General features: G+C 62.5%; 65 protein-coding genes and 1 pseudogene (1 of these 66 cut by a window edge). 35 read left to right on the top strand and 31 right to left on the bottom strand.

The features are described 5' to 3' along the window. Positions 1-169: 169 nt before the first annotated feature. Genes IP85_RS18195 through IP85_RS18205 form a run of 3 tightly spaced genes read right to left on the bottom strand, consistent with a single transcriptional unit; the run spans position 170 to position 2014 of the window. Positions 170-595, bottom strand: a complete 426-nt coding sequence (locus tag IP85_RS18195) for a type II toxin-antitoxin system VapC family toxin (protein WP_054151087.1) — start codon at positions 593-595, stop codon at positions 170-172. Next, positions 595-837, bottom strand: a complete 243-nt coding sequence (locus tag IP85_RS18200; RefSeq protein ID WP_054151088.1) for a type II toxin-antitoxin system VapB family antitoxin — start codon at positions 835-837, stop codon at positions 595-597. Before IP85_RS18200 ends, IP85_RS18195 begins: the two co-directional genes overlap by 1 nt. A gap of 37 nt (positions 838-874) precedes the next feature. Beyond that, positions 875-2014 (bottom strand): AraC family transcriptional regulator, encoded by a 1140-nt coding sequence (locus IP85_RS18205; protein ID WP_245280905.1) that lies wholly within the window; start codon positions 2012-2014, stop codon positions 875-877. A 171-nt stretch (positions 2015-2185) separates the two neighbouring features. Here IP85_RS18205 and IP85_RS18210 point away from each other — a divergent pair, with 171 nt between their 5' ends. The 3 genes from IP85_RS18210 to IP85_RS18220 all read left to right on the top strand — a co-directional run bounded on the left by IP85_RS18210 (position 2186) and on the right by IP85_RS18220 (position 5255). Beyond that, the gene (locus IP85_RS18210) at positions 2186-2932 is read left to right on the top strand and encodes a hypothetical protein (protein ID WP_054151090.1); all 747 of its coding nucleotides are present in this window, start codon (positions 2186-2188) and stop codon (positions 2930-2932) included. A 490-nt stretch (positions 2933-3422) separates the two neighbouring features. Beyond that, on the top strand, positions 3423-4460 hold the full coding sequence (locus IP85_RS18215; protein WP_054151091.1) for an NADP-dependent oxidoreductase: 1038 nt from the start codon (positions 3423-3425) through the stop codon (positions 4458-4460). Positions 4461-4580: 120 nt separating this feature from the next. Next, on the top strand, positions 4581-5255 hold the full coding sequence (locus tag IP85_RS18220; protein ID WP_054151092.1) for a type 1 glutamine amidotransferase domain-containing protein: 675 nt from the start codon (positions 4581-4583) through the stop codon (positions 5253-5255). A gap of 139 nt (positions 5256-5394) precedes the next feature. Here IP85_RS18220 and IP85_RS18225 read toward each other — a convergent pair whose 3' ends face one another. Beyond that, positions 5395-5892 (bottom strand): GNAT family N-acetyltransferase, encoded by a 498-nt coding sequence (locus tag IP85_RS18225; RefSeq protein WP_054151093.1) that lies wholly within the window; start codon positions 5890-5892, stop codon positions 5395-5397. Between the two features lie 134 nt (positions 5893-6026). On the opposite strand from IP85_RS18225, the gene IP85_RS18230 reads away from it, so the two are divergent. Then, complete coding sequence (locus IP85_RS18230; RefSeq protein ID WP_054151094.1) at positions 6027-6506, top strand: ABZJ_00895 family protein; 480 nt, start codon at positions 6027-6029, stop codon at positions 6504-6506. Between the two features lie 156 nt (positions 6507-6662). Here IP85_RS18230 and IP85_RS18235 read toward each other — a convergent pair whose 3' ends face one another. After that, entirely contained in the window at positions 6663-7322 is a 660-nt protein-coding gene (locus IP85_RS18235; RefSeq protein WP_054151095.1) for a hemolysin III family protein, read from the bottom strand. Positions 7323-7522: 200 nt separating this feature from the next. On the opposite strand from IP85_RS18235, the gene IP85_RS18240 reads away from it, so the two are divergent. Together IP85_RS18240 and IP85_RS18245 are read left to right on the top strand one after the other, a co-directional pair. Continuing rightward, complete coding sequence (locus tag IP85_RS18240; RefSeq protein ID WP_054151096.1) at positions 7523-7906, top strand: MAPEG family protein; 384 nt, start codon at positions 7523-7525, stop codon at positions 7904-7906. Between the two features lie 335 nt (positions 7907-8241). Next, positions 8242-10053, top strand: a complete 1812-nt coding sequence (locus IP85_RS18245) for a methyl-accepting chemotaxis protein (protein ID WP_054151097.1) — start codon at positions 8242-8244, stop codon at positions 10051-10053. A 38-nt stretch (positions 10054-10091) separates the two neighbouring features. On the opposite strand, the gene IP85_RS18250 is transcribed toward IP85_RS18245, so the two are convergent. Continuing rightward, positions 10092-10598 (bottom strand): DUF305 domain-containing protein, encoded by a 507-nt coding sequence (locus tag IP85_RS18250; RefSeq protein ID WP_054151098.1) that lies wholly within the window; start codon positions 10596-10598, stop codon positions 10092-10094. A gap of 190 nt (positions 10599-10788) precedes the next feature. Between IP85_RS18250 and IP85_RS18255 the strand changes: the two genes are divergently transcribed. Both IP85_RS18255 and IP85_RS18260 read left to right on the top strand, forming a co-directional pair. Next, entirely contained in the window at positions 10789-11085 is a 297-nt protein-coding gene (locus IP85_RS18255; RefSeq protein ID WP_054151099.1) for a DUF1778 domain-containing protein, read from the top strand. Positions 11086-11087: 2 nt separating this feature from the next. Then, positions 11088-11606, top strand: a complete 519-nt coding sequence (locus tag IP85_RS18260) for a GNAT family N-acetyltransferase (protein ID WP_054151100.1) — start codon at positions 11088-11090, stop codon at positions 11604-11606. Between the two features lie 83 nt (positions 11607-11689). Here IP85_RS18260 and IP85_RS18265 read toward each other — a convergent pair whose 3' ends face one another. From IP85_RS18265 to xylF, 3 genes are all read right to left on the bottom strand, one after another. Continuing rightward, positions 11690-12475 carry an ATP-binding cassette domain-containing protein gene (locus tag IP85_RS18265; protein ID WP_054151101.1) on the bottom strand — a complete coding sequence of 262 codons (786 nt, stop codon included), beginning with the start codon at positions 12473-12475 and terminating at the stop codon, positions 11690-11692. 14 nt (positions 12476-12489) lie between these two features. Continuing rightward, complete coding sequence (locus tag IP85_RS18270; RefSeq protein WP_054151102.1) at positions 12490-13803, bottom strand: sugar ABC transporter permease; 1314 nt, start codon at positions 13801-13803, stop codon at positions 12490-12492. A 245-nt stretch (positions 13804-14048) separates the two neighbouring features. Further along, positions 14049-15089 (bottom strand): D-xylose ABC transporter substrate-binding protein, encoded by a 1041-nt coding sequence (gene xylF / locus IP85_RS18275; protein WP_054151103.1) that lies wholly within the window; start codon positions 15087-15089, stop codon positions 14049-14051. 239 nt (positions 15090-15328) lie between these two features. Between xylF and IP85_RS18280 the strand changes: the two genes are divergently transcribed. The 5 genes and pseudogenes from IP85_RS18280 (at position 15329) to IP85_RS18295 (ending at position 18229) form a co-directional block, all read left to right on the top strand. Beyond that, entirely contained in the window at positions 15329-16540 is a 1212-nt protein-coding gene (locus IP85_RS18280; RefSeq protein WP_054151166.1) for an ROK family transcriptional regulator, read from the top strand. A 199-nt stretch (positions 16541-16739) separates the two neighbouring features. After that, positions 16740-16952: a hypothetical protein gene (locus tag IP85_RS18285; RefSeq protein ID WP_236759328.1), complete on the top strand. Its 213-nt coding sequence runs from the start codon at positions 16740-16742 to the stop codon at positions 16950-16952. Positions 16953-17029: 77 nt separating this feature from the next. Next, positions 17030-17737, top strand: a complete 708-nt coding sequence (locus IP85_RS18290; protein WP_054151104.1) for a haloacid dehalogenase type II — start codon at positions 17030-17032, stop codon at positions 17735-17737. A gap of 1 nt (position 17738) precedes the next feature. After that, positions 17739-17822, top strand: a pseudogene (locus IP85_RS22250) (trans-aconitate 2-methyltransferase); the annotation flags it as partial. Between the two features lie 158 nt (positions 17823-17980). Further along, the gene (locus IP85_RS18295; RefSeq protein ID WP_054151105.1) at positions 17981-18229 is read left to right on the top strand and encodes a DUF982 domain-containing protein; all 249 of its coding nucleotides are present in this window, start codon (positions 17981-17983) and stop codon (positions 18227-18229) included. A gap of 14 nt (positions 18230-18243) precedes the next feature. Here IP85_RS18295 and IP85_RS22255 read toward each other — a convergent pair whose 3' ends face one another. The 4 genes from IP85_RS22255 to IP85_RS18310 form a co-directional block, all read right to left on the bottom strand. Further along, positions 18244-18420, bottom strand: a complete 177-nt coding sequence (locus IP85_RS22255; protein WP_156322973.1) for a hypothetical protein — start codon at positions 18418-18420, stop codon at positions 18244-18246. 108 nt (positions 18421-18528) lie between these two features. Further along, positions 18529-19212 (bottom strand): hypothetical protein, encoded by a 684-nt coding sequence (locus IP85_RS22260; RefSeq protein ID WP_054151106.1) that lies wholly within the window; start codon positions 19210-19212, stop codon positions 18529-18531. A gap of 141 nt (positions 19213-19353) precedes the next feature. Then, complete coding sequence (locus IP85_RS18305; protein WP_054151168.1) at positions 19354-19794, bottom strand: YqaA family protein; 441 nt, start codon at positions 19792-19794, stop codon at positions 19354-19356. Positions 19795-20014: 220 nt separating this feature from the next. Next, positions 20015-20317 (bottom strand): hypothetical protein, encoded by a 303-nt coding sequence (locus tag IP85_RS18310; protein WP_054151107.1) that lies wholly within the window; start codon positions 20315-20317, stop codon positions 20015-20017. 140 nt (positions 20318-20457) lie between these two features. Between IP85_RS18310 and IP85_RS18315 the strand changes: the two genes are divergently transcribed. Continuing rightward, positions 20458-20844: a DUF1622 domain-containing protein gene (locus tag IP85_RS18315; RefSeq protein WP_054151108.1), complete on the top strand. Its 387-nt coding sequence runs from the start codon at positions 20458-20460 to the stop codon at positions 20842-20844. Here IP85_RS18315 and IP85_RS18320 read toward each other — a convergent pair whose 3' ends face one another. Together IP85_RS18320 and IP85_RS18325 are read right to left on the bottom strand one after the other, a co-directional pair. Then, positions 20845-21330, bottom strand: a complete 486-nt coding sequence (locus IP85_RS18320; protein ID WP_054151109.1) for a YetF domain-containing protein — start codon at positions 21328-21330, stop codon at positions 20845-20847. 22 nt (positions 21331-21352) lie between these two features. After that, positions 21353-21574, bottom strand: a complete 222-nt coding sequence (locus IP85_RS18325; RefSeq protein ID WP_054151110.1) for a hypothetical protein — start codon at positions 21572-21574, stop codon at positions 21353-21355. Positions 21575-21782: 208 nt separating this feature from the next. Here IP85_RS18325 and IP85_RS18330 point away from each other — a divergent pair, with 208 nt between their 5' ends. Beyond that, complete coding sequence (locus IP85_RS18330; RefSeq protein WP_054151111.1) at positions 21783-23306, top strand: histidine kinase dimerization/phosphoacceptor domain -containing protein; 1524 nt, start codon at positions 21783-21785, stop codon at positions 23304-23306. 42 nt (positions 23307-23348) lie between these two features. Here IP85_RS18330 and IP85_RS18335 read toward each other — a convergent pair whose 3' ends face one another. Both IP85_RS18335 and IP85_RS18340 read right to left on the bottom strand, forming a co-directional pair. Then, complete coding sequence (locus tag IP85_RS18335; protein ID WP_054151112.1) at positions 23349-24176, bottom strand: SDR family oxidoreductase; 828 nt, start codon at positions 24174-24176, stop codon at positions 23349-23351. Next, positions 24173-25366, bottom strand: coding sequence for a phytanoyl-CoA dioxygenase family protein (locus IP85_RS18340; protein WP_054151113.1), 1194 nt, complete (start codon positions 25364-25366; stop codon positions 24173-24175). The genes IP85_RS18335 and IP85_RS18340 overlap by 4 nt, the downstream gene beginning before the upstream one ends. 55 nt (positions 25367-25421) lie before the next feature. Here IP85_RS18340 and IP85_RS18345 point away from each other — a divergent pair, with 55 nt between their 5' ends. Continuing rightward, positions 25422-26480, top strand: a complete 1059-nt coding sequence (locus IP85_RS18345; protein WP_156322975.1) for a LacI family DNA-binding transcriptional regulator — start codon at positions 25422-25424, stop codon at positions 26478-26480. 5 nt (positions 26481-26485) lie between these two features. On the opposite strand, the gene IP85_RS18350 is transcribed toward IP85_RS18345, so the two are convergent. Next, positions 26486-28312: a hypothetical protein gene (locus IP85_RS18350; RefSeq protein WP_054151114.1), complete on the bottom strand. Its 1827-nt coding sequence runs from the start codon at positions 28310-28312 to the stop codon at positions 26486-26488. A gap of 243 nt (positions 28313-28555) precedes the next feature. After that, positions 28556-28948 carry a DUF937 domain-containing protein gene (locus IP85_RS18355; RefSeq protein WP_054151115.1) on the bottom strand — a complete coding sequence of 131 codons (393 nt, stop codon included), beginning with the start codon at positions 28946-28948 and terminating at the stop codon, positions 28556-28558. A 244-nt stretch (positions 28949-29192) separates the two neighbouring features. Between IP85_RS18355 and IP85_RS18360 the strand changes: the two genes are divergently transcribed. The 5 genes from IP85_RS18360 (at position 29193) to IP85_RS18380 (ending at position 32732) form a co-directional block, all read left to right on the top strand. Further along, positions 29193-30770, top strand: a complete 1578-nt coding sequence (locus tag IP85_RS18360) for a helicase HerA-like C-terminal domain-containing protein (protein ID WP_054151116.1) — start codon at positions 29193-29195, stop codon at positions 30768-30770. 153 nt (positions 30771-30923) lie between these two features. Then, a complete protein-coding gene (locus tag IP85_RS18365) occupies positions 30924-31730 on the top strand; it encodes an EAL domain-containing protein (RefSeq protein ID WP_236759329.1) in 807 nt (268 codons plus the stop codon). Positions 31731-31792: 62 nt separating this feature from the next. After that, positions 31793-32113, top strand: coding sequence for a YnfA family protein (locus IP85_RS18370; RefSeq protein WP_054151170.1), 321 nt, complete (start codon positions 31793-31795; stop codon positions 32111-32113). 59 nt (positions 32114-32172) lie between these two features. Continuing rightward, positions 32173-32421, top strand: coding sequence for a BrnT family toxin (locus IP85_RS18375; protein ID WP_054151118.1), 249 nt, complete (start codon positions 32173-32175; stop codon positions 32419-32421). Next, on the top strand, positions 32418-32732 hold the full coding sequence (locus IP85_RS18380; RefSeq protein WP_054151119.1) for a BrnA antitoxin family protein: 315 nt from the start codon (positions 32418-32420) through the stop codon (positions 32730-32732). Before IP85_RS18375 ends, IP85_RS18380 begins: the two co-directional genes overlap by 4 nt. Positions 32733-32763: 31 nt before the next feature. Here the strand turns inward: IP85_RS18380 and IP85_RS18385 are convergent, their stop codons facing one another. Continuing rightward, entirely contained in the window at positions 32764-33399 is a 636-nt protein-coding gene (locus tag IP85_RS18385) for a LysE family translocator (protein ID WP_054151120.1), read from the bottom strand. 122 nt (positions 33400-33521) lie between these two features. Here IP85_RS18385 and IP85_RS18390 point away from each other — a divergent pair, with 122 nt between their 5' ends. Continuing rightward, a complete protein-coding gene (locus IP85_RS18390; protein WP_054151121.1) occupies positions 33522-34217 on the top strand; it encodes a YafY family protein in 696 nt (231 codons plus the stop codon). Between the two features lie 93 nt (positions 34218-34310). Here the strand turns inward: IP85_RS18390 and IP85_RS18395 are convergent, their stop codons facing one another. Together IP85_RS18395 and IP85_RS18400 are read right to left on the bottom strand one after the other, a co-directional pair. Further along, positions 34311-35360, bottom strand: a complete 1050-nt coding sequence (locus IP85_RS18395; protein ID WP_054151122.1) for a fatty acid desaturase — start codon at positions 35358-35360, stop codon at positions 34311-34313. A 315-nt stretch (positions 35361-35675) separates the two neighbouring features. Further along, positions 35676-36167 carry a hypothetical protein gene (locus IP85_RS18400; protein ID WP_054151123.1) on the bottom strand — a complete coding sequence of 164 codons (492 nt, stop codon included), beginning with the start codon at positions 36165-36167 and terminating at the stop codon, positions 35676-35678. Positions 36168-36272: 105 nt separating this feature from the next. Between IP85_RS18400 and IP85_RS18405 the strand changes: the two genes are divergently transcribed. From IP85_RS18405 to IP85_RS18420, 4 genes are all read left to right on the top strand, one after another. Beyond that, complete coding sequence (locus IP85_RS18405) at positions 36273-36617, top strand: hypothetical protein (protein ID WP_069041869.1); 345 nt, start codon at positions 36273-36275, stop codon at positions 36615-36617. Between the two features lie 12 nt (positions 36618-36629). After that, the gene (locus IP85_RS18410) at positions 36630-36839 is read left to right on the top strand and encodes a cold-shock protein (RefSeq protein WP_006727165.1); all 210 of its coding nucleotides are present in this window, start codon (positions 36630-36632) and stop codon (positions 36837-36839) included. Between the two features lie 240 nt (positions 36840-37079). After that, positions 37080-37316, top strand: a complete 237-nt coding sequence (rpsU, locus tag IP85_RS18415) for a 30S ribosomal protein S21 (RefSeq protein ID WP_054151125.1) — start codon at positions 37080-37082, stop codon at positions 37314-37316. 132 nt (positions 37317-37448) lie between these two features. Next, a complete protein-coding gene (locus tag IP85_RS18420; protein WP_006727163.1) occupies positions 37449-37676 on the top strand; it encodes a hypothetical protein in 228 nt (75 codons plus the stop codon). A 75-nt stretch (positions 37677-37751) separates the two neighbouring features. On the opposite strand, the gene IP85_RS18425 is transcribed toward IP85_RS18420, so the two are convergent. From IP85_RS18425 to IP85_RS18435, 3 genes are read right to left on the bottom strand one after another with little or no spacing between them, the layout of a single operon-like run. Then, the gene (locus tag IP85_RS18425; protein ID WP_054151126.1) at positions 37752-38528 is read right to left on the bottom strand and encodes a VOC family protein; all 777 of its coding nucleotides are present in this window, start codon (positions 38526-38528) and stop codon (positions 37752-37754) included. A 29-nt stretch (positions 38529-38557) separates the two neighbouring features. Then, the gene (locus IP85_RS18430; RefSeq protein WP_054151127.1) at positions 38558-39049 is read right to left on the bottom strand and encodes a DUF1579 domain-containing protein; all 492 of its coding nucleotides are present in this window, start codon (positions 39047-39049) and stop codon (positions 38558-38560) included. 10 nt (positions 39050-39059) lie between these two features. Beyond that, a complete protein-coding gene (locus IP85_RS18435) occupies positions 39060-39791 on the bottom strand; it encodes a thioredoxin family protein (protein ID WP_054151128.1) in 732 nt (243 codons plus the stop codon). A 50-nt stretch (positions 39792-39841) separates the two neighbouring features. On the opposite strand from IP85_RS18435, the gene IP85_RS18440 reads away from it, so the two are divergent. After that, the gene (locus tag IP85_RS18440; protein WP_054151129.1) at positions 39842-40288 is read left to right on the top strand and encodes a MarR family transcriptional regulator; all 447 of its coding nucleotides are present in this window, start codon (positions 39842-39844) and stop codon (positions 40286-40288) included. An 8-nt stretch (positions 40289-40296) separates the two neighbouring features. On the opposite strand, the gene IP85_RS18445 is transcribed toward IP85_RS18440, so the two are convergent. Both IP85_RS18445 and IP85_RS18450 read right to left on the bottom strand, forming a co-directional pair. Further along, on the bottom strand, positions 40297-40509 hold the full coding sequence (locus IP85_RS18445) for a hypothetical protein (protein ID WP_054151130.1): 213 nt from the start codon (positions 40507-40509) through the stop codon (positions 40297-40299). A 226-nt stretch (positions 40510-40735) separates the two neighbouring features. Then, on the bottom strand, positions 40736-41158 hold the full coding sequence (locus IP85_RS18450) for an organic hydroperoxide resistance protein (protein WP_054151131.1): 423 nt from the start codon (positions 41156-41158) through the stop codon (positions 40736-40738). Between the two features lie 144 nt (positions 41159-41302). Between IP85_RS18450 and IP85_RS18455 the strand changes: the two genes are divergently transcribed. The 5 genes from IP85_RS18455 to IP85_RS18475 all read left to right on the top strand — a co-directional run bounded on the left by IP85_RS18455 (position 41303) and on the right by IP85_RS18475 (position 45067). Beyond that, complete coding sequence (locus IP85_RS18455) at positions 41303-41764, top strand: MarR family transcriptional regulator (protein WP_054151132.1); 462 nt, start codon at positions 41303-41305, stop codon at positions 41762-41764. 84 nt (positions 41765-41848) lie between these two features. Next, a complete protein-coding gene (locus tag IP85_RS18460; protein WP_054151133.1) occupies positions 41849-43189 on the top strand; it encodes a DUF2254 domain-containing protein in 1341 nt (446 codons plus the stop codon). An 83-nt stretch (positions 43190-43272) separates the two neighbouring features. Beyond that, on the top strand, positions 43273-44169 hold the full coding sequence (gene bla / locus IP85_RS18465) for a class A beta-lactamase (protein WP_197278026.1): 897 nt from the start codon (positions 43273-43275) through the stop codon (positions 44167-44169). After that, positions 44166-44531: a hypothetical protein gene (locus tag IP85_RS18470; RefSeq protein ID WP_054151134.1), complete on the top strand. Its 366-nt coding sequence runs from the start codon at positions 44166-44168 to the stop codon at positions 44529-44531. Before bla ends, IP85_RS18470 begins: the two co-directional genes overlap by 4 nt. 131 nt (positions 44532-44662) lie before the next feature. After that, positions 44663-45067 carry a host attachment protein gene (locus IP85_RS18475; protein WP_054151135.1) on the top strand — a complete coding sequence of 135 codons (405 nt, stop codon included), beginning with the start codon at positions 44663-44665 and terminating at the stop codon, positions 45065-45067. A 109-nt stretch (positions 45068-45176) separates the two neighbouring features. On the opposite strand, the gene IP85_RS18480 is transcribed toward IP85_RS18475, so the two are convergent. Further along, positions 45177-45887 (bottom strand): L,D-transpeptidase, encoded by a 711-nt coding sequence (locus IP85_RS18480; protein WP_054151136.1) that lies wholly within the window; start codon positions 45885-45887, stop codon positions 45177-45179. Between the two features lie 157 nt (positions 45888-46044). Continuing rightward, a complete protein-coding gene (locus IP85_RS18485) occupies positions 46045-46863 on the bottom strand; it encodes a L,D-transpeptidase (RefSeq protein ID WP_054151137.1) in 819 nt (272 codons plus the stop codon). Between the two features lie 311 nt (positions 46864-47174). Between IP85_RS18485 and IP85_RS18490 the strand changes: the two genes are divergently transcribed. Further along, positions 47175-49385, top strand: coding sequence for a methyl-accepting chemotaxis protein (locus IP85_RS18490; protein ID WP_245280906.1), 2211 nt, complete (start codon positions 47175-47177; stop codon positions 49383-49385). Between the two features lie 75 nt (positions 49386-49460). Here the strand turns inward: IP85_RS18490 and IP85_RS18495 are convergent, their stop codons facing one another. Further along, positions 49461-50966, bottom strand: a complete 1506-nt coding sequence (locus tag IP85_RS18495; RefSeq protein WP_054151172.1) for an MDR family MFS transporter — start codon at positions 50964-50966, stop codon at positions 49461-49463. Positions 50967-51186: 220 nt separating this feature from the next. Here IP85_RS18495 and IP85_RS18500 point away from each other — a divergent pair, with 220 nt between their 5' ends. Beyond that, positions 51187-51741 (top strand): MarR family winged helix-turn-helix transcriptional regulator, encoded by a 555-nt coding sequence (locus IP85_RS18500; protein ID WP_082347814.1) that lies wholly within the window; start codon positions 51187-51189, stop codon positions 51739-51741. A 164-nt stretch (positions 51742-51905) separates the two neighbouring features. Here the strand turns inward: IP85_RS18500 and IP85_RS18505 are convergent, their stop codons facing one another. Next, entirely contained in the window at positions 51906-52109 is a 204-nt protein-coding gene (locus IP85_RS18505; protein WP_054151139.1) for a hypothetical protein, read from the bottom strand. A gap of 218 nt (positions 52110-52327) precedes the next feature. On the opposite strand from IP85_RS18505, the gene IP85_RS18510 reads away from it, so the two are divergent. Next, positions 52328-52450: the 5' portion of a TIGR03808 family TAT-translocated repetitive protein gene (locus tag IP85_RS18510; RefSeq protein WP_054151140.1), read on the top strand. The gene runs 1257 nt beyond the window's last position; the window shows 123 of its 1380 coding nt (coding positions 1-123); the start codon lies at positions 52328-52330; the stop codon falls past the right edge of the window.

Here is a 52450-nt window from a genome sequence, read left to right on the forward strand (position 1 = left end):
GGGGGGGGGGGGGGGGGGGGGGGGGCGGACCGGCAAAGCGTTTTCCACATGGCGTTGCGCAATGCGCCCCCCCCTCATCCGGCGCTTTCGCGCCACCTTCTCCCCGCTGGGAAGAAGAGGGAGAGCACCGCTCGCGACACCGCGTGCCCTCAAGGGGAAAGTTGGGTGATCACCAGCCGATATCGGTGTGGACGAAATCGTCACCCTTGTAGGCGACCCTCGTCTGGCTTGCTGTCGCGCAGGCATGAGCGAAACAATCGCCCATGTTGAGGCGGGCTGCATGGTTGACGATCTTGCCGAACCGCTGGGCGGCATCCAGAGCTTTATTGGCAACGTCGTCCGCAATGTTAACATCACGGGCCTCCAGATCGGTAATGAACTGGTCGACGAGACGCCTGGCCGTGGCGACCATGTCGGCGGTCGCGGGATTGCCCGGACCCGCCAGTCGGCGCGCGACAGAAATGCTCGTTTCGAGTTTCATGACTGCGGAAACGTAAAACGGCCCGCCTTCTTTCTCCAATCGATCCATGAGCGCATCGGCATCATCCTCCCGGGCGATGATCGCGACGGCAACGGAGGCGTCGATGAAGATCATCAGTCGTCCTCGCCCCACATCTCGTCGGATTCCCGCTTGTGATCACCAGGATGGAAGGGGCCGGCTGCGTCGGCCATGGCAAGCGTGGTGGCAAGGCGATTGCGAACCGATAGCTTCGCCTTGCGGCTTGCAATGGCGTCCTTCAGCGCATCCCTCACTGCCTCCACCTTGGTCGTCCGGGTGAGGCCGATCAGTTCGTTGGTGAGTTGGTCCACCTCGGGATCCCTGATGTAAAGTGGCATGCCAGCATATCCTCTTGAGGATTTGAATATATCCTCGCTAGCAGGTCTTTGCCAGTCCAAGGTTTTGTGCGCGTCGCCAGTCGCTCGGGCTTTCGCCTGTCACGCGCAGGAATTCCCGGTTGAAGTTGGATTTGGTCATGAAGCCCGCCTCGAAAAGGATGCGGGTGACGGGCATGTCGGTGTCGCCAAGCAGGCGGCAGGCCTCTGTGATGCGGTGGTTGTTGACGTAGTGCGAGACGCTGATGCCGTGGACGCGGTTGACCGCTTCCGAGACGGCGCGGGCAGGCAGGCCGAGGCGGCGTGCAAGACGGGCAAGGTTGAGATCTGGATCCGCCCAGAGGCGTTTCTCCCGCATCAGGTCATCAAGCGCGGTTGCGATCTGGCGGTGATCTTCGGTGGCGGTCCTCGTCGGTGTGGAAGAAGCAGGGACAGAGGCGGAGGTGTTCGCCGCATCCATGGGCACGGCTGACGGCCGGTCGCGGTCGGACATGGCGCGAGGCTCAAGAGCGCTCGCCTGATCGACCGTAGCATCAGCCCCCTCGCCCGCCTCTTCCTGGCCGGCGGTGACGGCGCTGATGCCGAGGAGCAGCAGGATCAGCGTGGTGGCGGCCGAGACGACCATGGGCGAATAGCGACCGCCGGACCACAGCATGTCGAGGCTGATCACGACATCCGTCAGCGCCGAGGCAATGAGGGCGATGCCGGTCAGCATCAGGGCGCGGAAGGAGCGCAGCGAGCCATCGAGGCGGGCGGCGATCAGCCCATCGGGACCAAGGCGGGCGAGCCAGAGCAGCCCCAGACCATAACCGAGGAAGTTGGCGATGATGACGAGATCGACCGGCGCCCGGCCAATCAGAAGCAGCATCAGCGTCGCGGCTGTCGGGAGAAGATGGGGCCAGTCGCGGACCGAGAGCCCAGGTTCTTCACGGGTGAGATCGCGGAAGGCGAGGAAGGAGAGCGCCGGCACGAGGCTCGCCATGACCGGCAAGGCCGGCAGCACGGCCATCACCCCATAGCCCCAGCGCAACCCGACCAGCAGGCTCTGCACCACGTAAAGCGACAGCAGCGCGAGGAAGAGGCTGTTGCGGCGCCAGCTTTCGCGGCCTTCACCGAGAAGGCGGACGAGGAAGACGGCAAGGAACAGGGCGACGAGGAAGGAGAGCGGGACGAGCAGCATGCGGATGTTTCGATCATGGAGGCCAAGTGAACGTGGTGCGACCATGACCGAAAGCGCGATCCCGGTCGACCCGGATCGCGATCGAGGTCGCGGATGCCAGGTTTATCGACGGAAATGAGGGCATCGAAACCGGCCGGCCGAAACGGACGCGCCAAACCAGGAGTGCCTTTCATGCGCAAACGAACCATCCTTCTTTCCATCCTCGGCGGGATCATCGGCCTCGCCATCATCGACGGCAGTGTGCAGATGATCCGGGCAAGCGACGCGCTGTCAGGTCCGATCGATCTCACCGGCGTGACCCAGCTTTCGGTGACCGGGGCTGCGAGCGACATCTCCATTTCCACGGCGGGCGACGGCGCGCGGGAGGCTGTTCTCTCAGGCACGCGCCATGGCTGGGGCGCGCTCTGGCGGTCCGGCTGGTTTGCCGGCGATTGCATGGGTGAGGCTCAGATGCGTCGGGACGGCGATACGCTTCATGTCGACATGGGCGATCGGGGCGGCTTCTTCGGCTGGAACGATTGGGACGACTGCACGCTGTCGCTCACCGCAACCTTGCCGCCGCAGACCCGGATCTCGATCCGCCAGGATGCCGCGCGCATGCGGCTTGACGGAGACTTCGGTGCCATCACCGTCGACAGCGATGCCGGAGACTTTGCCCTGACCGGCCATGCGGCTTCCGTCGCCGTCTCGGGCGCGGCCTTGCGTGCACGGCTCGCTTTCGAGCGGGTGATGAACACCGAGGAGATCCGCATTTCAGGCCAGATGCTGGATGCCACGGTGAAGTTCCTTGTGCCGACACCGATCTCCTATGGCGTCGAGGCCGTCGCCTCCTTCGTCGACAGTGCCTTGCCGAACACGCCCGGTGCCAAGCCCGAGATCCGCATTCGCGGCGAGATGGCGCGGGTGCGGATCGAGTGAGGCGGCGGGCACCGCCGTGCTCGGAGCGGAGGCAGGCTGAGAGGGTGGGCGGACCCGTGATTGACTGACTGCGCTCCGCACCCCCTCATCCGGCGCTTGCGCGCCACCTTCTCCCCGCTGGGGAGAAGAGGGAGAACGGCGTCAGCGGTTAACCACCCTCCCCTTGAGGGGGAGGGTCGGAGCGGAGCTCCGGGGTGGGGTGAATGGGCAAAGCACCGGCTCTGCCCAGTGCATTGTAGCCGCCGGACGTTTCACCCCCACGCGCCGCTTTCGCGGCGACCTCCCCCCCTCAAGGGGGCGGTGGAGAGCGCTAGCCCTGCCTGCCGTCACAGCCGCGACAGGATGTCATGGAACAACGCCATTCGGGTGCCGTTGTCATGGCTCATGGCCGTCGTCTTCGATAAGCGCTGAGGCGCGATCGATGATCGAACGGACATCGTGCTCATGGCCCGGCCGAGACGGACGGGCCTTGCAAGACAGGAGAATTTCCATGCCGCAATCGACCACGACCAACCGCCGCTTCGTTCTGGCAGAGCGCCCCAAGGGCGAACCCAACGATCAGACGCTGCGGCTTGAGACCGTCGACATTCCCGAACCGGCAGACGGCCAGATGCTGCTGCGCATCGTCTTTCTTTCGCTCGACCCTTACATGCGCGGGCGGATGAGTGATGCTCCCTCCTATGCGGCGCCGGTCGAGATCGGCCAGACCATGGTCGGTGGTACCGTGTCGCGCGTGGTGACCTCGAAGCTCGAGGGCTTCCAAGAGGGTGACTGGGTCGTCGGCTTCACCGGCTGGCAGGACCATGCGCTTTCCGACGGCCGGGGCGTGACGCCGCTCGGCGCCCATCCCAGCCATCCCTCGTGGGCGCTCGGCGTGACCGGCATGCCCGGCTTTACCGCCTGGTCGGGCCTCAAGGAAATCGGCAAGCCGAAGGCCGGCGAAACGCTGGTGGTAGCAGGTGCGACCGGTCCCGTCGGCTCGACCGTCGGCCAGATCGGCAAGATCCTCGGGCTGAAGGTCGTCGGCATTGCCGGTGGGCCGGACAAATGCGCCCATGCCACCGACACGCTCGGCTTCGATGCCTGTGTCGACTACAAGGCGGATGGATTTGCGGACGCGTTGAAGCAGGCAGTGCCCGACGGCATCGACATCTATTTCGAGAATGTCGGCGGCCAGGTGTTCGATGCGGTCGCACCGCTTCTCAACACGGCTGCGCGCATCCCGCTTTGCGGACTGATCGCCCAGTATAATGCGACCTCGCTTCCCGAGGGGCCGGACCGGTTGGGCTGGCTGATGGGGCTCTTCCTGAAGAAGCGCGTCACCGTTCGCGGCTTCATCGTCTTCGACGACTTCGGCCATCTTTATCCGGAACTTTCGAAGGAGATGGCCGGCTGGGTCGAGGCCGGCAAAATCAAATACCGCGAAGAGATGATCGACGGGCTGGAACAGGCGCCGAGCGCCTTTATCGGTCTGCTTCGTGGCGAGGCCTTCGGCAAGCGGGTGATCCGCGTCGGGCCGGATGACTGACCCCGCGGGTGGTTCGATCCTTCGAGGCCCTCGCTTTTGCGAGGGCGCCTCAGGGTGAGGGCCGCATCAATCTCCTGACATACGACTTCCCAGACAGATCAACACAAAGGACAAGCCACAATGAAAATCCTCATGGTTCTCACCTCGCATGACCAGCTCGGCGACACCGGCAAGAAGACCGGCTTCTGGCTCGAAGAATTCGCCGCCCCCTACTACGTGATGAAGGATGCAGGTGCTGAAATCACGCTCGCCTCGCCGAAGGGCGGCCAGCCGCCGCTCGATCCGAAGAGCGACGAACCTGATGCGCAGACCGAAGCGACCGATCGGTTCAAGGCGGACCAGACGGCGCAGCAGCTGCTGGCCTCGACCACGCCGCTGTCGCATATCGACCCGGCTGATTTCGACGCGGTCTTTTATCCGGGTGGCCACGGCCCGCTCTGGGATCTGGCCGAAGACCGGGACAGCATCGCGCTGATCGAGGCCTTCGCGGCCAAGGATCTGCCGATCGGTGCTGTCTGCCACGCGCCGGGCGTGCTGCGTCACGTCAAGGGCAAGGACGGCCAGCCGCTCGTTTCAGGCCGCAAGGTGACGGGCTTCACCAATTCGGAAGAAGAAGCCGTTGGCCTGACGGAGGTCGTGCCCTTCCTCGTCGAGGACATGCTGCAGGAGCGCGGCGGGCATTATGACAAGGGCGCCGACTGGGGCGTGTATGTCGTGACCGACGGCAAACTGGTCACCGGCCAGAACCCGGCCTCATCGGAAGAGGCGGCAAAGGCGCTGCTGAAGCTGCTTTAAGGCAACTCGTCCACCCTCCTCTTGAGGGGGAGGGTCGGAGCGGAGCTCCGCGGTGGGGTGAACTTCGGGGGCGGCCTCGAAGCCATCACCCCACCCGCTGCTTTGCGGCGACCTCCCCCCTCAAGGGGAGGTGAGAGGATCAGCCCAGCTTCAGTTCCATCATCGTCAGATCCAGCCAGCGGCCGAATTTCTGGCCGACCTCGTGGTGGGTGCCGACGAGACGGAAGCCGAGCGAGGTGTGGAGCGCGATTGAGCCCTTGTTGCCGGCTTCGATGGCGGCGACCATGACGTGGATGCCACCTGTCTTCGCGCGCTCGATCAGCGCCGTCATCAGCGCCTTGCCGAGCCCATGGCCGTAGTGATCCTTCTCGACATAGACGGAATGTTCGACCGAGGCGCGGAAGCCATCGAAGGGCCGCCAGTCGCCATAGGAGGCGTAGCCGGCGATCGTTCCGTCGATATCCGCAACCAGGATCGGGAAGCCTCTTGTCTGGCGGAGATCGAACCAGGCGCGGCGGTTGTCGAGATCAACAAGCGTCTCGTTCCAGATCGCGGTGGTCTCGGCGACGGCGTGATTGTAGATGGCGAGGATGGCGGGAAGATCAGCTGGCGTTGCGTCGCGGAGGATGAGGGGCATGATGCGGCTTTTGCAATTTGTGGCGGAAAAACCGCCCTGCGGGAACGAGATGTGACGGGCGATACTTCGCCGCATCGACACATCGGGCAACAAGGGTGCAAAGGCAAGACCATCACAGACGGAAAAGAGTTTTCATGACCTCCATGCTTCCCGGCCTCCTCACCCGCTATGTGCTCGTTTTTGTCGCGGCACAGCTGTTCATCTATCTCCTCGTGCTGGTGCTCGACAATTTCGGCTGGGGCGACAGCCTGTCTTCGGCGGGCAATGTGGCCGTGCTGATGGCCGCCGGCTCGTCTGCGGGTACGTTCGTGGCCCAGCGGCTGAAAGGCCGGCCGAGCTGGGGATTGAGCCTCAAGCTTTCGGCCCTGCTTGCCGTCGTCGCTGTGCTCATCGGCTCCTTGATCCTTCTCGCGATCGTCTGGGTGAACGGGATCAGCGGCGCGGAATTGCAGCTCCTCGCCGCGCAGATGGGCATGACGCCAGTCATGGCGACGCTGGTGTTGGCGGCGGTGTCGCTGACGCTCAGTTTTCCGATGACGCTTGCAGGCTTTCGCATCGGTGCCGGTCAGGTGGCCAAGCAGATCGAGAAGCAGGCGAAGATGACGGGGATCTGAGGCAACCCACCTCTCGGCGTCATGCTCGGCCTTGCGCCGAGCATCTGCTGCCGGTGGATTGTGTGGGACAGGAGCGGAGGCGTTGAGGCCGAAGCAGACCTCAGTAGATCCTCGGGACAAGCCCGAGGATGACGATCGGGGAAAGGTTGAGGCCCCTCAGCCCAGGCTGATGGCCGTGAACACCGCCGAATAGTGGACGATGGCGGCCGTTACCACGAAGGCGTGCCAGATGGCGTTCTGGAAGCGCAGGCGTTCCCAGACATGGAAGACGACGCCGGCGGAATAGATGCAGCCGCCGACGATGATCAGTGTCAGGGTCACGCCCGGGATGATCTCGGAGATCGGGCCCATGGCCAGCGCCCCGCTCCAGCCCATGCCGAGATAGAGCAGGATGGCGAGACGATCATAGCGCCCGGGAAAGCGGAACTTCAGCCAGATGCCGGTAAACGCCGTGATCCAGATGCCGATCAGCAGTGCGAGGATCAGGGGACGATCGGCCCCCTGGATCAGGAAGGGCGTGTAGGTCGAGGCGATCAGGATGAAGATCGCGGAGTGGTCGAAGCGGCGCAGGATCCACTTCACCCGCGAATGCGGCCACATATTGTAGGTGAAGGAAACCCCCAGCGAGATGATCAGGCCGAGGCCATAGATCCAGCTGGCGGCGATGTTGGCGTAGTCCGAATAGACGGTGGCGTAGAAGATCAGCGCGGTGGCGCCGACCAGCGCAAAGACCACGCCGATGCCATGGATGATCCCGTCGGCGACCAGCTCGTGCAGGTCGTAGGCGCGGCCAAACTTGAAAGGATCGGTGGTCATCGGGGCTCTTCGTTTCTCGGCAGGGGACGGATCGGCGGGCAGTCGAAGCATTGCGGCAATGATGGCGGAAAAGCCCGCAACCGACAAGCCGAAGCACCATCACGAACATGTCGATCCGGTAATCTTGCTTGCTTGCCTTCTCAGCTCACGCCGCCTACCAATCAATGATTACCAATGCCTTTTCACGCTTCGGATAGACAATGCGTTTCACCATTCTCGCGACGTTTGCCGCCCTCCTCACCTATTGCTGGTTCCTGCTCAAGGTCGGCCAGGCGCGCAAGAAGTTCCGCGTCGAGGCGCCGAAGACGACCGGCAATGCCGATTTCGAGCGGATCTTCCGGGTGCAGCAGAACACGGTGGAGCAAATGGTGCTCTTTCTGCCGTCGCTGTGGATCTTCGGTTTTTACGTCTCCGACATGCTGGCCGGGCTGCTCGGCCTTTCCTGGACGGCGGCGCGGGTGCTCTATGCCGCGGAATATTACGCCGATGCCAAGACGCGCGGACCGGGGGCGGCGCTGACCTTCCTGATCGGCATCGTGCTGCTGGTCGGCGGCACGGTGGGCGCGCTGCTGGGCGGGGCGTGAGGCGGGGGGGCCTTTTGCCGACACAACTTCCGGCTTCGTGCCCGAATTGCAGGCAGTCGCCTGCCCTACGGCCAGATTTCGCTGAGAATGCACTGCTTTTGTTCATTTGCTTATTATGAAGGCGAAATTTAAGCAATTATGACGTTTATTAGTACATCGTTTGCAATTGATAAACGATCGACCTTTAGCCTCTCGTAACACGGCCAGATGGAGGAGGTCGGGACAAGCAGGCTGGATCATTTCCAGGCAGTCGCAGACTGCAAGGATCGTATTCACCATTTTCCCGATGATTGCCTTCGCTTGCGTTTCACAATCCAGGCGTTTCGAGGAAGATCATGACCATTAGACTGAAGCTCTTGTCCTGCATCTCCCTTCTGACCACGGTGATTGTGGTGATTTCCGCCTTTTCCTTCTTCACCATGAACGAGCAATCGAAGCTTGCGAATTCGATTGTGGCTGATCGCGTCATTCCGATGGAGCAGCTCAAGGTGATTGCTGATGCCTATGCGGTGGAGATCGTCGACGCGGTCCACAAGGTGCGGTCTGGCACTTTCAGCGTCGAACAGGGGCAGCAAAGCGTCGATGCTGCGATGGGCAAGATCGAAAGCAAGTGGGCGGAATACGTCGCCACCTATCTGACGCCCGAGGAGAAGGCCATTGCCGACGAGTTTCTCAAAGTCCGGCAGGGGGCTGATGCCGGTGTGAAGGAGTTGCAGGCGCTGCTTGTGGCCAAGGACATGCAGGGACTGGCCAGTTTCGCCGACAAGCAGCTCTATCCGACCATCGATCCGCTCGGCACCGAGATTTCCCGGCTGATCGAGTTGCAGATCCGGGTGGCGAAGGAGAATCTGGCGGCCGGCAACGCATTGAAGTCCATGCTGACGACGCTGATGGTGGTGCTGTCAGTGGTGGCGGCCGGCATTGCCGCCTTCTCGATCTGGACCGTCACGGTCGGCGTCATCCGGCCGGTCAGTTCGATCACCACTGCCATGGACCGTCTGGCGCATGGCGATCTTGATGTCGCCATCTATGGCGAGGGCCGGCGCGACGAGATCGGCGTGATGGCCTCGACGGTCGTCGTGTTCCGCGACAATGCCCGCGAGCGGGTGCGGCTGGAGAAAGAGGCCGACGACAATCGTCAGGCCGCGGAAGCGGAGCGCCTCGCGCATGAGCGCCAGCAGGCTGTGGACGCAGCGGAAGTGCACTTTGCCGTCGAACGGATCGGCCATGCACTCGGACAATTGGCGGATGGCAAGCTGACCTATCGGATCACGGAAGCCTTTGCCGAGCGGCTGGATGCGATCCGGGTAAATTTCAACGATGCGGTGGCGAAGCTCGAGGATGCGATGCGCCGTGTCGGCCAGAACGCGCAGGTGATCGCCGCCGGATCTGGCCAGATCCATGCCGCCGCCGACGACCTGTCGAAGCGCACCGAGCGCCAGGCCGCTTCCGTCGAGGAGACAGCCGCAGCGCTCGAGCAGATCACCACCACCATCGGCGAAACCAGCCATCGGGCCCGAGAGGCCGGGCGGCAGGTGACCGAGACACGCAGCGCGGCGGAACGGTCCGGATCGATCGTCCAGCGGGCGGTTTCCGCCATGCAGGAGATCGAAGGCTCGTCGAAGGAAATCACCACGATCATCACCGTGATCGACGAGATCGCCTTCCAGACCAATCTGCTCGCCCTGAATGCCGGCGTCGAAGCCGCGCGTGCCGGCGAGGCCGGCAAGGGCTTTGCCGTCGTGGCGCAGGAAGTGCGCGAACTTGCCCAGCGTTCGGCGGGCGCGGCAAAGGAAATCCGCTCACTGATCGGCAAGTCGGGCGACCAGGTGAAAAACGGCGTCGAGCTCGTGGTGGCGACCGGCAAGGCGCTGGATGAAATCGTCGCCCAGGTTCAGGCGGTCAGCATCAACGTGAATGCGATCGTCGAAGCCTCCGGCGACCAGGCGACAGGCCTCAAGGAGATCAACACCGCCGTCGCCGTCATGGATCAGGGTACGCAGCAGAATGCCGCCATGGTCGAGGAATCGACTGCGGCCAGCCACTCGCTGGCCAAGGAGGCGGAGGCGCTGTTCCAGCTGATCGGAAAATTCGAGATCGGCGGACAGAGCAATCCGGGTCAGCCGGGCATGCGCCGGGCGGCATAACAGTCCCCCCTATGGCGACCCCAGCCGATGAGCGACGCTCACGGCTGCGGTTTGCCTGTCTCCAGGTTCGGCGCAAGATCAGGCGCGTCAGCCGGGATCGGATTGGCTTCGAGATCGGCGATCAAGGCCTTCATCTCGGCGATCTCGCGCACCTGTGCCTCGATGATCTCGTCGGCGAGCTCTCGCACGCGCGGGTCACGAATATGGGCGCGCTCGCTGGTCATGATCGCAATCGAATGGTGCGGGATCATCGCCTTCATGTAGCTCACGTCGTCTACCGTCTCCTGACTGCGCACGAGCCAGAGCGCGAAGGCAAAGACGATGACGCTGCCGGCGATGATCACCGCGTTCAGCCGCTGGTTCTTGTACATGGACGCCATGAACCCCATCATGATCACCGCCATGACGGCGCCCATCAGAATCGCCATCCAGGTACGGGTCTGACTGTAGGTCACATGATCGAGCGCATAGGTGTTGAGATACATCAGGCCAAACATCACCACCGTCGAAGTGGCAATCATGGCAGCAAATCGGGTGTAGGTCATGGAGGCCTCCGGGACATACTTTGGTGCCGGGTAGGCTCAAGGGTGCCCCGGCTAAGAATGCCAACAGCGGGGACGGGTGATTGTTCCATGGGTGGCGGGTTGACCGGTAGAGGACGAGGAGCCACGCCGCTGGAATTGTATTGCGATTTGCATTACATTTGTAAAAGCCAAACTCTACGAGGTAATTCCGATGCCCCTCCCCGATCGCAAGGACTACCCCATTTCCATGCGCCTGCCGGAAGCGGATGTGGCGATGATCGACCGAGCGGCGACTCTTAAAGGCCGGTCGCGGACAGACTTCGTCCGCGATGCGGCCGTGCGCGCCGCCGAAGAAGCACTCATGGAACAACAGCTCATCCGGATGACGGAGGAAGGCTTTGCCGACTTCATGGCGCTGATGGCGGCGCCGGTGGAGGTTGTGCCTGAACTGGTTGAGGTCATGCGCCGCCCTGCCCCCTGGGAGGCGGGTTACAGAGCGAAGGACTGAGCATGGCGCTTTCCGCTCCCGAGCCGCTGCATGACGGCCACGATCTGAGCGGCTTTTCCTGTGGCAAGCCTGCGCTCGACACCTGGCTGAAAACACGGGCGCGTGCCAATCAGGAGAACGGCTTTACCGTCGTGATCGTGGTGCATGATGCAGGCCGCGTCGTCGGCTATTACGGCCTCTCGCCGACGGCCGCGCTGCCGGCGTCCCTGCCCCGCCCGATCCGCACCGGCCAGCCGCCCAACCCCATCCCATGCCTGCTGCTCGGGCAGCTTGCCGTCGATCAATCCTATGCCGGACATGGGATCGGGACAGGTCTGATCAAACATGCGCTTACCCGCTGCGTGCAGGGCGCAGCGCTTATTGGCGGGCGGGCGCTGATCGCCAATGCGATTGATGAGGAGGCGCGGCTGTTCTGGACGCGGCGCGGATTTCTGCCGTCGAAAGATGATCCGTTTCGGCTGTTGCGGCCGATCTCGCATATTGCGGCGGCGCTTGAGGCGGCGGAAAAGCATCACGGATAACCTGCCCTCTGGTTACTGCGCGCGCCAAACAGAAACGAGGGGACTTTCGCCCCCTCGCCTATTTCAGTTCAGTGTCACAACGCTCACGCCGTCTGCATGGCACCAGGGCCAGGCACCGCCCCGGGGGGGCACTTGCCGAGGATGATCATGCCGAGAACTTCGTCCTTGGTGACGTCTTCGGTGCGGGCATGGCCCACCACGCGGCCGTTCTTCATGACGAAGACGCGGTCGGCGAGGTCGAAGACATCGTGGATGTCGTGGCTGATCAGGAAGATGCCGATGCCGTCCTTCTTCAGCTGCTGGATGAGGTCGCCGACCTGGGCGGTTTCCTGCGGGCCCAAGGCGGCCGTCGGTTCGTCCATGATCAGGATCTGGGCGTCGAAGAGGATCGCGCGGGCGATCGCCACCGACTGGCGCTGACCACCGGAGAGCGCCTTGACCGGCTCCTTGAAGCGCTGGAAGTTGGGGTTCAGGCGACCCATGACTTCACGCGCCTTGGCTTCCATCGCGACATCATCGAGCGTGCCCCAGGCGGTGCGCAGCTCGCGGCCGAGATAGAGGTTGGCCGCGGCATCAACGTTATCGGCGACGGCGAGCGTCTGGTAGATCGTCTCGATGCCATATTTCTTGGCGTCGCGCGGGTTGTTGATGTCGGCAAAATCGCCGCGGACCAGGATATCGCCGTTGTCGCGCTTGTAGGCGCCCGAGAGTATCTTGATCAGGGTCGACTTGCCGGCACCGTTATGCCCGAGCAGGGCCACGACTTCGCCGGGGAAGAGGTCGATCGAGGCGTCGTCGACGGCGTGAATGCCGCCGAAGGAAATGGAAACGTTGCGCATTTCCACGAGGGGGGTGCGGTTTTCAGACATGAGTTCAACTCCCCTTACTTCGCACGCGAGCGGTAGACGGTGTCGAGCCAGACCGCGACGACGAGCACGATACCGATGACGATGCTCTGGAGCGGTGTGTCGAGACCGAGCAGAACCATGCCCGAGTTCAGTGATTGCATGACGATGGCGCCGAGCATGGCGCCGGCGATTGTGCCGACACCGCCGGCAAGCGAGGTGCCGCCGATGACGGCTGCGGCGATGGTGTAGAGCTCGTCGAGCGTGCCCTGGGCATTGGTCGCGGCATTCAGGCGGGCCGTCGAGATGGCGGCGGCGATGGCGCAGAGTGCACCCATCAGCGCGAACAGCTTGACGGTGACCCACTTGACCTTGATGCCGGCGAGTTCTGCGGCTTCCGGGTTGCCACCGATCGCGAAGACATAGCGGCCGAAGCGGGTGCGGTTGGTGATGAAGGCCATGACCATGGCGATGCCGATGGCGATCAGAACCGGCACGGCGATGCCGAGACCGATCTGCAGGCCACCTTCCGGCCAGGCAATGCCGTTTTCTTCAGCATAGCGGCGGGCCAGATTGACCGGCATGTAATAGCTGTTGGCGACCCAGACGGCGCCGAGAACGGCCGCGCAGCCGGAGGCAACGAGGAAATATTCCGCCCAGACCGGGCGCAGCGGGAAGCCGAAGCGGCGGCGCTGGCGACGGGTGTTGAGGATCGACAGGACGATCATCAGGCAGGCGACGAGGCCGACAATCCAGCTTGCCGTGACGCCGATCGAACCATCGGCACCACCGCCCATCAGACGATAGGTGGTGTCCATCGGAGCGACGGTGGCACCCGAGGTGACCATCCAGGCCGCACCACGCCAGACGAGCAGGCCGCCGAGGGTGACGATGAAGGCGGGCACGCCGAGGAAGGCGATGATGGCGCCATGCAGCGCGCCGATCGCCGTGCCAACGAGGATGCCGGCCGACAGCGCGATGATCCACATCATCGGATGTTCGAAGCCGATGATCGGCGGCAGGATGCGGGCCTGAAGCACCGCCATGATCATGCCGACGAAACCGAGAATGGAGCCGACCGAGAGGTCGATGTTGCGGGTGACGATGACCAGCACCATGCCCGTGGCCATGACCGAGACGGAAGCCGCCTGAACCGAAAGGTTCCAGAGGTTACGCGGGGTCAGGAACAGGCCGTTCGACAGGATGTCGAAGCCGACCCAGATGAACCCAAGAGCGATGACCATGCCCAGCAGGCGCGTGTCGATTTCGGTGGCTTGAAAGAAGCGCTTCAGCGCTGAAACATTGGATGCCCGAGCACCATGCGCGGGTGTGGCAAGGCTGTGATCCGCCATACGAAAAATTCTCCCCAGTCGTTTGTCGGCTTGCGAAGGGCCGCGCCTTGCGCGGGCTTGCGGGCATTGGACCCGCCATGCGGATCGAGGCATCTGACGTTCTTCGGCGGCTGTTGCCTGGTCGTGCGGCGGCCCCTTAAAGCCGGCCGATACCTTGCTGCCGCGATGCTCTCGACCAGTCGAAACGCCGCAGCGCAAAAGGCTGCGGCGTTCCGGCTCAAGCTCTGTGGTCAGTCACTTCAGGATCAGTTGCAGGCGGCAACAGAACCGGCGGCAACGCCCTGGCATGCTTCTTCCTTGGAGATCCAGCCAGCGTCGATGACGACGTTGAGGTTGTCCTTGGTGATCGGCAGCGGAGCGATGAAGAAGGAGTTCATTTCGACACCCTTCGGGCCGCCAGCGAACTTCACGGTGCCTTCGATCTCGTCCATCGACTTGCCGGCGGCGAGTTCGTTGGCGATTTCAGCAGCACGCTTACCGAGTTCGCGGCTGTCCTTCCAGACAGACACGGTCTGGGTGCCGAGAGCGACGCGGTTCAGAGCGGCCTTGTCGCCGTCCTGACCGGAGACCGGAACGGAACCGGCGAGACCCTGGGCTTCCAGAGCAGCAACCACACCGCCGGCCATGCCGTCGTTCGACGAGACAACAGCGTCAACGGCGTTGTTGTTGGCGGTCAGGAACTGCTCCATGTTCTTCTGGGCAGCTTCCGGCTTCCAGCCGTCCGTGTAGGCTTCGCCGACGTTCTTGATCTTGCCGCCGTCAATGGCTTCCTTCAGGACTTCGATCTGACCCGAATAGAGGAAGTCAGAGTTCGGATCGGTCGAGGCGCCCTTGATGAAGACGTAATTGCCTTCCGGCTTCGCCTTGAACACTTCGCGAGCCTGCATGCGGCCCACTTCCTTGTTGTCGAAGGTGATGTAGTAGGCGTCCGGGTTCTCGATCAGACGGTCGTAACCGACGACCGGGATACCTTCAGCCGTTGCCTTTTCGATCGCCGGAGCAATGGCTTCCGAATCCTGGGCCAGAACGATCAGAGCGTTTGCGCCCTGGGCGATCAGGCTTTCGATGTCGGTGAGCTGCTTGGCGGCAGACGTCTGGGCGTCGGCAGAGATGTACTTGTTGCCGGCTGCTTCGAGGGCTGCCTTGATCGCTGCCTCGTCCGTCTTCCAACGCTCTTCCTGGAAGTTCGACCAGGAAACGCCGACGGTCAGACCTTCGGCATTGGCGACAGAATGCAGGCTCACGATGACGGCAGTTGCTGCCATCAGCTTCATAACGGATTTCATTTTTAAAACCTCCCAAGGTGATAGCGGACCGTCGGAAGACCTCCCAACCTACGACCCGCTGCGAAACTGTCCTTACCCCATGGACCCCCGTCCAATGGTTTTTCTCGACAGTCGAGAAAATAACTGGCAGAAGATTCTCACGCTGTCAACACGGCCCGGAGGAGGCTTGCAAAGACAGTTGCCAAATGCTTTGGGAGGAGCATGCGGTGGACCATACGAGAGCGGGCGACAAGCCCATCATGACAGCCAGTCCGAGGGCGAGCACGGAGGCCGTTCGCCATCAGAACAACGGGCTTGTGCTCAAGGTGCTCAGGCGCGAAGGGCCGCTTGCCCATACCGATCTGTCGACGGCGACGGGGCTTTCCTCGGCGACCGTATCGGCAATTACCTCGCATCTCGAGAAAAATGGCTTGCTGGAACGGCGCGAGGTGGCGAATGCCGGCCAGCGCGGACGTCCGCGGGCACTCTTTGCCCGTCGCCGTGACGCCGCCCATGTGATTGCGGTGCGCATCTCCTCGCATGCGGTGCAATATTCGCTCGCCGATTATCGCGGCACGATGATCGACCGATTCGAGGAGGCGCGCGAACAGGGGGCGGAATCGCCCAAGCACTTCATTGAGGGCTTCCGGGCGGCGCTTGAGCGCCTGATCCAGCGGTCGCGCCTGCCAGCGTCTTCGATCTCGACCATCTCGATCTCCAGCAAGGGGCTGGTGGACCGGGAGGGGGCGAAGCTTCTGTGGTCGCCGGTGTTCGGCTATCAGGAACTCGACTTCGTGACGGCGCTTTCCGGCTTCAGCGGCAGCCGGATCCACCTCTTCAACGAGAGCCTGCTCGTCACCCATGCGCTGGCGCTCAGGCTGGAGAAGAACAGGGGCGCACCGCTCGCCTCGCTTGCCACGCTGTCGCTCGGCCATTCGATCGGGCTCGGGATTGCCTATCGCGACCAGCATGGCGATCTCGAAATCCGGGCGCCGAATTTCGGCCATATGCTGCATGCGAGCGACGGCAAGCTCTGTCGCTGCGGCGCGATTGGCTGCATCGAGGCCTCTGCCGGCTTTTACGGCATCCTGCGCATGGCATTCGAAGTGCCGCCGGACACGATCCCGGCGAAATTCGTGCCGCTTGCCGAGATGGAGAAGATCGCAAGCCGCGCCCGCCAGGGACACCGCGCCTCCGAATATGCCTTCCGCCAGGCAGGACTTGCGCTTGGCCAGGGATTGTCACGCATGCTGAGCCTCGCCGAGGAGACCATGCCGATCGCGATCACCGGCCCCGGCACACGTTTCATGGATCTCTTGACACGCGGCCTCGACGAGGGGCTGGCGCAATCGCAACATGTGCGCGTGCGCGGCGCGCCGGAGATCCTTATTATCACCGAGGAAGAGACGCTTGTCTTCGAGGGGCATGTGGACCGGGCGCTGACGGAGATTGATCAGGATCTGGGTGGGTAGCGGACGCCGCACTCGGCTTCCGGGCCAGAGATGGCCCGGGGAACTCATTTTTTGGATCGACGCCTCTGTAAAGCTCAGGCATAGCAGCAGGCGATTACAATTGAAGTGCTGACTTGCAGTTATCGTCGTGTAGCTGCGTCAACTGATCGAGCGCCCGACCGGGCAGCGGGAGATCGGCCGTGCCCAGAGAGAGACCCCGATGATCAAGATCATGGTATTGCTGCATGCGGCTCAAGGCCGGGACTGGCAGACGCCGCCGAAGGGCACCAGCCTGAAGACCCTGGGCGAGGCCGAGGAACAGGGGCTGATCGAGATCAGGGGCGAGTTTCAGAAGCGCCAGTTCCGGCTGACGACCCGCGGCTTTTCGACCGTCGAACACGACCGAAAGCGGCTCGCGGCACGCCGCAGCTGATTGTGGTCAGAGGTTGGCCCCTGCCCGCTTGAACGGCAGACGCCTGAGCCCTACCCTCCTTTCAAGGAGGACGTTTCATGACAGACGCGATCGCATCCCATGCTGACGCCAGGACCGGGTCCGGGCGCCAAGCCTATGTCTTCGATGCCTATGGCACTCTCTTTGACGTGCATGCAGCCGTGCGCCGGCATGCGACGGCGATCGGGCCGGATGCCCCGGCGCTCTCCGATCTCTGGCGGGTGAAGCAGCTGGAATATACCTGGGTGACCAGTCTGATGGGGCAGTACCGGGACTTTCGCGCGCTGACCGAAGATGCGCTCGACTTTTGCCTCGCGCGGTTTCCCGGTGTCGACAAGGGCTTGCGGGCGGATCTGCTCGACGCCTATCGCAAGCTCGACTGTTTTGCAGAGGTGCCAGAGGTGCTGGCGGCGTTGCGCAAGACCGGGGCACGGATCGCGATCCTCTCCAACGGCACGCCCACCATGCTGGATGAAGCGGTTGTTGCGGCCCGGATTGGGCACTTGATCGACGACATCTTCTCGGTCGAGCCCTTGAAGATCTACAAGACGGCGCCTGCGGCTTATGCGCTGGTCACCTCGGCCTACAAGATTGCCGCCCCGGATATCGCCTTCCAGTCCTCGAACCGCTGGGACATTGCCGGTGCCAAGGCCTTCGGCATGACCTGCCACTGGATCAACAGAAGCGGTGCGCCGAACGAATACGCCGATTTTGCACCCGACAAGGTGTTGTCGTCGCTTTCGGGACTCGTCGAGATTGCCGGATGAACTGGTCAGCGCGCAATATCTGCAGTTCGAGGACGAACGAACGCGGCCGGCGCGGGATCTGCTTGCGCGTGTGCGCGACTATCCGCCGATGGCGGGCGGACGGGCCGCGCTAGCCTTGCCCCGGCTCTTTATCGTGGCCTAGACAAACCGAGCGTATCTGGCGTGATGGCATCGTGACCGCTATAGAGACCGCCACGATCCGGCGCTGACGCGCCACTGACTTCACGAAAGATGAAAACGCTGATGACGAAGACCTGGAGCAAGCCCGTGATCCTGCACGGGATCGGCGAAGAGGGCGAGGATGTTGTGGTCGACAGTTCACTCGGCGCCTCCTGGGCGCTGATCGAGGACTGGCCGGAAGAGGAGAGCGAGGCGCTGGATAAGGCCCTTCTGGTGCTCGGCGCCGTCGCGCAGGGCAAAGCCAAGGAAGAGGATGGTCGCAGAGCCCTGATTTCGGCGGCGACGGCAGCAGGCGTGAAGTTTACCGCCTGAGCGGCACCTTTGACTTAAGGCGTGACGCTTGCGGTGTCGGTGGTATCGGTCGGCAGGACGACATCATCGGCAGACGTTGGCGCCAGCGGATCCGGCGCAGTGACCATCTCGTCAGCCGGATCGGGGGCCGGGTCCGTCACAGGATCGACAACGGGATCCAGCACGGGAACAACGACCGGCTCGACCGGCATTGCCGCAGCAAGTTCTTCCCGGATCTCATCGATCTTGCCGACGGCTGGACCGACACCGAGAAGCTCCTTGGCCCATTCGAGCGTTGCGTCGTCGACGACGGCACCTGGCTATGCTGCGGCCTGAAGGGCCGCCCTCAGCGCCTCGTCGTCAAGCGCCGCATCTGTCGGCACCGTGTCGATACCGCTGGCCAGTTCATAGGTGGCATAGGCGGTGACATAATTCCTGATCGCGCTCATGCGGGGATCGGAGCTGTTGAGATAGGCGCGATAGTTGCGATTGAGCGAGTTCAATCCGGCGAGTTCTGCCCTGAGCGGTCCGACGGCAGGCTTCATCTTGGGCACCGAGGCGAGCGTGGTGATCGGCTCGAGCGGTTGGCGAGTGGCAGACTTTGTTTCGGTGCGCCCCTGGCGACGCTCCACGCTCTGGGCCTTGCCTGTCAGTGTCGCGAATGCATCGGTGAAGAAATTACCCGTCTTGCCCCTCTCGCCGGCCTTGCCGGGAGATTTTCCACGCTCTGAGGACTTTGCTTCGCGGGTCTCGGCGCTGCGACCATTGCCACCTCCATTGCTGCCGCCACCGCCGCCGCCATTGCCGCCACCGCCGCCGTTACCGCCACCATTTCCTCCGCCGTTGCCGCCACCGCCACCATTGCCACCACCGTTACCACCGCCGTTATCCTTGGCGAGGGCAGTCTTTTCGGAGAGGCTGTAATGATCGGGAGAAAGCCCGAAGGGTGCGGTCGCCAGAGCGATAGCAAATGTGGCGACAACTGCCGAGTTCGAGATCCGCATAAGTTTCCTCCGCGCTGATCGGTTGGGCGCAGTGACGAAGTTCCGACGCCAGAATTTCACGCGGATTTGACAATCTCGACAACACATCCATTCGAATTTTAGCAAGCTCGACTTATAATGACCCGGTTGATGGCAGATGGCTCAGGTGGAGACCTGCAATGTCAGGAACGCCAGAACCGCATAGCGCCCGGCCTTGGCGATCGTGACGAGGATCAGGAAGGTGAGAAACGGCGTGCGCAGGAGGCCGGCGACGACCGTCAAGGGATCGCCGATGATCGGCACCCAGGACAAGAGCAGCGACCAGATGCCGAAGCGCCGGTACCAGGCTTCGGCGCGAGCGAGCTTTTGTTCTGAGACGGGAAACCAGGGCCGGTCGCGGAAATGCTCGATAAAGCGGCCAAGCAGCCAGTTGACGACCGAGCCCAGCACATTGCCTGTCGTCGCGACGAGAAGCAGCAGGACAACCGGCTGATCTTCGGCGAGGATCAGGCCGACCAGCACGGCCTCGGACTGCGCCGGGACGATGGTCGCGGCGAGGAAGGCTGCCAGGAAAAGGGCTGTATAGGCGGCGAATGCTGTGATCACCGGCCCGGTCTAGCGCGGCGAGTTCCCGCTGGCAATGTGGTGGGTTCGCGCGACGGCACCTGCGTCGGTTCAGACGCTTCCGGTCTTTGCAAAAGAAGGCTTCGAAAAGGGCTTCGAAACTGACCAAAAGAATGGCCGCCATGCATCCGGGGGCGATGCATGGCGGCCGGATGGCCGGGGGCTGGCCATCGAGACTCTTCCTGTCAGACGCTTTTCGTCAGACGACGCGGCGGGCGGCGTGCTCGATATCAGTGCCTGCGGCCTCGTCGGCATCGATCACGCGGCTTCCTTCAACGCGTGCGCCCGGCTCCAGACCCTTCGGCCCCTGGTCACGGACCTGATGCGGGGCGGGCGTGGTGATGGCGCCGTGGTTCGGATCGTTGACGTCCTGGCCGCGGACCCCATCGGCATCAGCCTTGCGTTCATCCGGATTGCTGCGCGTTTCGCGTTCGCGGGTCGCATCGGCAATCAGGCGGTCGAGCTCGTCTTTGCTCATGGCGCTCAGATCGAAATCCTGCATCTTGGTCTCCCTGCTTTTCGTGATGAAAGGTGTTCGTCTCATCAACGCGCGACGCGGCGAAAGGTGCCGTCACTGCTGTCGATTGTGGAAACCGATCGGCCGGGACTACGTTGCATCCTTATCAAAGGGGAGCCGGATCCATGGATTTCGTCAGCATCATGCACATCATCACCCGGGCGATCGAGGCCGTCGGCGTCGCGGTTATCGTCATCGGCATTACCGTCTCGGGATTTGCCTATCTGAAGAGCCCGCGCGGCCTGGACGCCTACGGGGATCTGAGGGCCGGCATGGGACGGGCGATCCTGCTCGGGCTCGAGCTGATGGTGGCCGGCGACATCATCAATACGGTGGCGATCGAGCCGACACTCGATTCGGTGCTGGTGCTCGGCGTGATCGTCATCATCAGAACCTTTCTCAGTCTGTCGCTGGAGGTGGAGATTTCCGGTCGCTGGCCCTGGCAGGGCAAAGGCGGCGAACAAAGCCTGCATCGCGGCAAGACGGACGGCGGAGAGGATGAAAAGGCGTGATCATCCCGGCTTGCCGATGATGCTGAGCGTACCGTCACTCTCCAGCACCACGGCCGCTACCTCATCGAGACTTTCGCGGCCATTGGAGCGGGCCGCGCTCATGATCTCGTCTTCGGTGATGCGCTGTCGCATCATGGCGTCGTGGCAGTAACTGCCGTTGCGTACGAGAAGTGTCGGCTCCGAGCGGATGGCCTTCGCCACGCTTTTCGATCGAACCGAGGCGAACGTGACGATGTATTGCAGGAAGATCAGCAATCCGAGCGCCGTTGCCCCTTCGGCGAGCGCAATCGATTCCTGCAGGAGAACGGCAGAGAGCGTCGAGCCGAGCGCCACCGTCACCACCAGATCGAAGGCATTGAGCTTCGCGAGCGTTCGCTTGCCGGAGATGCGCAGGAAGAGCACCAGGGTGATATAGGCGAGCGTTCCAACAAATATGGTGCGCGCCATGCCTGTCCAGCCCTGAAACAGCATCTCCTGCCAGTCCATGCCTTCGCTCCTTCCCGGTCATTCAGCGCTGCGGATTATCGGCGTTGGCAAGCGGCGATGGGCGACCGTCAGGGCCGTCCTGTCCCTCGCGCTGGTCGCTGTCTTCCATATCCTGATCCACCAGGTAGGTGTCGGAGCCGAGCCGGTTCGCCTCGCGCAGGGCATCGTTGCGGGGTGTGGTGCCAGTGGTCTCGGGCAGCTTGCGAACGCCTTCCTCGCGATGGTTTTCATGGTCAGACGTCATCGTCTTTCTCCTTGAATGTCCTTGGGTTTTTATCTCCTTGTCGAACGGCGGTTGACGCAATTCGTTCCTTCCCACGGCGGCGAAACTGTCGCGGCAGACCGGTCATCGTGTTGCAATGGTGGTTCCAAACTGCTCTATAAGGACAGCCTTGAACAATTTTCGACGCAATTTCGAAAGGGCGCACGGCTTGGCAGTCTGGGGTCCCGACATGGTGTTACGCTGGTTCCGGACCATTCAAATCGGGAGTGTCCTGATCCCGGTCGTTGGCGGGCTGATCTGGGGCGGGATCGCCTGGCAGGAGCAGAAGGCGATCGCCACCGATCATGCGGTCGATACCGTCACGCTTGTGCGTCAATACTCGCAGCGCCTGATCGAGACCGAGATCATCAAGCATGGCGCGGCCCGCAGCCGGGTGAACGGCGAGCCGGCGGAGTTCCTGCTTTCAGAAGTCTTTCACAGTTTTCTCGCCGGCCTTGACGGTCGCCAGCCGGATAATTTCGGACTGGCTGTCATCAGCGACGAGGGGCGGATGATTGCTTCGAGCCGTGCCTTCCCCGTCGATACGCCGATGGGCGCGCGCGACTATGTCGATGCGATCCGGGAAGGCAGCCGGCTCTATATTGACCGGATCAAGCTGGAACCGGGCGGCGAGGACGCGATCATCGTGGCGACACCCTTCGTCACCAATGATTTCCGCGGCATGATCGTCTCCTCGATCGCCACCGACACCAGCCGCACCTTCCTGCGCGATGTCGCAGCGCAGGATAATGAGGCGGCGTCGCTTACCCGCGACGACGGCAAGCTCCTGGTCCGACAGGTCCCGTCCGAGCCTATCTTCCTTACCCCGGACACGCAGGCGCGACAGAACATGGCGCTCGGCAATGAAGGGGTTTACGAGGCGCTGGCGATCTCCGACGGTATCAGGCGCATCTACGCCTTCAGCCGGCTCGGTGGCATACCCCTCGTCGCCAATTTCGGTGTGCCGATCGACGGTATCCGCGCAGCCACCATCCGCAGCGCCCTGCCCGTCTGGCTGCTGATGCTTGCCATCAGCGCCTTCACGCTGGTTGCGACGTCGCTTGCGAGACGCAGCATGCTGGCACAGCGCGAAAGCGACCGGCAGGCGCTGAAGCGGGCAGAAGCTGAGAACCTCGCGCATCAACGGGCCGAACTCATGCGCGAGATGAATCATCGGGTGAAAAACAATCTCGCGCTGGTGACGAGCCTCATCAACATGCAGGCCCGACGCGGCAGCTTCGACGTGCAGGCGCTGCAGATGCGGGTCAGAGCGCTGGCCGAGGTGCATGACCTGCTCTACCGCTCCAGCCACGGCGAGAAAATCGATCTCGGCGAGCTCCTGACCCGCGCCTGCGATCCGGCGACGCTGGTGCCGGAAGACCGGGCCATCACGCTCCAAGCGGTTCTGCCGAGCGGCATTCTCCTGCCTGCCGACCGGGCCTCGCCGCTGGCGCTTGCTGCGCTGGAACTGGTGACCAATGCGGTGAAACATGCCTTTGCCGACCGAGAGACCGGCACGATCCGCCTGACGCTGACAGCTGAAAACGACGGCCAGGCCAGCCTCACCATTGCCGATGACGGCATCGGCATGGAGGAGGAGACCGCGCGGCGCTCCGGCACCCGCCTCGTCGATGCCTTCGTCAAGCAGGTGGGCGGCGAGATCACCCGCGAGATGGACGGCGGCACGCGCTATGTGATCCGGTTCGGCCTGTGAGGGAAGCCACGTCGGGGGTTCCGCGACTTCCCTCGCCTCCCCTCAGAGCGTCATCTTTTCCTTCGGGTGCGGGCTGTCCTCATAGGCGCCCCAGATCGACTGGTCGAAATTGATCGTGGCGCCCGTCATCAGGCCGCTTTCCTCCGACGACAGATAGGCGCAGGCGCGGGCGACCTCGGCCGGATCGACGAGGCGGCCGAAGGGCTGGCGGGCGGCCGCTTCCTTCAGCCAGTCGGCGGGCGCGCCGTGATATTCCCGCTGGATGCGATCTTCGCCGTCGCTCGCCATCCAGCCGATGTTGAGGGCATTGCAGCGGATGCGGTTCTTCAAAAGGCCGAAGGCGACATTGCGGGTCAAGGTGTCGAGTGCGCCCTTGGAGGCGCAATAGGCGGCTATGAAGGGCTGGCCGGCCATTGCGGACATCGAGGAGATGTTGACGATGGTGCCCTCGACGCCATCGCGCAACATCAGCTTCACCGCATCCTGGATGAGGAAGAAGGGCGCGCGGGTGTTGATCGCGAACATGCGGTCGAACAGCGCTTCGTCGGTGTCGAGGATGGTGCCGCGATCGGTGATGGCGGCGACATTGACCAGCGCGTCGATGCGGCCGAATTTTTCGTCGGCCGCGGCAATCACGCGGCGGCAGTCGGCGACTTCGCCGAGATCGGCTGAGATGAAATGCACCGGGGTGCCGTAGCGCTCGGTGATCTCACGCGCCTTGGCCTCACCCTTGTCGCGGCTGCGACCGCAGATGACCAGGCCCTTTGCACCGCGCTCGGCAAACAGCCGGGCGACTTCCGCGCCGAGCCCCTGTGTGCCGCCGGTGACGACGGCGATCTTGTTGTCCAGTCTTCCCATTGTGGTCCTCATGCCCTGCGCTTGGCAGCCTGTGTCTCGACGAGCGCCGCGAAGGCTTCCGGTTCCATGCCCGCCTTGAGCGCTTCCGCCATCATGGTGTTCTGCGTCTTCGGCGCAAGGCCACCGACCGGCGGATCGCTGTCGAGGTTGGTCGGGAAGGCATAGCCTTCCGCCGTTGCGGCCATGGCATTGGCGATTTCGGCCAAGGTCAGCGCGCCCTTCCTCTCGGCCGCCAGCAGCGCCGGATAGACCGCCTTGCACATGGCATCGCGGTCGACGCTTTCCATGGCGCGGCCGAAGGCGGAGGAGACCTGCAGCAGGTTTGCCATGCGCCAGATGTCATCAGACACATTGTTGCCGGCGCCGTGCATCAGGGCCGGATTGAAGAAGACGGCGTCCCCCTTCGACAGCGGCAGCTGCACATGCTGCTCGGCAAAGACGGCCTGGAAGTCCGGACGACCAAAGGCGAGATAACCTTCGAAGAAGGACTGCGAATAGGGCAGGAAGAGCGTCGGGCCGCTCTCGACCGGCATGTCGCAATGGGCGACCGCGCCCTGCAGGGTGAGCAGCGGCGAAACGGCATGGATATGGCCCGGATAGGCCTGCATCTGTTCCGGCGACATGAAGCCGAGGTGATAATCGCGATGCGGGACCTGCGCCTTGCCGCCGGGGTTCACCCGGTTCATCTGAGCCGTCATCTGGTAGCCCCGGCCGAGCCAGGCTTCCGACGCCATGGCGATCGCGTCCGAGGCATAGTAGCGGGCGAAATTGTCGGGGTCAGCGAGCGCGTGTTTCTGCAGCGAATTCCAGATGCGGTCATTGGCGCCGGGTTTGGCGAAATGGTCGGCGGCGGCCTTGCCGCCTTCCTTCTCGGCCTGGACGATCGCGTTGAAGACTTCGGTGGCGCGATCGACGACCGCAAGATCGGCAATGGCATTGCGGATGACGATGACGCCGGGGCCGATCGAGAAAGCTTCGACCCACTCGGCCATCAAGTCGCGGCGGGCCTCCGGGTCGCGGGCGATGTCGCGCACGGCCGATCCATCATAGAGGAGCACGTTCTTCTCGACGCCGGCGGCGAATGGCCAGTCTTCGCGCCTGGTCTTTTGCGCCACCAGCGCCTTGAAGGCCTCGATATCGCCGGCCTGGCTGTCGAGCCAGACCTTGTCGCGGCGACGACTGGTCAGTGTTCTCTGGTCCATGATGTCCTCCCGAATTCCTCATCCCGCTTGACCATAGTCAGGCAACGAGTGAGAGATGAGCGGCAAAACACCTCAAAAACACCTCAAGGCCGACCCCATGCGCCCGCCCTTTCCGCTCAAGGACATTGCCCTGCAATCGGGCCTCAGTCTTGCCACCGTCGATCGAGCCCTGCACGGACGCGGGCATGTGGCGAAGGCGACGGGGCTTCGCATCGAGGCGGCGATCGCGGAACTGGAGCGGCAATATGCCGAGGCACGCATCGGCGGGCGGCGCCTGGTCATCGACGTGGTGATGGAAACGCCGCAGCGATTTTCGAACGCCGTGCGGGCGGCCTTCGATGCCGAGCTGCCGGGCATGCGGCCGGCTTCGCTGTCGGCGCGCTTTCACGTGGCCGAGACCATGGAGGAGCGCGATCTTCTCGCCATCCTCAAGCGCATCCGCCGGCGCGGCAGCCATGGCGTCGTCGTCAAGGTGCCCTCGACGCCGGCGATCGCGGAGATGGCGGCCGAGCTGATGGCGAGCGGCATTCCTGTGGTGACGCTGGTGACCGACCTGCCCGCCACTGTGCGGCAGGGTTATGTCGGCATGGACAATCGGGTGGCGGGGGCGACGGCCGCTTATCTGCTTGCCCGCATGGCAGGGGCGGCTGCGGGCAAGGTGCTTGTCACACTGTCGAGCGCCCGTTTTTCCGGTGAGGAAGAGCGCCAGCGCGGCTTTCGCGATGCGCTCAAAAAGGACGCGCCGCATCTTGGCATCGTGACGATATCAGAGGGGTTCGGCGTCGACCGCACGACGGAAAGGCTGGTGAAGGCGGCGCTTGTCGCGGATCCCGAGATCCGCGCCGTCTATTCGATCGGCGGCGGCAACCGGGCGATCCTGCGCGCCTTTGCCGAGGAGCGGCGCCGGATCGACGTCATCGCCGCCCATGACCTCGACGCCGATAACAGGGCGCTGTTGGCGGAGGGCCGCCTGACCTTCGTCATCCATCACGACCTGCGCCAAGACGCCCGCAGCGCCTGCCAGATGGTGATGGCGCATCACCGCATGCTGCCCCGGGATTTCCAGGTGGCACCATCGCGGGTGGCAATCGCCACGCCGCATGAGGGGATGTGAGGCGATTAGTCGTCGCGGCGGATCATGCCGGAGATGGCGGCGGCGGCGATGGCGGTGACGACCCAGCCTGCGACGATGAACATCTTCTGGAGGTAGAACATCCAGTAGCCCCACTCGCCACGCGCCGGGGATGGTGCCCAGGCATCGGTCTGACCGAGGTCGAGCACGGGCACGACGACATCGAGAGCATAGGCGAAAGAATAGAAGGTTTCGTAGTCCTTGCCGGGGGCAACGGCGTCGGTCCAATCGGCGGCAGGGTTTTCAGAGGGGCCGTCGGCGATGGCCTTCCAGTCTGGGGATGTGAGGACGACGGCGGAGTTGGGCGCGAAATCGCCGGCGTTCCAGGTGAGGAAGGCGGCAATCCAGATGATGCCTATCATGCCTGCGAGCCAGCCAAGGCTGAGCCAGGGTTTGTAACCGTAGCCGGCGATGTAGCGCGTAATCCGGTCCCAGAGGAAATTCAAAGAGACCAAGACATCAGGGATAAACCAGCTTTCTGTGCGAGCCTTACCTTCTCGAATGGCCTTGCGTGTCGCCTTTCGCTGTTCGATCTCTTTGGCGACGAGGATTTCGCGGGCCTCGTAGCGGTGGCCGGTTTCGCGGTAGAACTTGGCGAGTTGCTGGTAGGGTTGGGGGTGGAATTGTCCGTTCGACCCCGCACCTTTGAGAAGCCATGCTTTTCGGAAGGAAAGATCGGAAGTACCGATAAGGCTCTCGTATGTCATGCTGACGAGGTTTAGGTCACAGACAAGGTCCCAGCTCTGCTGGTCGTCCACTAGATCGCCAAGATGTGCTCCGTTGAGATCGATGCTTCCGGTTACGGATTTGACCTGCCGCCAGAAGAAGCCATCCCTGACTATCATGCCTTGGCCGTTCAGGGCCTTGCCCGTCTGTCCGTTCAGTTCAGCACCTTGGCATGAAAACTGCCCGCCGATTTCGGAACTGGCGAACGAGACTTCACCATGACTAATCAACCAACCAAGGACGACGCCACCGCTGATTGTGGCACCCAGAGAATTCAGCGCTCTGCCATTTACTCCCGTCAGTTCCGCACAATCACATGAAAGTTGGCCGCCTATCTTTGCGCCGGAGAGGCAAAGCTCACCATAGCCCTTTAGTCCATCCAGAAACACGCTCTGATTGATAGCAGCATCCTGGGCATTCAGAGCCATGCCCTTCCGCCCGGTTAGTTCTGCACTCTGACAATCAAGTTCACCATCGATCTTAGCGCCGTGGAACGAGACCTCACCGTGGCATTTCAGCCCCCGAAGGAAGACGCCACCTTTAATTGTGGCGCCTTGAGCATTCAGGGCCTTGCCCTCGCCGCCGTTTAGATTTGCTCCATTGCATAAGAGGTGCCCCCCGATCTCTGCACCTGACAGCAAAACCCCGTCTTGGCATTTCAACCCTTCAAGAGACACATTGCCCTTGATTGTTGCTCCCCCAGCACGAAGATCGGGCAATCGGCTACCTTTCAGCACCAGAATTTGAAAGCTGGTCTGATGTGCTGCGACGGCTTCCTCAAAGCCACATCTCATCAAGGTTACCGCGTTCGCTTGCGCGAATTCCAAGTCTACTTTGTCCTTGATCCAAGCGCCTACCAGCACAACGCCTTGTTCATGCAACCGACATCTGATGCACCCGCCCAAGATCAGATATCGCAACAAACCAGCGCGGATGGTGCGAACGGTGCTCGGCCCGTCCGGCAGGCTGCCATCGCCGAGTACAGTGACTTCTCCGATCTTGCAGTTTTCAACCAGCGTTCTCTCGGCTTCGCTGAGCGCTTCCTCACCTTCTAGCTTCTCGATGTCGGCATAGGTTCGGATCAGCATGGTCGCCCCAGGGTTTCAAGGTAATCGCGAGACTAGCTGCGCGTTTGACCGCCCGCAACCGCAGGATGACACGTCACGTGTGGCTCCCCCCTCACCCGGCCTCCGCTGCGCTCGGCCTCCTCTCCCCGAGGGGAGAGGAGGAGCCGCCAGCGCCGCTACGCCGCGGCGACGAGCGGCCACAAACACGAAAAAAGCCGCCAGGTTGCCCCGGCGGCTTTGTCATTTCAAACCCTGCTGCTCGTCTCAGACGAACTGGCTGAGACCCGGAACCGAGGCCACGACCTCGTCGACAACATCCGCGCCGGCATATTCGCGGGCAACCGCCATGGTTTCCTTGGCGAGCGTCGAGATTTCGCCCATGCCGAGGCCTTGCGACATCAGCTGCTGGCCGAGGCCCATGATGCCGCCGCCGCCGATGGCGCTCATCAGGCCGCCGAGCAGGCCGCCGCCGCCAGAGCCTTCGCCATTGTGCTTGGCGACCAGTTCGGCGGCACCGGGGATGGCTTCGATCATGCGGGCGACCGGGCCGTCGGCTGCTTCGCGCTGCAGGAAGCCGAGCATCATGCCAAGGGCTGTTTCAGCCTTTTCCGGGGAAATGCCGACACTGTCGGCGATGCGGGTGACGATTTCGCTCATTCTCGAAGTCCTCCTGAGGCGATTTTGACGTTAACGTCAACGTAATGGATGTTCACGGTGAACTCAAGCGGTCCAGCCCTGGGGTGACAAAAATTGCCGGGGACAGGACGGACCCGGCAGAGCACCCGAGACCGCCTTGACGCCAAGGACCGTACCAATGTGAGACATCCGACCGTTGTCGATGTTCCACACTCCTCCTATAAGAGCAAGCTGAAGTCCTGATGACGATGGGAGAAACGTCCGCATGCTGCAAGAAGGCTCGCTCTATCTCGGCACCAGCCGCAACCCGGACGACAGCCTGAACAAGGCTGAATACATGGCGCTGAAATACGGCAACCGCCACGGCATCGTCACCGGCGCAACCGGCACCGGCAAGACGGTGACGCTACAGGTGCTGGCCGAGAGCTTTTCCGAGGCCGGCGTTCCCGTCTTTGCCTCCGATATCAAGGGCGACCTTTCCGGCGTTGCCGCCATGGGCGAGCCGAAGGACTGGATCACGCAACGTGCGACACAGATCGGCTTCACCGATTACGCACCCGCCGAATTCCCCGTCATCTTCTGGGATCTCTATGGCGAGAAGGGCCATCGGGTGCGCACCACCGTCGCCGAGATGGGACCGTTGTTGCTCTCGCGCCTGATGAACGCTTCGGAGGCACAGGAAGGCGCGCTCAACATCGCCTTCAAGATTGCCGATGAGGGTGGGCTGCCGCTGATGGATCTCAAGGATCTGCAGGCGCTGCTCAATTACATGGCCGAACACACGTCCGAACTTTCGAGCCAGTTCGGTCTCATCTCCAAGGCTTCGATCGCGACACTTCAACGGGGATTGTTGATCCTCGAGCAGCAGGGCGCGGAGAATTTCTTCGGCGAGCCGGCGCTCAAGGTGACCGACATCATGCGCACCACCCATGACGGGCGCGGGGCGATTTCGATTCTGGCCGCCGACAAGCTGATGATGAACCCGCGTCTTTACGCGACCTTCCTGCTCTGGCTGCTCTCTGAGCTGTTCGAGGAACTGCCTGAGGTGGGCGATCTCGACAAGCCGAAGCTCGTGTTCTTCTTCGACGAGGCGCATCTTCTCTTCAACGACGCGCCGAAGGTCTTGATCGAGCGGGTCGAGCAGGTGGTGCGGCTGATCCGTTCCAAGGGCGTCGGCGTCTATTTCGTCACGCAGAACCCACTCGATGTGCCGGAAACCGTGCTCGCCCAGCTCGGCAACCGGGTGCAGCACGCGCTTCGCGCCTATACGCCGCGGGAGCAGAAGGCGGTGAAGACAGCGGCCGACACTTTCCGGCCCAACCCCGCTTTCGACTGTGCGGATACCATCACCCAGCTCGGCATCGGCGAGGCGCTGGTGTCGACGCTCGAAGCCAAGGGCATTCCTTCCATGGTCGAGCGGACGCTGATCCGCCCGCCCTCGGGCAAGGTGGGACCGATTGACGACGCCACGCGGCAGAAGGTGATGAACCTGTCGCCGGTCGCCGGGCAATACGACATCGATCTCGATTCGGAATCGGCTTACGAGATCCTCACCGCCCGGGCGAAGAAGGCCGCAGACGCCGAGGCAGCGCGGCGCGCGGCGGAGGAGAAGGCGGAAAGCGGTGACAGCGGTGACAGCGCTGCCGGTCGCTGGACCCTGCCCGGCTTCGGCGACGAGCCCGAGGAGACGCAGAACAGCCGCAAGACGACAACGACGAAACGCTCCGGCGGCTATCAGCGCGAAACGGTGATCGAGGCCGCCATGAAAAGTGCGGCACGCTCCGTTGCGACCTCGGTTGGCCGTGCCTTGGTTCGCGGTATCCTCGGCAGTCTTCGCCGGTGAAGGCTCGCGTTTTTCTCGCGCGCCACAAGAACTGAGTGACGAAAGCTCGCCGTTATCGGCGGGTTTTTGTTCACTTCCGTGCAACCATACCTGATATATACTCATCACTGATACAATTCGCGGACCTGTCTCCGGGAATTCATGGGGTCGAGCTTGGACAGCAGTCTGGATCACGTCGTTCTGGTCAACAATGCAAAGCGCGCGCTGGAACGCGGACGCTTTGAGCTCACCTACCAACCCATCTATTCCGTCGACAACCGGGAAGTGGACAGTGTGGAAACACTGCTGCGCTGGCGCATCGCGCCGGGTCGACTGGCGGCCGCGCAGGACTTCCGCGCCGTCTTTCGCGATCCCATGATGTCGCTGTCGATCCGCGATTTCGTGCTGTCGACGACACTGCGCCAGGCGGCGCGTTGGCGGGCCGAGGGCCACGACATGGGGCGGATCAGTGTCAATGCCACGGCCTTCGATCTGTGTTCCGGCGATTTTGCCCTGCGGTTGACCGATATGGTGCAGGGTTTTGGCCTGACACCCGATATGCTGGAGATCGAGGTTGCAGAGCCGGCTTTCTATGGCCCGCTGGCAAAGCCGGTCAGCCTGGCGCTCGAAGCCTTGCATTACTGCGGCTTTTCGCTGGCCATGGACAATTTCGGCGCGACCCATGCAGGGCTTACGGCGCTCCGCAACCACAGCTTCCGGCGCTTGAAGATCGACCATTCGCTGATGCGCAGCGCGCTCACCAATGCCGTCGACAAGGCGATCGTGCGCCATGTCATCGCGCTCGGCCACGATCTCGGCATGATCGTCACGGCAGCCGGTGTCGAGAACGAAGACCAGATGGAAATCGCCGTGCAGCTCGGCTTCGACAGCGTGCAGGGCTTCTTCGTCTGCTTCCCGAAGGAAGCGGAGCTTCTGCCGCGCGTCTGTCATGTGCTCAACCTGCAGGGCCGATCCGCCTGAGCCTCTGACCTCATGCCATTATGCCCTTCCGCCCTCGCCGATGAGATGGCAGGATGGCGCCCATGACCTTGCTGATCTATCCGCTGGCTGCCCTTGCCGAAATCGCCGGATGTTTTGCCTTCTGGGCCTGGCTGAAACTCGACCGCTCGCCGCTCTGGCTCGTGCCCGGCCTTCTGTCGCTTGCGCTGTTCGCGTGGCTGTTGACACTGGTCCCCTCCGAGGCAGCGGGCCGCGCCTATGCCGCCTATGGCGGGGTCTATATCGCCGCGTCGCTTTGCTGGCTCTGGCTGATCGAGGGGCAGCGGCCGGATCGCTTCGACCTGACGGGTGCCGCGATCTGCCTTGTCGGCGCAGCGGTGATCCTGTTGCCACAGCGGGGGTGAGCGAAAAGCCCTCAAATCGCAGGATGCCGGCTTGCGGAATTTCCGTATATACATAAACTATGGTGATTGTCTGGGATGAACCGAAGCGGCAGCGGAATCTGGCGAAGCACAGCCTCGACTTTGCCGAGCTCGATCTGTCGTTTTTCCTCAACGCTGCGATCCGGCCCGCCAAAAGCGATCGGGCGATTGCGATTGGAGAACTCAAAGGACGACTGATCGTCGCCGAGGTCTTCCTTCCGATGGGACGAAAAGCGATTTCGATCATCTCCAAGCGTCCGGCTAGCCGCAGGGAAAGGAGCGAGGCATGAAGGACAAATTCTCATCGGCCCGCCCGCTTACGGACGCGGAAGAGGCCGATATTCAGGCGATGATTGCGTCTGATCCCGACAACCCGGAAATGACGGAAGAGGAATTGAAGGAGTTCCGCCCCTTCCGCGAGGTGTTTCCGGATCTCGCGGAGGCAATCGACCGCAAGCTCGCCGGGCGACCGAAGGCGGAGAACCCGAAGAAGGCGATCAGCCTGCGGCTCGACCAGGAAGTGATCGATCGCTTCAAGGCGAGCGGTGACGGCTGGCAATCACGGATGAACGAGGCACTGCGAAAGGCGGTGGGGCTTTAAGACCCCTGCCCCGCTCCGCCTGCCCGGTTGCTCACCAACTCCTCCACCCTTCCACCAGCATCAGCGCCGCCACGGCAACCAGCAGCCAGCCGGCGGCGCGGCCGATCCAGATGGTGACTTCAGGCTTCGAGACCAGCGCATCCCGCCCCTTGGCCGCAGCGAAAGCAAGCCCGCCATAGACCAGCCCCTGCAGCATGAGGGTGAGCGCGCCCATGACGAGCGCCTGACGCCAGAAGGGGCCGTATTCGGGGCGCATGAATTGCGGATAGACGGCGAGGATGAAGAGCCAGGCCTTTGGGTTGAGCAGGCAGGTGATCAGTCCCTGGCCGAAGATGCGGGCCGTCCGGTGCAGGTTTGAGGCTTCAATGCCGTCGATGACGATGGCGCTTCTGGCCAGCGTATAGCCGATCCAGATCATGTAGGCCGAACCGATCACCAGCATGGGGCCGGCAAGCTGCGGGACCAGCGTCGAGAGGACTGTCACGGCGACAGTGCCGAAAAGCGTGTGGAAGACGCCGCCGAGCATGATGCCGGATGTGGCGGCCATGCCTGCGCGGCGGCCGCCGGTCAGGCCATTGGCGATGACGAAGATCATGTCCATGCCGGGCACGATGATGATGCCCGCCAGCAGGGCGGAGAAGAGCCAGAGGTTTTCGGCATAGGTCATGTCAGTAGGATCTCCTTAAATGGGCAGGCCATGCGCGGGGAATGACCTGTTTTCAATGCTTTGGAGATGCTTTAGACAAGGGCTACTGACAGAGGTGTGTCAGTTGAGATGAGGTCTGACCCATGCGCAAGGCGTCCCGGCTGTTCGAGATCATCCAGATTTTGCGGCTTGCTGCCCACCCGATAACCGCCCAGCAGATCGCGGAAAAGCTGGAGGTGACGCAGCGGTCGATCTATCGCGATATCGCCGCCCTCCAGGCCATGCGCGTGCCGATCGAGGGCGAGCGCGGGATTGGCTATATCCTGAGGCCCGGCTTTCACCTGCCGCCCCTGATGTTCACGCCGGAGGAGACGGAAGCGATTGTGCTTGGCATGGCGCTGACCAAACGCACGGCGGACAGGGAGCTGCGGGAGGCATCTGCCCGGGTGCTGGACAAGATTGCGGCTGCCCTTCCAGACCCGCTGCGCGAGGCGATCATCTCGCGCACGCTTTATGCCTGGGGACGGGTGGCAGAAGCGCCCGAGGCCATCGACTTTGCGATGATCCGCAGGGCGATCCGCGACGAGGAGACGCTGGACATCGACTATGTCAACGAGCAGCAGCAGGCGACGACGCGGCGGATCCGGCCGATCGCCGTCATCCATTACGCGGAATCGGAAGTCGTTGTCGCCTGGTGCGAGCTGCGCGAGGGCATCCGTAATTTCCGGGTTGACCGGATGCGAGACTGCCGGGTGACAGGCGCACATTTCCGCCGCGAGGGGGACCGGCTGCGGAAGTTGTGGGTGGCGGGGTGGGACACCTCCGGCCAGGGCGGTTAGAGACGTGCCAGCACTACTGCAAATGAAACGCCCGCCGCTTCTGGAGCGACGGGCGTAAAGACTTTGCGAAAAACCGGTAGTCGTGTCGTGGACTCAGGCAACCGCCATACGGCGTGCTTCCCGGAACGACACAAGGCGTCCGCGGGCTTCGTCCCAGAGGACGAGTTTCACGCAGGCGAAGCTTTCCCTCAGCGTGATGCGGCTGATGGTCTTCAGTTCAGGGTGGTCGCGCAGGACTTCCGGCAGACGGTAGAAGGGGATCTTGCTCGACAGGTGATGCACATGGTGCACGCCGATATGGCCGGTCAGCCAGCGCAGGCCCCAGGGCAGATCGTAGTGCGAGGCGCCGTGGAGAGCGGCGTGCTGGAACTGCCACTCCGGAGGGTTGGACCAATGGGTGTCTTCGAACTGGTGCTGGACGTAGAAGAGCCAGATGCCGAGAGCGCCGGCGAGCAGCACGATCGGCAGATGCACGATGAGGAAAGCATCGAGGCCGGCAAGCCAGATCATCAGCGCCGCCATGATGACCATGCCGGCATTCGTTGCCATGGTGGAGACCCAGGGCAAAGCGCCGTCCTTCATCATGCCGAAGGGCAGACGCTGCTTCAAGAGGAAGACCCAGATCGGGCCGATGCCGAAGAGCACGACCGGATTGCGATAGAGGCGATAGCCGAGGCGGCCCATCGGGGACAGGGCCTTGTATTCGGCAACGGTCAGCGTGGTGATGTCACCGACGCCACGTTCCTCGAGATTGCCGGCGGTCGCATGGTGTTCGGCATGGGCCCGGCGCCAGTAGTCGTAGGGCGTGAAGGTCAGGACGCCGAGCAGGCGACCGGTCCAGTCGTCGATCGAGCGACGGGCGAAGAAGGCGCCGTGGCCGCAGTCATGCTGGATGATGAAGAGGCGCAGCAGGAAGGCTGCCGCCGGCACGACGAGCACGAGGCCCGGCCAGAAGGCGTATTCGAAGCTTGCCCAGGCACCGAGCCAGAGCAGGACGAAGGGCACGAGCGTGACGCCGAGCTCGAAGCTCGAGCGCGTCAGGTCCGGTTTGCGATAGGTATTGACGATTTTCAGCCAGGCCTTGGCGTCAGGGGTCTCGTCTTCGACGATTTGATCGTCGCGGTAATCGAATGCAGCGCTCACAGGCCGGCCTCCGAAAGGTTGGTTTGATCGGGGAAGGCGGCAGAGAGGCTAATGACGCCCGATATCGGGGCGCGCGACACGGGGCATCCGAAGGAGAGGCCCGCAGCAATGGTCATGGTCGGCTGGCTTTCGTGACTTAGAGATCGCCCGTCACTCCTGGAACGGGTGGCCTCTCCTATCAGATCATGGAGGCCTTGTCGCCATGGAACACTGTCGCTTGTCCGGCTGCGGCATTTCGCCGGCCATTGTGCATGGCGTCCCGGAACACTTGTGAACCGGGACGCTGGTCTTCTGGTCAGGGACGAGCGGCGCTCATCAGCCGGCCGGCTTCAGTGTTGCGAGGATCTTTCCGACTTCGGGCATGTTCTGGGCTTCGGTTTCCGTGGATGCCCAGTAGGTGACGATGGCGATCTTTTCGTCAGAAAGGCCAATGATGCCCACGCCGATGGAGACGGGACCGTCCTTGTCCGTCCCCTTCCAGTCGATGGTCTCGAACGGCATGCCGTTCAGCTGGTCCTTTGATTCTTTCTGAGACGCCGGATCGGGCACGACACCGTTTTCTTCCAGGAAGCCGAAAACGTCGGTCATGACCTGGTCCATGTCTTCGGCGCCTGCAATGTCGAAGGAGATATAGGTGCCGGCGTCAGGAGAGTTCGCCTCGACGCCGTAATCGGTCTCGGTCGGCTGCCAATCATCGGGGATTTCCACGGTTGCGGCCGGCTCGTCGGAGGGGAAGGTAAAACTGCCTGCAAGTGCGGTGGACGCGGTGATCAGGAGGATTGCGGTTGCGGCGAGAAACTTGTTCATCGGAGGGTCCGTTGATGAGGGATGAGACGTGCCAGATGGTGGCTTTTTCAAGCCGCAGGTGGCGCGTTGTCGTAGCAAGCAGAGGTCAAGAAAGTCGTACTGTTTTTGCGTGAAACGGCCTACAGCGTTGAAAAAAATATCGATCCTTCACGATATGATGAAGAAATATTGAAGGAGCGTATTCCACGGCTTGCCACATCACTTTTTCGCCGCGGTGCAAAAGCCGCTTTCTGCAATGTTTTCCGCCGCTTCCCGCGCGCCTTTCGCTTCGTGAACAGCCTTGAAACAGCGGTTTTCCGGTTTTTGCTTGTATCGACGCCATCCTTTCCCTATATTGCCGGCATCGAAGATTGCGAGCGACTTTGTCTACGCGCTTTTAGCGCACGCCAGATTTCCTTCAACGTCGATATACCAGCCGTCGAATGTCTCGGCGGCAAGCCCAACGATTGAAAGGAAATCGTTATGAACACAGGTACCGTAAAGTGGTTCAACAGCACCAAGGGTTTTGGCTTCATCCAGCCGGATGAAGGCTCTGCCGACGTGTTCGTCCACATCTCTGCAGTTCAGCGCGCCGGCATGCGCGACCTCGTCGAAGGCCAGAAGATCGGCTACGACATCGTTCAGGACAAGCGTTCGGGCAAGAGCTCGGCCGACAACCTGCGCGCCGCTTAATAATTTGTCGCTCGCCCCCGCTGATAACGGATTTACCGGCAGAGGGGGCTGAGTGGCGAGGGAAGGTCGGGTTCCGCCCGGCCTTTTTTGTTTATCCTGTGATCGAAGCCATCAGCCGCGATCCACATCTTTGCCCGATTTTGTCGGGATCTTCGCCGGGGCATGGCGCGTTAGCCTGTCGTATCCCCTCCTTTGAAACTCGAAAACAAGCGGGCATCAACGCCCGGAAAGGAAACGACCGTGCAAGTTCTCGTTCGTGACAACAATGTCGACCAAGCACTCCGCGTGCTGAAGAAGAAGATGCAGCGCGAAGGTCTCTTCCGCGAGATGAAGGCCCGCAGCGCCTTTGAAAAGCCGTCGGAGAAGCGCGTGCGCGAAAAGGCGGAAGCCATTCGTCGCCAGCGCAAGCTCGCGCGCAAGAAGATGCAGCGCGAAGGCCTTCTGCCGGCTCCGAAGAAGGCAGTGCGTACGCGCTAATGACGCTATGATCCGTGCGCCCTCGGGCGCGCGGACCCGCCCTCCCCGCCACGAAGGCGCAACACAGTTTGCGACGCGGGCAGGGATCAGACATGCCGAGACAGGCAGCCAGGCTGCAGGAAGGATCCGGACATGACCGCCACCAAAGAGACCTTCTTCAAGCCCGAAAAGGTTTCCCCGCAGGACAAGGCCGCCACGACCGACAGCGTCGCCCGTTCGCTGATCGCTCAGGAAGCGACCGCGCGCGAACGCAAGACGGAAACGCTGAAGGCGCTGCGCATGCAACGGGAAGCGCTCGAAGCCGAGCAGGCCCCTGCACCGAAGAAGCGTGCCGTGAAAAAGGCCGTGAAGCGCGGCTGAGCCGAGCGCAAACGACCACCAAGTCAGAAATTCCAGGAAGCCGGGGCTGCGGATGCTGCCCCGGCTTCTTTCATGTCATTTCTTCGCCGCCGTCAGATTGAAATAGGCGCCTTGCGGGTCCTGGCAGGCTGCGATCCAGGCGCCACCGGGGACCTCATGGGGGCCGAACATCAACTGCCCGCCGAGAGACTTCATACTGTCGATCGCCGAATCGATGGCCGGGACGATGAAAAAGAAGCCCCAATAGGGCATTGGCATCTCAGGCGTCTTGTTCATCATGCCGCCGATGCCGCGATCGCCGAGCTTGAAGGTCTGGTACGTCCCCAAATCTCCCATATCGACTGCCATGTCCTTTTCCCAACCGAATCGGGCGGCGTAGAAGTCCCAGACCTTTTCCCAATCACCGGCCATAAGCTCGTTCCAGCCGACCGTGCCGGTGCTGCCGGGGGTCGGCCAGCTGCCGGTTTCACCATCCGGCATCTTCGGCGTCATGAGGCAGACGACGGCGCCTTGCGGATCGGCGACGACGGCGAAACGGCCAATTCCGGGGATATCCTCCGGCGGGCGGTGGATCGCGCCGCCGTTCGACTCGTATTCGGCGGCCGTCTTGTCGACATCGTCGACGGCGATATAGCCGGTCCAGTTGGGTGGTATGCCCTGCCCTTTCATGTCCTCGGTCAATGCCATCATTCCGGCCACGCCGCAAGGGAAACCGGGTACGGCGAAGGTGGTGTAGGCAAAGCCCTCCATCCCCATATCGGTCGGCTCCCAGCCGAGCAGCGGGCCATAAAAGGCCTTGGCCGCGGCCGGATCGGGGGTCATCAGCTCGTGCCAGATGAATGTGCCATGCATGCGCAGTCCCTCTCTCAATCTGTCGGCGATCAGCCGATGCGTTTTGCTTCGCTGGTCATGAAGGTGTGAAAGCTGCCGTCGGGTTGGCGAACGCTGCCCGAGAAGGTTCTGGTGTCATCATCGACGAAGTGGATGACATCGCGATAGGTCTCGGTCCGTTCGGGGTCCTGCATGCTCGGCCCCTCGGCCTCGAGCACAAGTGTCTGGCCGTCATCTTCCAGCCAGCCCTTGTAGACCCAGAACTTGTCCATCATCGACCCGATCCAGCTGCCGACATAATGTCCCTCGCGCGGATCGTAACCGAGGGTCATGATCATGGTAGCACGGCCGCCTTTCGTACCCATACCGCCCTCACCTTCCGCGACCACCCAGAGGCCGCCGATGGAGCGGATCTTTTCGGTCCAGCGTTTCTCGGGATCGTCGGGGTCGTAGCCTTCCATCCCGGTCGAGGTCAGGAAGAGCCAGTCGCCGACCAGCCGGTCGAGGACACGGTGATGTTCGCTGGGCTTGGCAAACTCCATGATACCCTCCTCAGTGGCAGCAACCGGCCTTTTCAGCCGGCTTCGCGACATACTCGTCCTTGCGCTTGACGAAACTCAGCGTGCCCGTCTCGTTGCGGCCGAGCGGCGCGTGGTCGAGGATCATCAGGGTGCCGAGAGCCTCCTCCCCGCCCCGGGCATATTGCGAATAGGTATGGAAGATCTCGCCCTTGTCGTTGCGATAGAAGGCGGACAAGCCCGGCAGTTCGTCGAAGGCCCGGTCGCTCGGGGTTTCGCGGAAATTGTAGTTCACCGAGCCGGAAGCGAGTTCCTCCTTGGTGAAGGAGACGTGGAAGTCGTAGTTGAAATCGCTGCCTGCTGACGAGACCCAGGGGAAGCGCCAGCTCATGCGGCGCTTATAGGCCTCGATCTTTTGGAGCGGCGCGCGGGAGACGGTGACGAGGGTCACGTCGTGATTGTTGAGATGCGGCAACATGCCGTCGATATGATCGGCGAAGAAGGAGCAGCCCTCGCAGCCGGCCTCCCAATCCGGATGAAACATGAAATGGTTGATCATCAGCTGGCTGCGACCATCGAACAGGTCGGCAAGCGTCTTTTCGCCCGATGGCGAGTGGAAGCGGTAATCCTTCTCCATGCGCATCCAGGGCAAGGCGAGGCGCGCGGCATTCACCCGGTCGCGCTGACGGGTCAGTTCCTTTTCCTGCTGAAGCAAGGTTTTGCGGGCCTCCAACCATTCTTCCCGCGAAACAACCGAATATTCCATTTTCCAGATCCTCCTCTTGACAATTAGGTTGATATCAACATATTTAGTCCATGTCAAACATGCCCCTGATTCCTTACGCCACGACCATCCACGTCAAAGATACCTGCCTTTGCCTGCATGCCCAGCGCGCGGCGCGCGCGCTCGCTCGTCGCTTCGATCTGGCGCTGAAGCCGGTCGGACTGACCAACCAGCAATTTTCCCTGATGATGGCGCTGAACCGCCCGGAGCCCCCACCCATGGGACCTGTTGCCAGACTTCTGGCCATGGATCGCACCACGCTGACGGCCGCGCTGAAGCCGCTTTCGGCGCGCGGTTGGGTATCGATCGAGCCGGATCCGAAGGACAAGCGCGGCAAGCGGCTGCGGCTGACGGAGGAAGGTGCGCGTACGCTGTCCAGCGCTGTGCCGATCTGGACCGATCTGCATGGCGAGATCGAGGCCGGCATGCAGGCCGACCCCGCGATCCTTCGCCGCGGACTGCTGGAGGTCAATGCCTGACGGCTGCCTCAGCCGAGGCCAAGCGGCAGGGCGACCAGCGGACCGATCAACATGACTGTCGCCATGGCGAGCGCCACACGGTCGCGGCCCTCGAACAGCGGCCCGCGGAAGGCGGATGCCGGGTAGCTGCGGCGGATCTCGTGACGGGTCACCTCGTTGACCGGAAGATCCGGCGACAGGCGATGATCCTCATAGATTGCATTGGCTGTGGTGGTTTGCATGGTTTCGTCCTCGATTGTGGGTATCGAGGTCGAACCGGGAACAAGGGCAAAGGGTTCCCCTCCGCGCTTATTGCGCTTTCCGCTGGACTGGCGGTTGCGATTGGCACCGGCGCAGTGACGGCGCCCGGCCCGGACAATGGACGCGGCTCAAGAGCATGCGACGCGGACATGAAAAAGGCCGGCACGAGGCCGGCCTTCGGGCGGTGGATATCTCAATTGAGACCGATCAGATGACCGAGACCGGAACTTCGGTCGAGGTGCGCATGGCGTGGCTGTAGGGGCAGACGATGTGGGCGGCCGCAACCAGCTTCTCGGCCAGTTCGCGCTCCATGCCGGGGATCTCGACCGAAAGCTTCACTTCGATGCCGAAGCCAGTGCCGTCTTCGCGCGGGCCGATACCGACTTCGGCGTGGACCTTGGCGTTTTCCGGGATCTTCACCTTTTCCTTGCCGGCAACAGCCTTCAACGCGCCGAGGAAGCAGGCTGAATAGCCGACAGCAAAGAGCTGCTCGGGATTGGTGCCGGTTGCGCCGTCGCCGCCGAGTTCCTTCGGGGTGGTGAGCGTGACATCGAGGACGCCATTGTCGGAGGCGCCATGACCGGAGCGGCCGCCGGTGGCATGTCCGTGTGCGGTGTAAAGAATAGCCATTGGATGTTCTCCTTGTTTTGCGGTTGGTGAATTTCTATATAGTGGACAATTGAATTGCGCGCAATTGTTTTTTGCGCATTGAAATGTGCGCCAGTTTTGGTCACTGTGGAAACAATAGATGCCGAAAGGGGTTCATCAAGGGCTATGGATGACGAAACGCTGGAAAAGGAACTGAGGCTGGACAAGCAGCTGTGCTTTGCGCTCTACGGCGCCGCACATGCCTTCACGCGCGCCTACAAGCCATTGCTCACGCCTCTAGGACTGACCTATCCGCAATATGTGGTGATGATGGCGCTGTGGGAGGAAGACGATCTCTCGGTGAAGGCGCTGGGTGAAAAGGTCGGCCTGGATTCCGGCACGCTGTCGCCGCTTCTGAAGCGGCTCGAACAGATCCATTACGTCTCGCGCCGCCGGGATGCGGCCGACGAACGCGTGGTGTTCATCACGCTCACCGAGGAAGGGCGCGCCCTGAAGGGTCGAGCGCTCGAAGTCTTTTCGACGATCGGCAACCAGATCGGCTGCGACATTGCCGAGATCGAGAGCCTGCGTGATAGTCTCAAGCGGCTGAAAGGCCATCTCGAGGCGATCGAGGAGAACCGATCCTGAAAAGGCGCTCCTTGAGCCTCGACAGCTTGTCTGATTCTCACTCTTGGTTACGGAGCAAACTGCCGCCTTGTACGTTGTGGAACAATGGACAAGGCGCGCAATCTTTTCGATATCGTCAGTGGCAAGCTATGGCTTCTGCCTCTCATCTTTTCGGGCCTTTCGGCCCTACTCGCCATACTGCTGATCAGCTATGGACACCTTCTGGGGCCCGATGTCGTGAGCGCGGGATGGTGGCTCTATAGCGGCGAGGCCGAGACAGCGCGGCAACTGCTGAGCAGCCTGTTGTCCGGGTTGATGACGATGACGTCGCTCGTTGTCTCCGTGACCTTCGTCATCCTGACGCTTGCCGCCAGCCAGCTCGGTCCGCGGCTGATTTCGCAGTTCATGTCCGACCGGCAGATCCAGTCCGTCATCGGTCTATTCATCGGCACGATCCTCTACCTCATCCTCGTTTTGCGGATGATTTCCGACACGCTGGGCAAAGACGGCGTTCCGCATCTGGCGATCTCGGTCGGCAGCCTGCTGACCGTGATCTGCCTGATGTCGCTCTTGTTCTACATTCACAAGGTGGCGCGGCTGATCATCGCCGACAACATGGTGCAGGCTCTGCATCGCAATCTGCTGGTGACCCTTGATGAGGTTTTGCCCGGCGAACCGACGAAACATGTCGAAGAGGCTGCCCGTTTTGCGGGCATAGGTCAGCCGGTGGCATTAAGGACGGTCGGGCACGTACAGGTGATCGATTATGCCGCGTTGACCCGCATCGCGGTAGAAAAGGATCTGCGGATCGACGTGGCCGTGAGGGCCGGTCAGTATCTGTTGGCGGAAGGCGATCATTTCACGATTTTTACCGGAGACACCGGCGAAGGGACTGACATCGACGACGAGACGATCGCAGCCTTGCGTGCCTGCTTCACCATCGGGCTGCAGAACACCACCGCGCAGGACCTCGAATTCAGCATACGACAGCTGACCGAGATCGCGGTTCGGGCCCTTTCGCCGGGGATCAACGACCCCTTCACAGCAGTCGCCGTGGTCGACCGGCTGGCGGCCTCCTTCGAGGCGGTGCAGCAGCGCCCCCTGCCCTATCGGCAGTATCACGATGACGATGGAGTGCTGCGTCTGATCGTCAGCCGTTCCGACTATCGCCGCATGCTCAACACCGGCTTCCGATCGATCCGCCAGGCGGGCGCCGACCAGCCGCTCGTGCTGATGCGGATTGCCGCCCGGCTCGCGGACCTCTCCCATTCCGTCCGCTCGCCCGACCAGGCAGATGCGCTGAGGGAGCAGTTGGCGGCGCTGGAACAGACGGTCGAGGAATGCCATTCCATCGAGCACGACAAGTCGTCCATGCAAGCCTATCTCAGCGAAACTCGGCATGTTCTGGCAGCGATCGAGACGGTGCCGGCTGACAATCCGGCTTGATCGCTGCCCCTCCGCCTCTCCTGCCGCGCGCCTCCCTGATGCCTTGATTGCCCCCGATGCAGGCAGCAGAAGGAGAGATTCGCATGACACCATCGAGAACCCTTACCGCTCGCTGTATCACCGCCCAAATCCAGCTTCTCGTTCTGCCGCTGATGCTCCTGGGCATAGCTATGCCAGCGTCCGTGCAGGCTGCCGAAGGCCAGATCGTCGCGGCGGCCAAGCGCGTGGAGCAGAAGCTCGGCATGCGGGTCGGGCTTTCGGTCATCGACACGGGCAGCGGCGCAGTCGTCGCCTACCGGGACGATGAGCGCTTCGCCATGGCAAGCACCTTCAAGTCGCTCGCCTGCGCGGCAGCCCTGTCGGGTGGCGATGCGGTTCTCGAGCAGACGACACGCATCACAAAAGCGGACCTGCGACCGCATTCGCCGGTGACGGAGACGCGGGTCGGCACGAGCCTCTCCACGCGAGAACTCTGCGAGATCACGCTGCGGACCAGTGACAATGCCGCCGCCAATGCGATCCTGAAGGTGCTCGGCGGGCCGGCCGAAGTGACAGCCTTCCTGCGCGGCATCGGCGATGCGACCACGCGGCTCGACCGTTACGAGCCAGAGGTCAACGAGGCGAAACCCGGGGACCCGCGCGACACGACGACACCGCAGGCGATGGCGCAGACGCTGCAAGTTCTGCTCGTCGGCGACGCGCTTGCCCCTGCCGCCCGCGACCAGCTGGAAGCCTGGATGGCGGCGAATGCCGTGGCCGGCGGCCTGCTGCGGGCCAAGCTGCCGAGCGGCTGGACGATCGCCGATCGCGGCGGTGCGGGCGGGCATGGCACGCGTGGGGTGGTGGCGCTCCTGCGCCCGCCGCAAGGCGCGCCGCTCGTCATTGCGATCTACATGGACGGCAGGAAACATCCGCTGAAGACGCGGGACGCGGCGATTGCCGAGATCGGTGAAGCGGTCTTTGAAGAGTTTGCGCGATGACTGGTCGGACGATCGTCCGTCTGGCTTTCACGCTGTCGCTGGCAACGACACTGATGGCGCCCGGCACGCATGCCATGGCGCAGGAAGCCGGCACCACGGCAGAAGCACGGTCGGACTGGCAGCGGAAGAAATGCGACGTCTACCGGCAGGCCTTTGCCGAGATCCTCGACCATGTCGGACGCGAGGGCGTTTCGGACATATTCCTGGTCCAGAACCAGGCATTCATCGACAGCGGCTGTCTTGCCGATGTCGATGCCTGTCCGCAGACGGAAGCCGACATCGAGGTCGCCAATGGCCTGACCATCGCCAGCATGAATGCGGGTGCTGCGAGCTCGTTCAGCCCATTTCGCTGTCGGGAATAAGCCGCGTCAATCCGCCCCTCGGCCGGCGGGTGGAACGAGGAACCGATCTGCACGCGAAGGGTTGTCCTTCGGTCAACTGCGGTGACGACACCTCCGGGTGAGCGCCGCACAGACCATCAAGGAGAATGCCCATGCAAGTACCGCAGAATGCCGTGATTGCCGTTGCCGACGGCGAGAAGCTGAGCCTCTTCCAGAACGAAGGGAATGCTCTTGATATCAAGCTGAAGGCCATTCCGTCCGACGAGATTGACGGTTCGAAAATCCCGTCCGGCGCCCGCCATTCCAGCAGCGCCGCCAATCCCGACGACAGCCAGCAGGACGAGGACGGCTTCAGCAACGGTGTCACCGAAATGCTGAACAAACAGGTGCTCGACGGCAAGATCAAGAACCTTGTGATCATCGCGGCACCGCGGACGCTCGGCGAGATGCGCAAGAGCTACCACAAGCAGCTCTCCGCGGTGCTGGTCGGCGAACTCGACAAGGACCTGACCGGCCACACGGTTCAGGAGATCGAAAAGGCGCTTGAAGCCGCCTGATCTCGACGAGCATTCGAGACCCCGCAATGCAAACAGGCCCCGCCGTCACCGGCGGGGCCTTCTGTCTTCTTGCGGTGATTGCCGCGCGCGATCCGATCAAGGACGCCGGTTACTGGCGGACGACGATCTTTGCCTTTGTCGGCACGCGTTCGTAGAGATCGATGATGTCCTGGTTCATCAGACGGACGCAGCCGGAGGAGACGGCCTTGCCGATGGAGCTCCATTCCGGCGAACCGTGCAGACGGTAGAGCGTGTCCTGACCATTCTGGAAGATGTAAAGCGCACGTGCACCCAGCGGATTGTCGAGGCCGCCGGGCTTGCCGCCGTTGCGGACCGAGTATTTCTCGAGTTCCGGCTGGCGGGCGATCATTTCGTCCGGCGGGGTCCATTTCGGCCATTTCTGACGCCACTGGATGACGCCGGCGCCACCCCAGGCAAAACCGTCGCGACCAATGCCAACGCCATAGCGCATGGCGGTTCCGCCACGCTCGACGAGGTAGAGAAAGCGGTTCGGGGTATCGACGACAACGGTGCCGGGGGCTTCGCCGGTGGGATCGATCACCTGCTGGCGATAGAAGCGCTCCGGAATGCGCCAGTAGGGGACGGCCGGAATGACGTAGCCGCCGTCATAAACCTCGCCATACATGGCATCGAGTTCAGGGGTGCGGCCACTCGGCGCGGCCGGCACAACGGGGCCTTCCAGACGGGTACCCGGCGGAAGCGGACGGGAGGAGGTCGTGCAGCTGGCCAGCAGGGATGCCGCGCCGAGGCCTGTCAGGGACAGAAGCGAACGGCGGGTCAAATTGGGTGTAGAGGACATTTAGGTATGAGTTTCCTGTAGCAGTTCTGCGGATGAAGACGCTGGGAGGTGCGCTTTGTTCCGCGATGATGCGATGCAAACAGGAAAGGTTCAATTAAAGCAACGCTACCACCCCCTCACGTTTTGGAGAGAGGGCTAAGGTCGCAAATGAGTGTCGCTAAATGACAACAATCGGGGTGTTGTCGGGCACGCGATCGAAGAGATCGATGACATCCTGATTGAACATGCGCACGCAGCCCGAGGACGTCGCCTTGCCGACCGACTGCCAGTCCGGCGTGCCGTGGACACGGTAGAGCGTATCCTTGCCGTCCTGATAGATGTAGAGCGCACGCGCGCCGAGGGGATTATTGAGGCCTGCGACCAGACCGCCGCGGGCCGCGGAAACGGGTCTGAGGTTGGGATTGTTCTCGACCATGTTGTCGGTCGGCGTCCAGTGCGGCCATTTCGCCTTGCGCTGGATCACGCCCCGGCCCGACCAGGCATAACCGTCACGGCCGAGCCCGACGCCGTAGCGGATCGCCTTGCCGTTCGGCTGGACGAGATAGAGGTAGTGCGCCCTGGTGTCGACGACGATGGTGCCCGGGGCTTCCGTCGACTGGTAGCTCACCTCCTGGCGCAGCATGTCGGAGCGTACGCGGTCGAGCGGGATGGCGGGAAGCGTGTGGCCATCATCGACCATCACGCCGTAGAGCGTCCGATGCAGCGGGTTGGAGACCGGCAGACCATAGGTCTGGTGGAACTGGGTGCGGTAAAGGTCGCGCTTTTGCGGTGCGCTCTGGTCGGCGGCCGGCGGCGTGCGGGCCGGATCGTACCAGACCGGGGCCACCTCATCCTGGAAGACCTCGATGTTCATGCGGCTGGTATCGGTCATCAGGATGCAGCCTGAGAGCGAGCCGACAAGAGCCGTACCGAGGCCGAGCGACAAGAGCCGCTTCGACAGGAGGGAGGCCGGGCCGGACGGGAGAGGCTTCAACATGCTGCACCGATTCACTGACATCGTTGCCGGCACCCTGTCAGCTGCGGCTGGCGCGAAGCTTATGACCGGGGGTGACTTGCGTGCGCCGTCATGTTGCCCCCCCGAATTGGAGCTGTGACGTCGTGGTGCCCGCATGTGGGGAATTGCTTCGGATAGACTTTTACCGGAAGTCGTATTTCCCCTTCAGATCGGCACGCAACTATGATCTTTAGTATTGCAGATATTAGTGTTTCATAACTTTTTAAGGCGTCTCGATCACGATCCGTTCAACATTTCACATCTGGGCAGGGCGAACGAACGTGCTTCACAACATGAAGATTGGCAGCAAGATCTATCTGGGCTTTGGGTCGGTGCTGGTCGTGCTCGGCGTCATCGCCGGGGCCGGCGTCTATTCAAACCTCAGCAACGAGGCGTCATTCGCGGAATATCGCGAGAGCGCGAGGCAGACGAACGAAGCGGGCCGTATCCAGGCCAATATGCTGGAAGCGCGGCTCGCCTTCCGCAAGTTTCGCGCCGACCCTTCGGACGAACTGAAGCAGGATGTAACGACACGTCTCGCGACGACGAAGGCATCGGTCGACACCATGCTGAGCTATAAGCTGAGCGACACGGCAAAAACGGCCGTTTCCGGCTACCACGGCATCATCGACACCTATGCGCAGGGCTTCGACAAGGTCGTGACGCTGCAGACCCAGCGCGAAGAACTCGTGGACGGAACGCTCGACACACTCGGGCCGAAGATGGCCGCGGAACTGGAGGCGATCAGCGAGTCTGTTGCGACCTCCGGGAACCTCGAGGCGGTCGCTACGCTCGAGCAATTGAAGTATGACATCAGCAGCCTCCGCCTGGGAACCAACAAGTTCCTGCTGAACAACAGCGATGACGCATTCGAAAACGCCAAGACGTTTGCCGAAAAGGCGCGTGAGGAAGTCGCAGAAATCAAAGCGAGTTCGACCGATCCCGCCGCGACTGCTACGCTCGACAGGCTTGCGACCGAATTGGCGACCTACGAAGCCGCCATCCGGTCGGTATATGAGGTGATCAAGAGCCGGAACCAGTTGATCAGCGAGACGATGAACGTCGCCGGGGATCAGCTGTCGAAATCGGTGGAGCAGCTCAAGCTAGACCTGAAGAAGCAACAGGACACGCTGGGGCCGAACATCCAGTCGACGATGGAGACCGCCGTCGTGATCGGCAGCACGCTCGCGGCCGTCGGCCTCTTCATGGCCGGTTTCATCGCCTTCTTCATTGCGCGCAGCATCACGCAGCCGATTGGCCAGATTACCGGCGCCATGGGTGCGCTCGCCGACAACAAGCTCGATACCGTCGTTCCCGGCCTCGACCACAGAAGCGAAATCGGGCTGATGGCCAAGGCCGTCGACGTCTTCAAGCAGAACGCCATCAAGATCCGTGACATCGCTGCCCAGGAAGCAGCGCTGCAGGAGAAGAATGCCGACCTGCAGTCGAACATTGCGACCGTGGTCGATGCCGCCGTTGACGGCGACTTCACCCGTCGCATCACCAAGCGCTACGACAATCCGGACCTCGACCGTTTCGCCGCCAATGTCAACACGCTGGTTCAATCCGTCGATGCCGGCATCGCCGAGACCGGCAGGGTGATCTCCGCGCTTGCCCAGGGCGACCTGACCGAGAGCATGGAAGGACACTATCAAGGCGTCTTTGCCAGCTTGCAGACGAATGTGAACGAGGCCATGGCCAGCCTGCGCAACCTGATGCAGCAGGTTCGCCAGTCGGCCGATGCGATCAATGGTGGCGCCGACGAGATCCGCCAGGCCTCGAATGACCTGTCGCGCCGCACCGAGAACCAGGCCGCCTCGCTGGAGGAAACCTCTTCGGCGCTTGAGGAAATCACGGTCGCCGTCAAGACCTCGACCGAGCGGGCGCAGGATTCGAGCAAGATGGTGACGGAAGCCCGGCAGTTCGCAGAGGCTTCTTCCGGCGTGGTCGGCGAGGCGACGTCGGCGATGAGCCGGATCGAACAGGCCTCGAAGGAAATCTCGCAGATCATCAACGTGATCGACGAAATCGCCTTCCAGACCAACCTTCTGGCCTTGAATGCCGGCGTTGAAGCGGCGCGGGCCGGCGAAGCGGGCAAGGGTTTTGCCGTCGTCGCCCAGGAAGTGCGCGAACTCGCCCAGCGTTCGGCAACGGCTGCCAAGGACATCAAGACGCTGATCACCAAGTCCTCGCAGGAGGTGCGGACAGGTGTCGACCTCGTCGGCTCAACCGGCCAGGCGCTGAGCGACATCCAGACGAAGGTTGTCGGAATTGCGAGCCAGGTGACCTCGATCGCAACGGCCGCCCAGGAGCAGTCGACGGGTCTCGCCGAGGTCAACATGGCCGTCAACCAGATGGACCAGATGACCCAGCAGAATGCGGCGATGGTGGAAGAAGCCGCCGCCAGCACCGCAAAGCTTGCCGAAGAGACCGCGCATCTGCGCGCCCTCGTCGCGCGCTTCAAGGTCCAGAAGGACGGTAACGCCCAGCGCTACGCGGCCTGATCGACCCAAAAGCTATCCTGCAAGACAAGACCCCGGCGCGTCGCACGCCGGGGTCTTTCATTTTCGTCTCAACGTTCAAGTGTCGGCAGCGGCCGCAGGCTTGCCCTCGCCTTGGCGCGGCAGGCGGATATTGGGGAGGAGGAGCGCCGCGATCAGGCCGATCACCATCATGCCGGAGGCGGTCAGGAAGAGCGGCACGAAGGCATCTGAATAGGCGTTGGCAACCAGGGCACGGGCGGCCTCCGGCAGGGCGGCGAGGCCTTCCGGAGTGAGGTTGCGGAAATCGACGCCACCGGGCAGCGCGATCTGGATCTGGGTGAGGCCGGAGCTGACGATGGCGCCGTAGATGGAGATTGCAATCGCGGCGCCGCCCATGCGCGTCAGCGTGACCGTTCCGGTGGCGGCGCCGACATCAGCTCTGGAGGCGGCGTTCTGGACGCCGATGACCGGAACCTGCTGGCCGATGCCGACGCCAAAGCCCTGGAGCAGCATGACCAGCGCGATGAAGATCAGCGGGGTTCCGGCATGCAGGAAGGAGAAGATACCAAGACTGACAACGCCGAGGGCTGCAGACGCAATCGAGAAGGGCTTGTAGCGGCCGCTTTTCGCGATCAGCCGACCGGCGGCGATCGAGCCGATGGCGATGCCGCCTGTTGTCGCGACGAAGAGCAGGCCGGCCATGGAGGGCGAGAGGCCCGTCGTCGTTTGCAGATAGAGGGCGATGTAGTTGACCGATCCGATGCCGATGGCGCCCGAGACCAGCGAGATGACCAGCAGCAGGTTGATCGTCGGCTTGGCAAACAGCGAAAGCGGCACGACGGGCTCGGGGGCACGACGCTCGACAAGCACCCAGCCGATGGCGCAGAGCGCACCGAAGGCGACGACGGCAAGGCTTTGCCAGGCGATCAGCGAGCCGAAGATCTGGCTGCTATCGGCCCAGAAAACGATGGAGGCGACGGCACCGGCGAGCAGGATCGCACCGGCATAGTCGATCTTCGGTTTGCGGTTCGGCTTGCGATAGGGGAGAAGGAAGGCAAGTCCTATGAGGACGGCGATGCCGATCGGCAGGTTGACGAGGAAGATCGAGCGCCAGCCGAAGAGATCCGACAGCGTGCCGCCGAGGACGGGGCCAAGCGCGCCAGAGGCCATCAGCACGAGGCTCGAATAGCTCTGGTAGCGGGCCCGTTCGCGCGGCTCGAAAAGATCGGCATTGATCGAGAAGATCGAGACCATGATGCCGCCGCCGCCGAGCGCCTGCAGCACACGGGCGGCAATCAGCGTATCCATGGAGATGGCCAGACCGCAGACCAGAGAGCCGAGCGTGAAGATCGCGATGGCTGCCATGATCACATACTTGCGGCCGAAGAGATCGCCGAGTTTGCCATAGAGCGGCATGACGGCGCTGGTCGTGAGCAGATAGGCGGAGCCGACCCAGCCGAAGCGTTCTAACTCGCCGAACTCGCCGACAATGGTCGGAAGCGCCGTCGAGACGATCTGGTTGTCGAGGGTCGCCATGAACATGGCGGACATCAGCAGGAGATAGACGAAAAGGCGGAGCCTGGGATCCGTGACCAGCGGCATATTGTCCGCTGTCGGCGCGGCGATGGCGCTCGCTGTCGGATGCGGTTCGAAACGGGGATCAGGCCCGGAGGGGGCGGCGGTGGTGGCTCTGGTCATGGATCGGGGGCTCCTGTCTGGACCCAAAATGTGCCCCTCGCATTTATATGTCAATAGCACATATTTGCTGAGCGCATTCATTTTGCTTTCCGCACCGTTCAACTTTTGCTATGCTGAAGCCATCATGTCTGCTTCGCACACCAAACTCTCGAACGTTGAGCCCGAAACGGTGGATGCCCTGCCCGACGGCCTGCCGGAAGGCGGCGACGCCTCGCTGGCTGCCATCGGGCATGCCATGACGCGCATGCGGCTGTTGATAGGCCGCCGCTTCATCGGGCGTATGGCCTTGCAACGCATCGGGACGGGGCTTGAACTGTCGGACCTCGATGCCATCGGCGTCATCAAGCGGATCGGCAGCCAGCAGGAGGTGACGGTCGGCACGATCGCCGAACAGCTGAGGATCGATCCTTCGCGGGGCAGCCGGATCGTTGCGGATCTCGTCAAACAGGGGCTTCTGGAGCGCGCGGCCTCGCAGGAGGACGGCCGCCGCAGCCTTGTCAGGGTGACGGCTGCGGGCCGCAAGGTGCTCGATGACATCGAGGCCATCAAGCGCGAGACGATCACCGAGGCGACCGCCGGTTGGTCCGACGCGGATGTGGAGACATTCGGGCGGCTCTATGCCCGCTTTACCGAGGGCCTGGAGGCGCAATTCAAGCGCTTCGAGCAGGACGAAGGCTGACGGTCTCAGGGCGGCACGGCAGCGCGCAGCTGGAACGGAAACGACCCGACCGGCACTCCCTCCCCCGAGAAAATGCCGGCCGGTCGTCATGGGACTGGTTGTTCACCACCCTCCCCGCTCCGCCAGGACAGGAAGGGCTTGCGTCCCACGCCGAAGGGAATGGCTCAGACCGGTTTCGGCCCTTGCAAGGCGTTGTAGATCTTCTTCGCCAGGATTGCCGAAATCGGGACCGAAAGGACGAGACCGGCTGCGAAGGCGGATGCGATCTGCCAGCCTTCGCGCATGTCGAGCGACAGAACCGCGATCACCGCCGCACCGCCAACGGCGCTGGCGACGAGGATATAGAGAACTGCAGCGAGGCGAAGCATGATCGTTTTCCTTCGTGTTCATGTCTTTCTGTTGTGACAATAGGATCAAGCCGGCAAGTTTCCTTGATCTGGCTCAAGTCTTTGCCTGAAATTGCTTAGACCAAAGGCGAAGCGCTTCACGTGCACCGTTAACACTGTTTTAAGCCTGTTCTTGCCGGGGCTGCACGCTTCCTCCAAGGTTCTGGCCTGACAGTGAAAGCCGTAAACGGAACGGACACATGCCTTCTCGACGCTCGGTCATGATCGGACTTGGCGGGCTCTTTGCGACAGCGGGCCTGCCCGGCGGCCTGCGCCTTGCATCCGCCCAGACGCTTGCCATGGCGGAACTGCGCGGCGGCTTC

The sequence above is a fragment of the Rhizobium sp. AAP116 genome (genome assembly GCF_001295785.1).
Classification (GTDB): domain Bacteria; phylum Pseudomonadota; class Alphaproteobacteria; order Rhizobiales; family Rhizobiaceae; genus Allorhizobium.

Excerpts from the sequence above, each read along its gene's own strand:
- IP85_RS18195 (WP_054151087.1), bottom strand. The coding sequence starts at position 595 with ATGATCTTCATCGACGCCTCCGTTGCCGTCGCGATCATCGCCCGGGAG.
- IP85_RS18200 (WP_054151088.1), bottom strand. The coding sequence starts at position 837 with ATGCCACTTTACATCAGGGATCCCGAGGTGGACCAACTCACCAACGAA.
- IP85_RS18205 (WP_245280905.1), bottom strand. The coding sequence starts at position 2,014 with ATGCTGCTCGTCCCGCTCTCCTTCCTCGTCGCCCTGTTCCTTGCCGTC.
- IP85_RS18210 (WP_054151090.1), top strand. The coding sequence starts at position 2,186 with ATGCGCAAACGAACCATCCTTCTTTCCATCCTCGGCGGGATCATCGGC.
- IP85_RS18215 (WP_054151091.1), top strand. The coding sequence starts at position 3,423 with ATGCCGCAATCGACCACGACCAACCGCCGCTTCGTTCTGGCAGAGCGC.
- IP85_RS18220 (WP_054151092.1), top strand. The coding sequence starts at position 4,581 with ATGAAAATCCTCATGGTTCTCACCTCGCATGACCAGCTCGGCGACACC.
- IP85_RS18225 (WP_054151093.1), bottom strand. The coding sequence starts at position 5,892 with ATGCCCCTCATCCTCCGCGACGCAACGCCAGCTGATCTTCCCGCCATC.
- IP85_RS18230 (WP_054151094.1), top strand. The coding sequence starts at position 6,027 with ATGACCTCCATGCTTCCCGGCCTCCTCACCCGCTATGTGCTCGTTTTT.
- IP85_RS18235 (WP_054151095.1), bottom strand. The coding sequence starts at position 7,322 with ATGACCACCGATCCTTTCAAGTTTGGCCGCGCCTACGACCTGCACGAG.
- IP85_RS18240 (WP_054151096.1), top strand. The coding sequence starts at position 7,523 with ATGCGTTTCACCATTCTCGCGACGTTTGCCGCCCTCCTCACCTATTGC.
- IP85_RS18245 (WP_054151097.1), top strand. The coding sequence starts at position 8,242 with ATGACCATTAGACTGAAGCTCTTGTCCTGCATCTCCCTTCTGACCACG.
- IP85_RS18250 (WP_054151098.1), bottom strand. The coding sequence starts at position 10,598 with ATGACCTACACCCGATTTGCTGCCATGATTGCCACTTCGACGGTGGTG.
- IP85_RS18255 (WP_054151099.1), top strand. The coding sequence starts at position 10,789 with ATGCCCCTCCCCGATCGCAAGGACTACCCCATTTCCATGCGCCTGCCG.
- IP85_RS18260 (WP_054151100.1), top strand. The coding sequence starts at position 11,088 with ATGGCGCTTTCCGCTCCCGAGCCGCTGCATGACGGCCACGATCTGAGC.
- IP85_RS18265 (WP_054151101.1), bottom strand. The coding sequence starts at position 12,475 with ATGTCTGAAAACCGCACCCCCCTCGTGGAAATGCGCAACGTTTCCATT.
- IP85_RS18270 (WP_054151102.1), bottom strand. The coding sequence starts at position 13,803 with ATGGCGGATCACAGCCTTGCCACACCCGCGCATGGTGCTCGGGCATCC.
- xylF (WP_054151103.1), bottom strand. The coding sequence starts at position 15,089 with ATGAAATCCGTTATGAAGCTGATGGCAGCAACTGCCGTCATCGTGAGC.
- IP85_RS18280 (WP_054151166.1), top strand. The coding sequence starts at position 15,329 with ATGACAGCCAGTCCGAGGGCGAGCACGGAGGCCGTTCGCCATCAGAAC.
- IP85_RS18285 (WP_236759328.1), top strand. The coding sequence starts at position 16,740 with ATGATCAAGATCATGGTATTGCTGCATGCGGCTCAAGGCCGGGACTGG.
- IP85_RS18290 (WP_054151104.1), top strand. The coding sequence starts at position 17,030 with ATGACAGACGCGATCGCATCCCATGCTGACGCCAGGACCGGGTCCGGG.
- IP85_RS18295 (WP_054151105.1), top strand. The coding sequence starts at position 17,981 with ATGACGAAGACCTGGAGCAAGCCCGTGATCCTGCACGGGATCGGCGAA.
- IP85_RS22255 (WP_156322973.1), bottom strand. The coding sequence starts at position 18,420 with ATGCCGGTCGAGCCGGTCGTTGTTCCCGTGCTGGATCCCGTTGTCGAT.
- IP85_RS22260 (WP_054151106.1), bottom strand. The coding sequence starts at position 19,212 with ATGCGGATCTCGAACTCGGCAGTTGTCGCCACATTTGCTATCGCTCTG.
- IP85_RS18310 (WP_054151107.1), bottom strand. The coding sequence starts at position 20,317 with ATGCAGGATTTCGATCTGAGCGCCATGAGCAAAGACGAGCTCGACCGC.
- IP85_RS18315 (WP_054151108.1), top strand. The coding sequence starts at position 20,458 with ATGGATTTCGTCAGCATCATGCACATCATCACCCGGGCGATCGAGGCC.
- IP85_RS18320 (WP_054151109.1), bottom strand. The coding sequence starts at position 21,330 with ATGGACTGGCAGGAGATGCTGTTTCAGGGCTGGACAGGCATGGCGCGC.
- IP85_RS18325 (WP_054151110.1), bottom strand. The coding sequence starts at position 21,574 with ATGACGTCTGACCATGAAAACCATCGCGAGGAAGGCGTTCGCAAGCTG.
- IP85_RS18330 (WP_054151111.1), top strand. The coding sequence starts at position 21,783 with ATGGTGTTACGCTGGTTCCGGACCATTCAAATCGGGAGTGTCCTGATC.
- IP85_RS18335 (WP_054151112.1), bottom strand. The coding sequence starts at position 24,176 with ATGAGGACCACAATGGGAAGACTGGACAACAAGATCGCCGTCGTCACC.
- IP85_RS18340 (WP_054151113.1), bottom strand. The coding sequence starts at position 25,366 with ATGGACCAGAGAACACTGACCAGTCGTCGCCGCGACAAGGTCTGGCTC.
- IP85_RS18345 (WP_156322975.1), top strand. The coding sequence starts at position 25,422 with ATGAGCGGCAAAACACCTCAAAAACACCTCAAGGCCGACCCCATGCGC.
- IP85_RS18350 (WP_054151114.1), bottom strand. The coding sequence starts at position 28,312 with ATGCTGATCCGAACCTATGCCGACATCGAGAAGCTAGAAGGTGAGGAA.
- IP85_RS18355 (WP_054151115.1), bottom strand. The coding sequence starts at position 28,948 with ATGAGCGAAATCGTCACCCGCATCGCCGACAGTGTCGGCATTTCCCCG.
- IP85_RS18360 (WP_054151116.1), top strand. The coding sequence starts at position 29,193 with ATGCTGCAAGAAGGCTCGCTCTATCTCGGCACCAGCCGCAACCCGGAC.
- IP85_RS18370 (WP_054151170.1), top strand. The coding sequence starts at position 31,793 with ATGACCTTGCTGATCTATCCGCTGGCTGCCCTTGCCGAAATCGCCGGA.
- IP85_RS18375 (WP_054151118.1), top strand. The coding sequence starts at position 32,173 with ATGGTGATTGTCTGGGATGAACCGAAGCGGCAGCGGAATCTGGCGAAG.
- IP85_RS18380 (WP_054151119.1), top strand. The coding sequence starts at position 32,418 with ATGAAGGACAAATTCTCATCGGCCCGCCCGCTTACGGACGCGGAAGAG.
- IP85_RS18385 (WP_054151120.1), bottom strand. The coding sequence starts at position 33,399 with ATGACCTATGCCGAAAACCTCTGGCTCTTCTCCGCCCTGCTGGCGGGC.
- IP85_RS18390 (WP_054151121.1), top strand. The coding sequence starts at position 33,522 with ATGCGCAAGGCGTCCCGGCTGTTCGAGATCATCCAGATTTTGCGGCTT.
- IP85_RS18400 (WP_054151123.1), bottom strand. The coding sequence starts at position 36,167 with ATGAACAAGTTTCTCGCCGCAACCGCAATCCTCCTGATCACCGCGTCC.
- IP85_RS18410 (WP_006727165.1), top strand. The coding sequence starts at position 36,630 with ATGAACACAGGTACCGTAAAGTGGTTCAACAGCACCAAGGGTTTTGGC.
- IP85_RS18420 (WP_006727163.1), top strand. The coding sequence starts at position 37,449 with ATGACCGCCACCAAAGAGACCTTCTTCAAGCCCGAAAAGGTTTCCCCG.
- IP85_RS18425 (WP_054151126.1), bottom strand. The coding sequence starts at position 38,528 with ATGCATGGCACATTCATCTGGCACGAGCTGATGACCCCCGATCCGGCC.
- IP85_RS18430 (WP_054151127.1), bottom strand. The coding sequence starts at position 39,049 with ATGGAGTTTGCCAAGCCCAGCGAACATCACCGTGTCCTCGACCGGCTG.
- IP85_RS18435 (WP_054151128.1), bottom strand. The coding sequence starts at position 39,791 with ATGGAATATTCGGTTGTTTCGCGGGAAGAATGGTTGGAGGCCCGCAAA.
- IP85_RS18440 (WP_054151129.1), top strand. The coding sequence starts at position 39,842 with ATGTCAAACATGCCCCTGATTCCTTACGCCACGACCATCCACGTCAAA.
- IP85_RS18445 (WP_054151130.1), bottom strand. The coding sequence starts at position 40,509 with ATGCAAACCACCACAGCCAATGCAATCTATGAGGATCATCGCCTGTCG.
- IP85_RS18450 (WP_054151131.1), bottom strand. The coding sequence starts at position 41,158 with ATGGCTATTCTTTACACCGCACACGGACATGCCACCGGCGGCCGCTCC.
- IP85_RS18455 (WP_054151132.1), top strand. The coding sequence starts at position 41,303 with ATGGATGACGAAACGCTGGAAAAGGAACTGAGGCTGGACAAGCAGCTG.
- IP85_RS18460 (WP_054151133.1), top strand. The coding sequence starts at position 41,849 with ATGGACAAGGCGCGCAATCTTTTCGATATCGTCAGTGGCAAGCTATGG.
- bla (WP_197278026.1), top strand. The coding sequence starts at position 43,273 with ATGACACCATCGAGAACCCTTACCGCTCGCTGTATCACCGCCCAAATC.
- IP85_RS18470 (WP_054151134.1), top strand. The coding sequence starts at position 44,166 with ATGACTGGTCGGACGATCGTCCGTCTGGCTTTCACGCTGTCGCTGGCA.
- IP85_RS18475 (WP_054151135.1), top strand. The coding sequence starts at position 44,663 with ATGCAAGTACCGCAGAATGCCGTGATTGCCGTTGCCGACGGCGAGAAG.
- IP85_RS18480 (WP_054151136.1), bottom strand. The coding sequence starts at position 45,887 with ATGTCCTCTACACCCAATTTGACCCGCCGTTCGCTTCTGTCCCTGACA.
- IP85_RS18485 (WP_054151137.1), bottom strand. The coding sequence starts at position 46,863 with ATGTTGAAGCCTCTCCCGTCCGGCCCGGCCTCCCTCCTGTCGAAGCGG.
- IP85_RS18490 (WP_245280906.1), top strand. The coding sequence starts at position 47,175 with ATGAAGATTGGCAGCAAGATCTATCTGGGCTTTGGGTCGGTGCTGGTC.
- IP85_RS18495 (WP_054151172.1), bottom strand. The coding sequence starts at position 50,966 with ATGCCGCTGGTCACGGATCCCAGGCTCCGCCTTTTCGTCTATCTCCTG.
- IP85_RS18500 (WP_082347814.1), top strand. The coding sequence starts at position 51,187 with ATGTCTGCTTCGCACACCAAACTCTCGAACGTTGAGCCCGAAACGGTG.
- IP85_RS18505 (WP_054151139.1), bottom strand. The coding sequence starts at position 52,109 with ATGCTTCGCCTCGCTGCAGTTCTCTATATCCTCGTCGCCAGCGCCGTT.